Origin of the sequence: Pseudomonas sp. KK4 (genome assembly GCF_001984065.1) — a bacterium.
Taxonomy (GTDB): Bacteria; Pseudomonadota; Gammaproteobacteria; order Pseudomonadales; family Pseudomonadaceae; genus Aquipseudomonas.
The window spans coordinates 1-40,881 of record NZ_LYVP01000051.1; the positions used below are offsets into that span (position 1 = coordinate 1).

Annotated in this window: 41 protein-coding genes and 1 pseudogene; 15 read left to right on the top strand and 27 right to left on the bottom strand. The window is 60.8% G+C overall.

Annotated elements, in window-relative coordinates:
- Nucleotides 1-62: 62 nt before the first annotated feature.
- On the bottom strand, nt 63-500 hold the full coding sequence (locus B0W55_RS17525) for a multidrug/biocide efflux PACE transporter (RefSeq protein ID WP_077047188.1): 438 nt from the start codon (nt 498-500) through the stop codon (nt 63-65).
- An 89-nt stretch (nt 501-589) separates the two neighbouring features.
- On the opposite strand from B0W55_RS17525, the gene B0W55_RS17530 reads away from it, so the two are divergent.
- Nucleotides 590-1,444 carry a LysR family transcriptional regulator gene (locus B0W55_RS17530; protein ID WP_077047189.1) on the top strand — a complete coding sequence of 285 codons (855 nt, stop codon included), beginning with the start codon at nt 590-592 and terminating at the stop codon, nt 1,442-1,444.
- Nucleotides 1,445-1,606: 162 nt separating this feature from the next.
- Here the strand turns inward: B0W55_RS17530 and B0W55_RS17535 are convergent, their stop codons facing one another.
- The 3 genes from B0W55_RS17535 to B0W55_RS17545 are packed head-to-tail and all read right to left on the bottom strand — an operon-like array spanning nt 1,607 to nt 3,640.
- Nucleotides 1,607-2,839, bottom strand: coding sequence for an RNA polymerase sigma factor (locus B0W55_RS17535; RefSeq protein WP_077047190.1), 1,233 nt, complete (start codon nt 2,837-2,839; stop codon nt 1,607-1,609).
- Between the two features lies 1 nt (nt 2,840).
- On the bottom strand, nt 2,841-3,185 hold the full coding sequence (locus B0W55_RS17540) for a YciI family protein (protein ID WP_077047191.1): 345 nt from the start codon (nt 3,183-3,185) through the stop codon (nt 2,841-2,843).
- 29 nt (nt 3,186-3,214) lie between these two features.
- Nucleotides 3,215-3,640 carry a nuclear transport factor 2 family protein gene (locus B0W55_RS17545; RefSeq protein WP_077047192.1) on the bottom strand — a complete coding sequence of 142 codons (426 nt, stop codon included), beginning with the start codon at nt 3,638-3,640 and terminating at the stop codon, nt 3,215-3,217.
- 141 nt (nt 3,641-3,781) lie between these two features.
- On the opposite strand from B0W55_RS17545, the gene B0W55_RS17550 reads away from it, so the two are divergent.
- Nucleotides 3,782-4,267, top strand: coding sequence for an N-acetyltransferase (locus tag B0W55_RS17550; protein ID WP_077047193.1), 486 nt, complete (start codon nt 3,782-3,784; stop codon nt 4,265-4,267).
- A gap of 95 nt (nt 4,268-4,362) precedes the next feature.
- On the opposite strand, the gene B0W55_RS17555 is transcribed toward B0W55_RS17550, so the two are convergent.
- The 3 genes from B0W55_RS17555 to B0W55_RS17565 all read right to left on the bottom strand — a co-directional run bounded on the left by B0W55_RS17555 (nt 4,363) and on the right by B0W55_RS17565 (nt 6,163).
- Nucleotides 4,363-4,851 carry a GNAT family N-acetyltransferase gene (locus B0W55_RS17555; RefSeq protein ID WP_077047194.1) on the bottom strand — a complete coding sequence of 163 codons (489 nt, stop codon included), beginning with the start codon at nt 4,849-4,851 and terminating at the stop codon, nt 4,363-4,365.
- A 97-nt stretch (nt 4,852-4,948) separates the two neighbouring features.
- Nucleotides 4,949-5,434, bottom strand: a complete 486-nt coding sequence (locus B0W55_RS17560) for a GyrI-like domain-containing protein (protein ID WP_077047195.1) — start codon at nt 5,432-5,434, stop codon at nt 4,949-4,951.
- A gap of 66 nt (nt 5,435-5,500) precedes the next feature.
- Nucleotides 5,501-6,163, bottom strand: coding sequence for a LysE family translocator (locus B0W55_RS17565; protein ID WP_077047196.1), 663 nt, complete (start codon nt 6,161-6,163; stop codon nt 5,501-5,503).
- 139 nt (nt 6,164-6,302) lie between these two features.
- On the opposite strand from B0W55_RS17565, the gene alaC reads away from it, so the two are divergent.
- Nucleotides 6,303-7,514 carry an alanine transaminase gene (gene alaC / locus B0W55_RS17570; RefSeq protein ID WP_077047197.1) on the top strand — a complete coding sequence of 404 codons (1,212 nt, stop codon included), beginning with the start codon at nt 6,303-6,305 and terminating at the stop codon, nt 7,512-7,514.
- Nucleotides 7,515-7,700: 186 nt separating this feature from the next.
- On the opposite strand, the gene B0W55_RS17575 is transcribed toward alaC, so the two are convergent.
- Both B0W55_RS17575 and B0W55_RS17580 read right to left on the bottom strand, forming a co-directional pair.
- On the bottom strand, nt 7,701-9,053 hold the full coding sequence (locus B0W55_RS17575) for a GntP family permease (RefSeq protein ID WP_077047198.1): 1,353 nt from the start codon (nt 9,051-9,053) through the stop codon (nt 7,701-7,703).
- An 82-nt stretch (nt 9,054-9,135) separates the two neighbouring features.
- The gene (locus tag B0W55_RS17580; RefSeq protein ID WP_077047199.1) at nt 9,136-9,669 is read right to left on the bottom strand and encodes a gluconokinase; all 534 of its coding nucleotides are present in this window, start codon (nt 9,667-9,669) and stop codon (nt 9,136-9,138) included.
- A 225-nt stretch (nt 9,670-9,894) separates the two neighbouring features.
- On the opposite strand from B0W55_RS17580, the gene B0W55_RS17585 reads away from it, so the two are divergent.
- The 4 genes from B0W55_RS17585 to B0W55_RS17600 all read left to right on the top strand — a co-directional run bounded on the left by B0W55_RS17585 (nt 9,895) and on the right by B0W55_RS17600 (nt 14,105).
- On the top strand, nt 9,895-10,926 hold the full coding sequence (locus B0W55_RS17585; RefSeq protein ID WP_077047200.1) for a LacI family DNA-binding transcriptional regulator: 1,032 nt from the start codon (nt 9,895-9,897) through the stop codon (nt 10,924-10,926).
- A 212-nt stretch (nt 10,927-11,138) separates the two neighbouring features.
- On the top strand, nt 11,139-11,777 hold the full coding sequence (locus tag B0W55_RS17590) for a glutathione S-transferase family protein (protein ID WP_077047201.1): 639 nt from the start codon (nt 11,139-11,141) through the stop codon (nt 11,775-11,777).
- Nucleotides 11,778-11,966: 189 nt separating this feature from the next.
- A complete protein-coding gene (locus B0W55_RS17595) occupies nt 11,967-13,391 on the top strand; it encodes an MFS transporter (protein WP_077047202.1) in 1,425 nt (474 codons plus the stop codon).
- A 165-nt stretch (nt 13,392-13,556) separates the two neighbouring features.
- Complete coding sequence (locus B0W55_RS17600) at nt 13,557-14,105, top strand: hypothetical protein (RefSeq protein ID WP_077047203.1); 549 nt, start codon at nt 13,557-13,559, stop codon at nt 14,103-14,105.
- A gap of 118 nt (nt 14,106-14,223) precedes the next feature.
- Here the strand turns inward: B0W55_RS17600 and B0W55_RS31625 are convergent, their stop codons facing one another.
- Both B0W55_RS31625 and B0W55_RS31630 read right to left on the bottom strand, forming a co-directional pair.
- Entirely contained in the window at nt 14,224-14,763 is a 540-nt protein-coding gene (locus tag B0W55_RS31625; protein ID WP_256576330.1) for a methyl-accepting chemotaxis protein, read from the bottom strand.
- A 6-nt stretch (nt 14,764-14,769) separates the two neighbouring features.
- Nucleotides 14,770-15,543, bottom strand: a pseudogene (locus B0W55_RS31630) (PAS domain-containing protein); the annotation flags it as partial.
- Between the two features lie 789 nt (nt 15,544-16,332).
- Between B0W55_RS31630 and B0W55_RS17610 the strand changes: the two are divergent.
- Both B0W55_RS17610 and B0W55_RS17615 read left to right on the top strand, forming a co-directional pair.
- A complete protein-coding gene (locus B0W55_RS17610) occupies nt 16,333-16,770 on the top strand; it encodes a GNAT family N-acetyltransferase (RefSeq protein ID WP_077047205.1) in 438 nt (145 codons plus the stop codon).
- 61 nt (nt 16,771-16,831) lie between these two features.
- Nucleotides 16,832-17,650 (top strand): class I SAM-dependent methyltransferase, encoded by an 819-nt coding sequence (locus B0W55_RS17615; RefSeq protein ID WP_077047206.1) that lies wholly within the window; start codon nt 16,832-16,834, stop codon nt 17,648-17,650.
- A gap of 126 nt (nt 17,651-17,776) precedes the next feature.
- Here the strand turns inward: B0W55_RS17615 and def are convergent, their stop codons facing one another.
- The 3 genes from def to B0W55_RS17630 form a co-directional block, all read right to left on the bottom strand.
- Complete coding sequence (gene def, locus B0W55_RS17620; RefSeq protein ID WP_077047207.1) at nt 17,777-18,316, bottom strand: peptide deformylase; 540 nt, start codon at nt 18,314-18,316, stop codon at nt 17,777-17,779.
- On the bottom strand, nt 18,313-19,269 hold the full coding sequence (locus B0W55_RS17625) for a YihY/virulence factor BrkB family protein (protein WP_077047208.1): 957 nt from the start codon (nt 19,267-19,269) through the stop codon (nt 18,313-18,315). Before B0W55_RS17625 ends, def begins: the two co-directional genes overlap by 4 nt.
- 173 nt (nt 19,270-19,442) lie before the next feature.
- Nucleotides 19,443-19,634, bottom strand: coding sequence for a CsbD family protein (locus tag B0W55_RS17630; RefSeq protein ID WP_077047209.1), 192 nt, complete (start codon nt 19,632-19,634; stop codon nt 19,443-19,445).
- A 202-nt stretch (nt 19,635-19,836) separates the two neighbouring features.
- On the opposite strand from B0W55_RS17630, the gene B0W55_RS17635 reads away from it, so the two are divergent.
- Nucleotides 19,837-20,214 carry a hypothetical protein gene (locus tag B0W55_RS17635; RefSeq protein WP_077047210.1) on the top strand — a complete coding sequence of 126 codons (378 nt, stop codon included), beginning with the start codon at nt 19,837-19,839 and terminating at the stop codon, nt 20,212-20,214.
- Nucleotides 20,215-20,440: 226 nt separating this feature from the next.
- Here the strand turns inward: B0W55_RS17635 and fadD1 are convergent, their stop codons facing one another.
- A complete protein-coding gene (gene fadD1, locus B0W55_RS17640) occupies nt 20,441-22,141 on the bottom strand; it encodes a long-chain-fatty-acid--CoA ligase FadD1 (protein WP_077047211.1) in 1,701 nt (566 codons plus the stop codon).
- Nucleotides 22,142-22,529: 388 nt separating this feature from the next.
- Nucleotides 22,530-24,218: a long-chain-fatty-acid--CoA ligase FadD2 gene (gene fadD2, locus B0W55_RS17645; RefSeq protein ID WP_077047212.1), complete on the bottom strand. Its 1,689-nt coding sequence runs from the start codon at nt 24,216-24,218 to the stop codon at nt 22,530-22,532.
- 324 nt (nt 24,219-24,542) lie between these two features.
- On the opposite strand from fadD2, the gene B0W55_RS17650 reads away from it, so the two are divergent.
- Entirely contained in the window at nt 24,543-25,487 is a 945-nt protein-coding gene (locus B0W55_RS17650) for an alpha/beta hydrolase (protein ID WP_077047213.1), read from the top strand.
- Between the two features lie 41 nt (nt 25,488-25,528).
- Nucleotides 25,529-25,999 (top strand): MaoC family dehydratase, encoded by a 471-nt coding sequence (locus tag B0W55_RS17655; RefSeq protein WP_077047214.1) that lies wholly within the window; start codon nt 25,529-25,531, stop codon nt 25,997-25,999.
- 124 nt (nt 26,000-26,123) lie between these two features.
- Here the strand turns inward: B0W55_RS17655 and B0W55_RS17660 are convergent, their stop codons facing one another.
- Nucleotides 26,124-26,591 carry a PA2169 family four-helix-bundle protein gene (locus B0W55_RS17660; RefSeq protein ID WP_077047215.1) on the bottom strand — a complete coding sequence of 156 codons (468 nt, stop codon included), beginning with the start codon at nt 26,589-26,591 and terminating at the stop codon, nt 26,124-26,126.
- A gap of 202 nt (nt 26,592-26,793) precedes the next feature.
- Here B0W55_RS17660 and B0W55_RS17665 point away from each other — a divergent pair, with 202 nt between their 5' ends.
- Nucleotides 26,794-27,030, top strand: coding sequence for a DUF3820 family protein (locus B0W55_RS17665; protein WP_008056784.1), 237 nt, complete (start codon nt 26,794-26,796; stop codon nt 27,028-27,030).
- Nucleotides 27,031-27,069: 39 nt separating this feature from the next.
- Nucleotides 27,070-28,251, top strand: coding sequence for an aminotransferase class V-fold PLP-dependent enzyme (locus B0W55_RS17670; protein WP_077047216.1), 1,182 nt, complete (start codon nt 27,070-27,072; stop codon nt 28,249-28,251).
- A 115-nt stretch (nt 28,252-28,366) separates the two neighbouring features.
- Here the strand turns inward: B0W55_RS17670 and B0W55_RS17675 are convergent, their stop codons facing one another.
- Genes B0W55_RS17675 through zwf form a run of 3 tightly spaced genes read right to left on the bottom strand, consistent with a single transcriptional unit; the run spans nt 28,367 to nt 31,219 of the window.
- On the bottom strand, nt 28,367-29,032 hold the full coding sequence (locus B0W55_RS17675; protein ID WP_077047217.1) for a bifunctional 4-hydroxy-2-oxoglutarate aldolase/2-dehydro-3-deoxy-phosphogluconate aldolase: 666 nt from the start codon (nt 29,030-29,032) through the stop codon (nt 28,367-28,369).
- A gap of 17 nt (nt 29,033-29,049) precedes the next feature.
- Nucleotides 29,050-29,763, bottom strand: coding sequence for a 6-phosphogluconolactonase (pgl, locus tag B0W55_RS17680; protein WP_077047218.1), 714 nt, complete (start codon nt 29,761-29,763; stop codon nt 29,050-29,052).
- The gene (gene zwf / locus B0W55_RS17685) at nt 29,750-31,219 is read right to left on the bottom strand and encodes a glucose-6-phosphate dehydrogenase (RefSeq protein WP_077047219.1); all 1,470 of its coding nucleotides are present in this window, start codon (nt 31,217-31,219) and stop codon (nt 29,750-29,752) included. Before zwf ends, pgl begins: the two co-directional genes overlap by 14 nt.
- 228 nt (nt 31,220-31,447) lie before the next feature.
- Between zwf and B0W55_RS17690 the strand changes: the two genes are divergently transcribed.
- Complete coding sequence (locus B0W55_RS17690) at nt 31,448-32,308, top strand: MurR/RpiR family transcriptional regulator (protein WP_175645518.1); 861 nt, start codon at nt 31,448-31,450, stop codon at nt 32,306-32,308.
- 211 nt (nt 32,309-32,519) lie between these two features.
- Here B0W55_RS17690 and B0W55_RS17695 read toward each other — a convergent pair whose 3' ends face one another.
- The 7 genes from B0W55_RS17695 to B0W55_RS17725 form a co-directional block, all read right to left on the bottom strand.
- Nucleotides 32,520-33,374, bottom strand: a complete 855-nt coding sequence (locus B0W55_RS17695) for a D-hexose-6-phosphate mutarotase (protein WP_077047221.1) — start codon at nt 33,372-33,374, stop codon at nt 32,520-32,522.
- Between the two features lie 94 nt (nt 33,375-33,468).
- Complete coding sequence (locus tag B0W55_RS17700) at nt 33,469-34,815, bottom strand: carbohydrate porin (protein ID WP_077047222.1); 1,347 nt, start codon at nt 34,813-34,815, stop codon at nt 33,469-33,471.
- A 133-nt stretch (nt 34,816-34,948) separates the two neighbouring features.
- A complete protein-coding gene (locus B0W55_RS17705) occupies nt 34,949-36,109 on the bottom strand; it encodes an ABC transporter ATP-binding protein (RefSeq protein WP_077047223.1) in 1,161 nt (386 codons plus the stop codon).
- Nucleotides 36,110-36,111: 2 nt separating this feature from the next.
- A complete protein-coding gene (locus B0W55_RS17710; protein ID WP_077047224.1) occupies nt 36,112-36,957 on the bottom strand; it encodes a carbohydrate ABC transporter permease in 846 nt (281 codons plus the stop codon).
- The gene (locus tag B0W55_RS17715; RefSeq protein ID WP_077047225.1) at nt 36,950-37,858 is read right to left on the bottom strand and encodes a carbohydrate ABC transporter permease; all 909 of its coding nucleotides are present in this window, start codon (nt 37,856-37,858) and stop codon (nt 36,950-36,952) included. The genes B0W55_RS17710 and B0W55_RS17715 overlap by 8 nt, the downstream gene beginning before the upstream one ends.
- A gap of 157 nt (nt 37,859-38,015) precedes the next feature.
- Nucleotides 38,016-39,317: an ABC transporter substrate-binding protein gene (locus B0W55_RS17720; RefSeq protein WP_077047226.1), complete on the bottom strand. Its 1,302-nt coding sequence runs from the start codon at nt 39,315-39,317 to the stop codon at nt 38,016-38,018.
- A gap of 141 nt (nt 39,318-39,458) precedes the next feature.
- On the bottom strand, nt 39,459-40,718 hold the full coding sequence (locus tag B0W55_RS17725) for an AGE family epimerase/isomerase (protein ID WP_077047227.1): 1,260 nt from the start codon (nt 40,716-40,718) through the stop codon (nt 39,459-39,461).
- Nucleotides 40,719-40,881 lie beyond the last annotated feature (163 nt).

A 40,881-nucleotide genomic window follows, 5' to 3' on the forward strand; every position in this document is an offset into this window, starting at 1 on the left:
GGGTCAGTCAATACATGTGTCGACTGACCCACCGCCTTCGCGAGCAAGCCCGCTCCCAGAGGTTATGCGTTGCAGTGCTCACGCATCACCATCCGCTCGCGCACCACGTCATACACCCAGTGGTAAACGTAGGTGTACGGCAGGAAAAACAGCAACACGCCGATATCCAGCAAAAACGCCTGCCACAGGCTGATGTTCAGCCACCACGCGATCAGCGGTACGCCCAGGGCCACCAGGCCACCTTCGAACAACAGCGCATGCACCACCCGAACCCAGGCGTTATGCGCAATGGCCAGGCGTTTGAGCACCCGGTCGAACACACCGTTGAAGATCACGTTCCAGGCCAGGGCCAGCACGGCGATGACGACGGTGACCACGCCCATGTCCAGCATCGGTTTGTCCATGATCCACGCCAGCAACGGGGTGCAGATCAGGATGGCCAGCAGCTCGAAACCGATGGCCTGGAAAATACGCTCAGTGATGGATTTGTTAGTGCTCATGACCAGACTCCCTTGAGTGACTGTGTTGCCATGGTCCGCCATCGCACCGATACTTCATAACCAATAACCATCGATCAAGGCGATAGTTCATGGCATCCCAGGAAGTGTTGCAGGCGTTCGTCCAGGCGGCGACTCAAGGGTCTTTTTCCGCAGCCGCACGCAAACTGGGCCGCAGTCAGTCGACCATCAGCGCGGCGGTGGCCAGCCTGGAGATCGATTTGAACCTGGTGCTGTTCGACCGCAGCAGCCGCAAACCCACCCTCACCCCCGCCGGCCACGTGATGCTGCAACGGGCCGAGGACATCCTCGCCGCCACCAGCCGTCTGGAAATGTCCGCCAGCCAGTTGTCTCAAGGGGTCGAGGCGAAATTGACCGTGGCCCTGTCCGATACCTATCAGTCCGACCGTTTTGAAGCGGCGCTCAGTGCCTTCGAGCAGCGTTACCCGGACCTGGAATTCGAATGCCTGATCGCCGAATGCGACGATTTGGTGGCGCTGGTGCAAAGCGGTCGGGCGCACCTGGCCTTCGCCGAAATGCAGGACAGTTACCCGCCGGACCTGGTCAATTCCACGGTGGACGAGCGTACGGAAATCGCCCTGTTCGTGTCGCCTGCGCATCCCTTGGCGACGATGGTCCACATCGACCAGGACGCGCTGCAACAGCACCGCGAATTGCGCCTGGCAACCATCGTCAATCCCTACGAAAGCCGCGCCAAGGGCCGGGTGTGGTCAGCGCCGAGTTACCTGATGCTGCTGGAAATGGCCCAGGGCGGATTCGGCTGGGCACCGTTGCCGCGTTGGCTGGTGGAGCGGTTTGGGCCTGGGACGCTGCAGGAGCTGCACGTGCGTGGCTGGCCGAAGACGGTGTATGTGGACGCGCTGTGGTCGCGGCTCAATCCGCCGGGGCCGGCGGGGAGCTGGTTGCTGGGCAAGATGCTGGAATAGCGATCGACCAAACAATGGATAACAAATGTGGGAGCGGGCTTGCTCGCGAAGGCGGTAGATCAGTCGACACATGCATTGACTGCCCCACCGCTTTCGCGAGCAAGCCCGCTCCCACAGGTGATCGAGTTGTTCCGACGAGCGCGGTCCATGGTGGTGAATACCTCACTGCAACGCCTTGAGCCGGGCCTCGATAAACCGCCGCTCCGGCGCTTGCTGGGTCAGTTCCAGCGCTCGCTTATACGCCGCCCGCGCCTGCTCCACCCGGCCCAACTGCCGGCAGAACTCCGCCCGCGCCGAGTGCGCCAGGTGGTAGCCCAGCAGCTCGCCGCGATCCAGTATCGCGTCCACGAGCACCAATCCCGCCAACGGCCCATCGCGCCTGGAGATGGCCGCCGCGCGGTTCAGTTCGATCACGGGTGAAGGCACGGCCCGCAGCAACACGTCATACAGCCCGACGATCTGCACCCAATCGGTGTCCTCTACGCAAGGCGCTTCGGCATGCACCGCGGCAATCGCCGCTTGCAGGCAGTACGGGCCGAAACGCCGGGAGCTCAGTGCTCGCTCCACCAGCGCGCACCCTTCGGCGATCATCTCGCTGTCCCACAAGCTTCGGTCCTGGTCGTCCAGCAGAATCAACTCGCCACTGTCTGAGGTCCTGGCCACCCGCCGCGATTCATGCAGCAGCATCAAGGCCAGCAACCCCATGACTTCTGGCTCGGGCAACAATTCCATCAGCAAGCGACCGAGGCGAATCGCTTCGCGGGTCAGCTCTTCGCGGGTCACCTGCGCACCGACGGACGCCGAGTAGCCTTCGTTGAACACCAGGTAAATCACCCGCAGCACACTGTCCAGGCGCTCGGGCAACTCGGCCAGGGACGGCACTTGATACGGGATTTTCGCATCGCGGATTTTCGCCTTGGCGCGCACGATGCGCTGGGCGATGGTGGCCGGCGCCGAGAGAAAGGCGCGGGCGATTTCCTCCGTGGTCAGGTCGCAGACTTCGCGCAGGGTCAGCGGCACCTGGGCGTCGGCCGCCAGGGCCGGGTGACAGCAGGTGAAGATCAAACGCAGGCGATCGTCTTCCACGTCTTCGTCACTCCAGTCGGCCTGTTCCAGCGCCTCCAGTTGCGCGATCAGCATCGGGCGCGAAGCGGCGAACCGTGCGCGTCGTCGCAACACATCGATGGCCTTGAAGCGCCCGGTGGACACCAGCCAGGTGCGCGGGTTGTCCGGCACGCCGTCCTGTTCCCAGCGCTGCACCGCGACGAAAAACGCCTCGTGCAGGGCTTCTTCGGCGAGGTCGAAATCGCCGAGCAGGCGGATCAGGGTCGCGAGAATGCGCCGCGACTCCTGGCGATAAACCTGCTCGACCCGCGCCTTCACCGACCCCGGCATCTCAGACGTTCAACTGGCGCACGGGGCGCACTTCGACGCAACCGACCCGCGCTGCCGGGATGTTGCCGGCCAGTTGCAGGGCCTCGTTCAAATCCCTGGCATCGATCAGGTAGAAGCCGGCCAGTTGCTCCTTGGTTTCGGCAAACGGGCCGTCTGTGATCGACAGCTTGCCGTTGCGCATGCGCACGGTGGTGGCGGTCTGTACAGACTCCAGTGCTTCGGCGGCGACCATCCGGCCACTGCCCTGGACCGACTCGGCGTAGGCCATGCACTCTTCGTCCTTGGGGCTTTCGGGCAGCGAATGCAACAGGCGTTCATCGCTGTAGACCAGGCATAGGTATTTCATCGCACTCTCCCAATGAACGGATCGGCAGACTAAGGCTGCAGCTCGAACAGCGCCGCACCACTGGCCATGTCGAACGGCGCTGACCAGTGTTCGTGAACGATGCGCCACTGCCCCGCATCGCGGCGATAGCAGGCCGTCGCGCGCATCCAGCAGGCCTGGGTTTCACCCTGCTCGTTGGTGCCACCGCAGTGGGCCAGCCAGTGGGCGAACGCGATGTGTTCGTCGGCGACGATGTTCATGTGGTCGAAGTCGAACTTGTGCGGGCCCGGGCACATTTCCATGCAGGCCTGCCAGTGCGCGCGGTAGGCCGCCTTGCCGCGAAATTGCAGGGCCTTGACCGCGTCGAAGGAGACAATGTCATCGGCATAGAAGCTCATGATTTTCTCGACATCCTTGGCGACCACCGCCTGGCGATAGGTGTCGATCAGGGTCTGGATTTCATGGGTCGCGCTCATGGTGGTTCTCCGTGGTTTTATTGTGAAGACACCCTTTAGTCGTCTGCGGATCCGGTGAATCGACAGCTGAAATAAAAATAATCCCGACGGCCGGAATCGCTAGAATCGAAGGCTCATTTCTGTTGGAAAAAGGACACTCCAGTGACAACCCGACTCGTGCCTTACGAAAGCCTGAACGCGCTGCAGCGCCAGCAGGTAGAGGCCATTGAAGTTCATCCCGAGCAGGTCAAGTTCTCCGGTGACATCCACGGTGCCTTGCACACGTTGCTGTCCAAACCGGGCCCCGGCGTCAAAGGCTTTGCCCTGCTGGCGGCCGATGTGCCGGTGGCCTTCTTGCTGCTCAAGCGCCCGCCGGTTTTGCCGGCCTGGGCTGATGAGCATAGCGCCACGCTGCATGCCTTGCAGGTGGATCAGCGGGCCCAGGGCAAGGGCTATGGCAAGGCCTGCCTGCAAGCGCTGCCGCAAGCGGCGCGACTGGCCTGGCCCGAGATCCGGGGGCTGGAGTTGTCGGTGGATGCGGACAATGAGTCGGCGATCGGGCTGTATGCCCGGTATGGCTTTGTCGACAGTGGCGAGGCGTACAAGGGGCGGATCGGGTATGAGCGGCGGATGGGGTTGAGGTTCTGAAGCGGCCTGCGGCCTGACGTGTACGGGCTTCGTGGTGAGGGGATTTATCCCCTCACCACATAAAATCCGCTAACACTGGGGGATCTTCGTAAGGATCAGAGATTGAGCAGCATCTCATGCCACGCCATGCCGCCATGGTCGGACGCCGATGGCTTGACGTAGGCAAAACCAAACCCCGCATACAGCGGAATATGCCGTTCCTTGCACATCAGATGAATGCTGACCTTGCCCATCCCCCGCATACGCTCGATGAATTCGCCCATCAGCAATTTCGCCAGCCCCTGCCCCTGATAGTCCGGGTGCACCACCACCGACATGATCACCACGTGCGGCCCGTCCGGGTCGTGGCCGATCAGTTCCTTGAAGGCTTCGTCGGACATCTCCACCTCGAACGCCGCGCCGGAGTTGATGAAACCGGCAACCTCGCCGTCCACGTCCGCGACGATGAAGCCTTCGGGCCAGGTGGCGATGCGGGTCGCGATTTTTTCGCGGGTGGCGGCTTCGTCGCCTTCGTAGGCAAGGGTCTCGATGGTGTAGCAGCGGTCCAGATCGGCGGGCGTGACGTTGCGGATGACGGTGTTCATGGCGGGTCGCAATCAGAGGGGGAAGGCCGGGGATGATAAATCAGCGCCGAGGTGACATCGAGAGACGAATCGTGGGATCCGCCTCCCGACGCCCGGATCAGGCCTTGATCGGCAGCCAGATTTCCAGCGTGCCGGTGTTGAGCCTGGGGTTGAAGTCTTCGCTGTAGCGTTCGAACTCCGGGGCCGCCAACAGCTCGTGCCCGGACTGCGGCAGCCAGGTGCCATGGATGTACTGGAAAGTCTGCGGCAGGGATTGGAGCGGCCCCTTGTGTTCGAACACCACGTATTGCTGCGGCTGCACCTCTACCCAGCGATAGGTGTCCGGCAAATCGTCGAGCTTACTGATCTCGACCCCGGCGATGTAATCGAAGCCGCCCTTGCCGTCGAAATTGCAGCCGACGCCGTAGGTCACTTCGCCTTTTTGCCCCGGCACATTGCCGATGTGGGGCAGGAATTTTTCCCAGAGTTCGGCGATGCCTTTGACGGTCTGCTGGTTGAACTGCCCGCCGAACCCGGCAATCAACAAAAAGTGCCCGTGTTCGTAGCGCGGTTCCGACAGTTCGAAGCGTTTTTGCTCATCCATGGCGCAACTCCTGGAACTAAAAATGGGTTCGGCTGGGAGTATAGTGGCCAAACCCGATTCGCCCACCTACAGGGCGTGCAATTGCTCGACGGCAGCGGCGCCCACGAACTCGTTGTAACCCGATAGGATCACGTACACCGCGAAATAGCAGAAGATCGCCGCCGATGCCATGTACGAGTAACGCAACAGTTTGTCGCCCAGCAACTTGCCGCCGTGGCTCGCTGCAAAGCAGAGGCCGGCCGACCACAACAGCCCGGCGCAGAGGAAACCACCGAGGAACAACGCTGAACTGAGCGGACCGCCGCCACCGGAGCGGGCGATCAGCGTGCCGCCCACCGCCGCGAACCAGAGGATCGCACTGGGCGAGGACATGGCGAGGAAAATCCCGCGAAAGAACTCCTTGCGATGGGAGTTGTGGCCCACCTCAGCGGTCTCGGCCAGCAACGCCTCATGGTGGATCGCCGAATAAATCATCTTTGCCGCGAAGTACACCAGCAGCGCCGAACCGCCGATCCACAGTACCCAGCGCACGGTGTCGTATTGCAGCAACACGGTCATGCCGGCCAGCGCCAGCACCGCGTAGATCAAGTCGCCGACGCAGGTGCCCAGGCCCAATGCAAAGCCTTGAAAATAGCCACGTTGCATCGCCAGCGTGATCATCGCGATGTTGGCCACGCCGATGTCCAGGCACAGCGAAAGGCTCAACAAAAAGCCACTGGTAAATTCCATCGAACCCTATCCTTCGGAAAAATTTGTTTACATTCAGGCTGGACAGTCTGCCACAGCTGCCCTTACATTCCGCCACAGGTCACCGCAGTGACCAGCGTCGCTCGGACGGTTCCGGGCGCTTACGTTATCCGAGGCAACAATGGCCGAACAAGGTTCGCCGCGCCGCTTTGCGCGCATAGATCGACTCCCCCCCTACGTTTTCAACATCACCGCCGAGCTGAAGATGGCCGCCCGTCGTCGTGGTGAAGACATCATCGACTTGAGCATGGGCAACCCCGACGGGGCCACGCCGCCGCACATCGTCGACAAACTCGTCCAGGTCGCCCAGCGCGAAGACACCCACGGTTACTCCACGTCCAAGGGCATCCCGCGCCTGCGCCGGGCGATTTCCAACTGGTACAAGCAACGCTACGAGGTCGACATCGACCCGGAAAGCGAAGCCATTGTCACCATCGGTTCCAAGGAAGGCCTGGCGCACCTGATGCTGGCGACCCTGGACCAGGGCGACACGGTGCTGGTGCCGAACCCGAGCTACCCGATCCACATCTACGGTGCCGTGATTGCCGGCGCCCAGGTGCGTTCGGTGCCGCTGGTGCCGGGGGTGGATTTCTTCGCTGAACTGGAGCGGGCGATTCGTGGCTCGATCCCGAAACCGAAGATGATGATCCTCGGCTTCCCGTCCAACCCCACCGCGCAGTGCGTGGAGCTGGACTTCTTCGAGCGCGTCATCGCCCTGGCCAAGCAGTACGACGTACTGGTGGTGCACGACCTGGCCTACGCCGACATCGTCTACGACGGCTGGAAAGCCCCGTCGATCATGCAGGTGCCGGGCGCCAAGGACATCGCGGTGGAGTTTTTCACCCTGTCCAAGAGCTACAACATGGCGGGCTGGCGCATCGGCTTCATGGTCGGCAACCCGGAACTGGTCAACGCCCTGGCGCGGATCAAGAGCTATCACGACTACGGCACTTTCACCCCGCTGCAAGTGGCGGCCATTGCCGCACTCGAAGGCGATCAGCAATGCGTGCGCGACATCGCCGAGCAGTACCGGCAGCGGCGCAACGTGCTGGTCAAGGGCCTGCATGAACTGGGCTGGATGGTGGAAAACCCCAAGGCCTCGATGTACGTCTGGGCCAAGATTCCTGAGGCCTATGCGCACCTGGGTTCGCTGGAGTTTGCCAAGAAGCTGCTGGCCGAAGCCAAGGTCTGCGTCTCCCCGGGCGTGGGTTTCGGCGAATACGGCGACGACCACGTGCGCTTCGCCCTGATCGAAAACCAGGACCGAATTCGCCAGGCGGTGCGCGGAATTCGCGGGATGTTCCGGGCGGATGGGCTCGTCACCAAATCCTGACACCTGACACATTTCCCATTGTGGGAGCGGGCTTGCTCGCGAAGGGGCCGTGTCAGTCAATCTCTTCGGCGACTGATCCACCGCTTTCGCGAGCAAGCTCGCTCCCACATGGGTTTTGGGTGAACCCTGAAATCCAGCCACAAAAAAACCGCATCGCTGCGGTTTTTTTGTGCCTGCCGGTTGTGCTTAGACGAACATCGACAACAGCAGGATAAAGCCCAGGCCCACCACCGAGAGGATGGTTTCCATGGCGGTCCAGGTTTTGAAGGTTTCGGCCACGGTCATGTTGAAGTACTGCTTGACCAGCCAGAAACCGGCGTCGTTCACGTGGGACAGGATCAGCGAGCCGGCACCGGTGGCCAGCACCAGCAGTTCACGGTTGACCCCTGGAATCATCCCTACCACCGGCACCACGATACCGGCGCCGGTGATGGTGGCCACGGTTGCCGAACCGGTGGCGATACGGATCACCGCGGCTACCAGCCAGGCCAGCAGGATTGGCGAGATTTGTGCGTTGACCGCCATGTGGCCGATCACGTCGCCCACGCCGCTGGTCACCAGCATCTGCTTGAAGCCACCACCGGCACCGATGATCAGGATGATCGCGGCAGTCGGCGCGAGGCTGGCGTCCAGCAGTTTGAGGATGCGCTTGGAGTCGATGCCCTGGCGGTGGCCGAAGGTGTACAGCGACAGCAGCAATGCCAGCAGCAGCGCGGAGATCGGGTGGCCGATCAGGTCCATGAAGGTGCGGAAGAAGTTGCCGTCCGGCAGCACCACGTCAGCGAAGGTTTTGAGCAGCATCAGGAACACCGGCAGCAGCACGGTGACCAGGGTGATGGTGAAGCTCGGCAGTTCTTTGGCGTCCGGTTCGCGGGCCAGTTGATCGACCAACTCCTGGTTGGGCGTGCCCGGAATGTGCTTGGCGATGAAGGTACCGAAGATCGGGCCGGCAATGATGGCGGTCGGCAGCGCGACGATCAGGCCGTACAGAATGGTCTTGCCGATGTCGGCGCCGAACACGCCGATCGCCAGCAGCGGGCCCGGGTGCGGTGGCACCAGGCCGTGCACCGCCGACAGGCCGGCCAGCAGCGGGATACCGATCTTGATGATCGACACGCCGGTACGCCGGGCGACGATGAACACCAACGGGATCAACAGCACGAAGCCGATTTCGAAGAACAGCGGGATGCCCACCAGGAACGCGGCGAACATCATGGCCCACTGCACCTTGTCCTTGCCGAAGGCGCGGATCAGGGTCTGGGCGATCTGGTCTGCCCCGCCCGACTCGGCCATCATTTTGCCGAGCATGGTGCCCAGCGCGAGGATGATGCCGACGAAACCGAGCACGCCACCGAAGCCGTCCTGGAACGCCTTGATGATGGTGCCGATCGGCATGCCGGACGTCAGCCCGAGGAAGGCCGCGGCGATGATCAGGGCGATGAAGGGGTGAAACTTGAACTTGGTGATCAGGACAATAAGCCCGATCACCGTGACCACTGCATCGAGCAGCAGGAACGTCTCGTGGGACATGCCAAACATTAGGGGTGTCTCCTGGTTGTTGTTGTTATTAAAGCGGGTAATTCGAAAGCCATAAGGACAGCGCTATCTCTGCAAGCAAAAATTAACCGGCGCGTTTCAGGCCGTGTTCCAACCACCAGTGATGCGCCTGAACCGCCAGTTGATCGACGCTGTGGGTCGATGCATCGAGGGCCAGGGTCAGTGGCTCGCCGACGGGGGATTCAAGGGTGGCGAACTGGCTGTCGATCAAGGTCGACGGCATGAAGTGGCCCGGCCGGTGGGACACGCGGTCGGCGGCCACTTCAGGGGTCAGTTCAAGGAACACGAAGCCCAGGCCCGGCAAGGCGCTGCGCAGACGTTCGCGGTAAATGAGCTTGAGAGCCGAACAGGTCAACACCGGGCGCTGGCCCAGGGCGTCGACGCGGCGCAGTTCGTCGCACAGGCTGTCGAGCCAGCCGGCGCGGTCTTCATCGTCAAGGGGGATACCCGCGCTCATCTTTTCGATATTGGCGGCAGGGTGGAAAGTGTCGCCTTCAATGGCAGTGGCGCCGCTGAGCTGGCACAGGGCCTCGCTGACGCACGTCTTGCCGCAACCGGCAACGCCCATGATGACCAGGGCGGTGATGGGATGATTCATGTAACACCTCAGCGCGCAGACAGCGCTACCTTTGCAAGTTATGACACTGGATCAAAAGTAGAAGTTGCCGACGCCTTCTTGTCATTTTTGTGGGTTGCAGCGTGTTCGTTCCCAATGCCAAAAAAACGCCAGCAAGCGAGGATCAGGCAACCCCCGCTCACGCATTTGCAGCTGCATCGAGACAGCGCTACCTTAGTGCCTTGAATTTTGTTTGGCAAGCCGTCGATGACCTCATCCAAGAACGATAAAAATACACGCACCACTGGCCGCCCTACCCTGAACGAAGTTGCCCGCCTGGCTGGCGTGAGCCCGATCACTGCTTCGCGCGCTTTGCGTGGCGTCAATACTGTGGCCACTGAATTGGTGGAAAAAGTGCAAAGCGCGGCCCGTGAACTCAATTACGTGGTCAATTCCGCTGCCCGCGCCCTGGCCTCGGCCCAGAGCCATTCGGTGGTGGTGTTGGTGCCGTCATTGTCCAACCTGCTGTTCATCGACACCCTGGAAGCCATCCATCAGGTCCTTCGCCCCAAGGGCTTTGAAGTGCTGATCGGCAACTTCCACTATTCGCGCGACGAAGAAGAAAACCTGTTGCGCAACTACATGGCGTATCAGCCTCGCGGGTTGTTGCTGACCGGTTTCGACCGCACCGAAAGTTCGCGGCGAATGATCGAGGCCAGCAACATTCCTTGCGTGTACATGATGGAGCTGGACAGCGCCGCGGGCCTCAATTGCGTGGGTTTTTCGCAGCTTGCCGCCGGCGAAACCGCCGCCGAGCATCTGCTGTCCCGGGGTCGCAAGCGCCTGGCCTACATTGGCGCACAACTCGACCAGCGCACATTGCTGCGCGGCGAGGGCTACCGCAAGGCACTGCAAAAGGCCGGCCTGTATGACCCGGCCCTGGAAGTGCTGACACCGCGCCCGTCATCGGTGGGCCTGGGCGGCGAGCTGTTCCTGCAGATGATGGCCAGTCATCCGGACGTCGACGCGATCTTTTTCGGCAACGACGACCTGGCCCAGGGTGCGTTGCTCGAAGCGCTGCGCCATGGCATCAAGATCCCCGAGCAAGTGGCGATCCTGGGCTTCAACGACCTCCCCGCCTCCGCCCACATGGTCCCGCGCCTGAGCAGCATCAACACCCCTCGCGAAGCCATCGGCCGCCGCGCAGCGGAACAGATGCTGACCCTGATGGCCGGCAACACCGTGGCCCGACCGGTGCAGGACATGGGGTTTGAGTTGAAGGTGCGCGAAAGCACCTGAACCCGCCTGTGGCGAGGGAGCCTGCTCCCGTTGGGGTGCGTAGCTTGTTCCCGTTGGGGTGCGTAGCGCCCCCGATGCCGACGTCGTGGTGCGTTGGACATCAACGGTTGCCTGATCCGGGCCTGCTTCGCAGCCCGTCGCGAGCAAGCTCGCTCGCCACGGGTGGCGGACCTCCTACACTGGATACACGCCTTACTCGCTGGAGTCGCTCCATGGACCACACACTGAAAATCCTCGGCAAAGCCTCATCGATCAACGTCCGCAAAGTGCTGTGGACCTGTGAGGAGCTGGGCCTGGCCTACGAGCGGGAAGATTGGGGCAGCGGCTTTGCCTCTACCCACAGCCCCGAATTCCTGCGTTTCAATCCCAATGCCCAGGTGCCGGTGATCATCGATGAGAACGGGGCGATGTGGGAGTCCAATACCATTTGCCGCTACCTGGCCGGCAAGCACCACCATCACCACGCCGACCTGTTGCCGACCGACCCGGCCGCCCGGGCCAAAGTCGAGCAGTGGATGGACTGGCAGGCGACCGAACTCAATCCGTCCTGGAGCTATGCGTTCGTGTCGCTGGTGCGCAAGGACCCGCAATTCCAGGACCCCCATCGGCTGGAAGTCGGGGTGCGGGGCTGGAATCAGAAGATGGGCATTCTCGAGCAGCAATTGGCGAGCACCCAGGCCTATGTTGCCGGGTCCCGATTCACCCTGGCCGACATTGTCATAGGGCTGTCGATTAACCGCTGGTTGATGACGCCCATCGAGCGGCCCGACTATCCGGCGGTGGACGAGTACTTCAAGCGTCTGTCGCAGCACCGCGGGTTTCTTAAACATTGCTGCAATGGCTTGCCTTGAGCGCGTGCCGGGGTGGAGGTTTTTCGCGAGCGAGCTCGCTCCTACAGAGGTTGGGTGCGCTACAAATCTTCAATATGTAACTGAACATTGCAATAAATCGGCAAATCTCGCGCCCCAGCCACCGAAATTCACAATCCTTGATTTCCGATAGCAGGCTAAGCTTCTCCATCATAAAAAATGGACCTGCCCATGACCGCCAACACCCCCGCTGCCACACCGGCAGACCACGTCGACCCGGTGCGCGCCGCGCAGATTTCGGCGCGCATCGATCGCCTTCCTGCTGTCTCGACCCTCTGGCGCCTGGTGGCGCTGCTGTCGATCGGCGGTTTCTTCGAACTCTACGACCTGTTCCAGACCGCCTACATCAGCCCCGGCCTGATCGCCGACGGCATCTTCGCCACCGGCAATCAGGGTGTGTTCGGTTTCTCCGACCAGGCCGCGTTCGCCTCGGCGACTTTTCTCGGACTGTTCCTCGGCGCCAGCCTGTTGAGCCCGTTGGCCGACCGTTTCGGCCGCCGCGCGATCTTCACCTTCGCCCTGATCTGGTACACCGTCGCGACCGTGGCCATGGGCGTGCAAAGTTCGGCCTTGGGCATCATCTGCATGCGCTTTCTGGTGGGCATCGGCCTGGGCATCGAACTCGTGACCATCGACGCTTACCTCTCGGAGCTGGTGCCCAAGCGCATGCGCAGCTCAGCCTTCGCCTTCGCCTTCTTCGTGCAGTTCTCGTCGGTGCCGGCGGTGGCGCTGATGTCCTGGTGGCTGGTGCCCCAGGCGCCGTTCGGGGTGTCGGGCTGGCGTTGGGTGGTGTTGGCCAGCGCGGTGTTTGCGCTGTTCATCTGGTGGCTGCGTTCGCGTTTGCCGGAATCACCACGCTGGCTGGCGCAACATGGACGCTTCGATGAGGCCGACCAGATTCTCTCCCGTATTGAAGCGCGCTGTGTGAAGGATCAGCGCCGACCGCTGGACGAACCGGAACTGGCCGACGTGGAGATTCAGGGCAAGGGCCGTTTCGCCGATATCTGGCAGCCGCCCTATCGCCGCCGCGCCTTGATGCTGATCGTGTTCCACGTGTTCCAGGCCATCGGGTTCTTCGGCTTCGGCAACTGGCTGCCGGCGCTGCTCAACGGTCAGGGCGTGAGCCTGACCCACAGCCTGGCGTACGCCTTCGTCATCACCCTTGCCTACCCGCTGGGGCCGCTGCTGTTCGTCAAGTTCGCCAACCGTTTCGAGAACAAGTGGCAAATCGTCGGCTCGGCCTTGGGCGCCATGACCTTCGGCACCTTGTTCGCGGTGCAGACCAGCGCCGTCGGGCTAATCGTCTGCGGCGTGATGATCACCTTCTGCAACGCCTGGCTGAGCTTCAGTTACCATTCCTACCAGAGCGAACTGTTCCCCACCAACATCCGCGCCCGGGCGGTGGGGTTCTGCTATTCGTTCAGTCGCCTGTCGACAGTGTTCAGCAGTTTGCTGATCGGTTTTTTCCTCGAACACTTCGGCACGCCCGGCGTGCTGGCGTTCATTGTCGGCAGCATGTTGATCGTGATGCTGACCATCGGCTGGTTCGGCCCGCGCACCCGCAACCTGGCGCTGGAAAATATCGCCCATCGCTGAGGGTTCGAGCGGTCGACCTCTGCCGCCCGTCGGCAAAAGTTGACCGCTTTCACTTTAGTCTGAAGTCATAAAAATTCCTAACATACTGTTTTTATTGGTATTTATTTATCAGGCACGCTCTTTGCTGAATGCCCAGCACCCCAATCACCTACAAGGTCTTTCATCATGTTGGTCAGTGCAAAACAGAACCTGGTGACACCACTTCCCAAGCGTCCCGGCGAAGACCCCACCACCGAAGCCGCCGCCGGCCTGCAAAGCGCCATGGCCCAGGCCCTGCAAAACAATGTGCAGTCGCAAACCACGCAGGTTCAGGAGTCCGCTACTCAGCAGGCCACGCAACAGGTCAGCGAGGCCACGAAAATAAGCGACAACGTCGATGAGGCGTTTGCCAAGACTCGCGTAAACCTGCAAGCGGTCAATGCGCCGCTGCCGGATGACGTCAAGGATCGGATCAAGGACGGCTCGGCCACTGCCGAATTCAAGGACTACATGAGCAAGACCCCGGAACAGCGTCTGCGCGATTCGATCCTGAAGGAAATGGGCCTGACCCAGGAAGAAGTCGACCAGATGCCGCCGGAGAAACAGGAGGCGATCGGCGAGGAAATCGCCCAGCGCATGCAGGACAAGGCAGAAATCGCCAAGGCTGAAAAAGCCCAACAGAGCGGTGACAAGGACAAGGCCCAGGTGGTCGACAAGTTCCTCGCTTCGCTTTAATGGCAACGCACCATCCCTTGTAGGAGCGAGCTTGCTCGCGAAGGTATGTCAGGCACAGCGGTGGCGACTGACATTCCATCGCGAGCAAGCGCTCGCCTACAGGGGATGGTGTGATCTGTCAGTTGAGCTGCAACGTCGAGTTGAACTGGCTGATGGCATCCACCACGTGGCGCGAGCCTTGCTGGATTTCCAGAATCACCTCCCCCGCCTCATTCGCCAGTTCCACGCCGAGCCCGGTGCGGCTCAGGCTCGATTGCATGCTCGACACCGCACTCACCGACAAGTCGTGGTTCTTGCGCACCACATCGACAATTTCCAGCGTCGCCTGGCTGGTACGGGCGGCGAGGCTGCGCACTTCGTCGGCCACCACCGCAAAGCCTCGGCCATGCTCGCCGGCGCGGGCGGCTTCGATGGCGGCGTTGAGCGCCAGCAGGTTGGTCTGGTCGGCAATGCCGCGAATGGTCTGCACGATGGTGCCGATGATGTCTGACTGCTTGCTCACCGCATCGATGCTGAGGGCCGCTTCGTTCAAGTCCCGGGAAATGTCCTGAATGATCTGCACCGTCTGCTGCACCACCTCCGACCCCTTGCGCGCGCAGGCGTCGTTTTGCACCGAGGTGCTGTGGGCCGATTCGGCGGCGGTCTGCAGGGTGGTCATCTGGCTGGTGATGTCGCTGGCGAACTTCACCACTTTGTACAGACGGCCCTTGGCGTCGAACAACGGGTTGTAGGACGCTTCCAGAAACACCGTATGACCGTACTTGTCCTTGCGCTCGAAACGGTGCGAGTGGTACTCGCCGCGATTGAGTGAAGCCCAGAACGCCTTATAGGCCGAAGATTCCGCTTCGGCACGGTGACAGAACAGGCTGTGGTGCTGCCCGACCACTTCGTTCTGCGAGTAGTGCATGGTCTTGAGGAAGTTATCGTTGGCGCTGATGACCTTGCCGTCCGGGGTGAACTCGATCACCGCCATGGAACGGCCGATGGCCGCCAGCCTGCTTTCGTTTTCGTGTTCCTTGTTGATCCTGTCGGTGACATCGGTGGCAACCTTGATCACGCTGCACACCTGGCGATCGGCGCCGTACACCGGCATGTAACTGGCTTCGAGCCAGATCTCGCGGCCACTCTTGTTCAACCGCGAAAAGGTGCCGCCCACCGCTTCGCCCCGGGCCAGGTCACGCCACAACTTGGCGTACTCCTCGCTGCGGTAAAACGCCTCTTCACAGAAAATCCGGTGATGCTTGCCGCGTACTTCGTCGGCGCTGTAGCCCATGGTCCTGCAAAAGTTTTCGTTGGCATCGATGACGATGCCTTCGGGGGTGAACTCAATCATCGCCATCGACCGGCTGATGGCGGCCAACTTCGCATTGGCCTCGGCCAGCGCACAGCTGAAGCGTTCGATCTCCAGCAGGTCCGTCTTGTTATGCAGGTTAAACATGGTTGTATCACCCTAAGCGCGGTCTTATCGGTTGATTGAAGGTCCGTCTTTGAATCCACTACATATCCAGTAAGCACACGCGCCCCTCCAAAGGAAGGACAGGGTCAGGTCACGGTTGACTGGATTAGCCGACACAGTTAGTTACAGCTAGCATAGACAGCAACGTTGGCCGCGCAAGGCCACTAATCGGCCATTATTCGGTCAGCCATGAGGACAAAATCGGTTCAGCGGATGGATGTGAGGGGGGCGCAGGCCTTGGGCCAGGGTTTAGACCATCCGAACAAGCCCCCCACAATGTTTTGTGTTGGACATGGATGTTGTGAACGACCCAAACCCCCTGTGGGAGCTGGCCTGCCAGCGATGGCGGTGTGTCTGTCAGCAGTGATGCTGGATGTGCCGGCCTCTTCGCGAGCAAGCCCGCTCCCACAATGTTTGGGTTGGGCATGGATGTTGTGAACGATGCAGATCCAATGTGGGAGCGGGCTTGCTCGCGAAAGCGGTGTGTCAGGCAACGTCGATGGCGACTGACACGGCGCCTTCGCGAGCAAGCTCGCTCCTACAGGGGGGCGTCGTGTCTAGTGACCGAACACATTCACTTTTTTCGATTTTTTGTCGGCGCGTTTTTCAATGGCGGTCTTGGCCGGTTTTTTCTTGTCGGCTTTCTTTGAATCCATACCTTTGGACATGATGCGTACTCCACTCACAGGGGATGTGAGATCAGGTATACACCTATCCTTGGCGCCGCGTTCTTTTATAATCGCCCGCCCTGCACACCGCCGATCGACTGCCATGCCCGCCACCCGATACACCCGCCTCGAAGAACCACTCTGGCCCTTGCTGAACAAGTTTTATCGGGCCCATCAATCGTCGATGAAAGCGGTGCGCGACGCCCAGTTGTGGGTGGCGCGAAGGGACGAGATCATCGCCGCCCTGTGCCTGCGCCCGGTGTCCGGCGGGCATTGGCTGACCGGGTTGTTCGTCGATCCGGCGTGTCGCCAGCAGGGTGTCGCCGCCGCGCTGATCGCTGAAGCCGTCAAGGGTCTCGAGCTGCCGGTGTGGCTGTTCTGCCATCCCGATTTGCGCGGCTTTTATGAAAGTCGCGGTTTTCGCTTCGACCCGCCGATGCCCTACGCCATGGTCGAGCGCCTGAGCCGATACGCCCGTAGCAAACCGATGATCGCCATGGGCTTAGAACCGTTGGTTAGGACCACCGACAATAATGTGTGATCAGCGCGACAGGGCTGCGTGCTAGCCTCGGCGTCGACTTCGACTTCGCTCAGGACGCCCCATGAAACCCGCTCTTCTGGCTTTGACACTGACCGCCCTGCTCACCCCTGCCCTCAGCCATGCCGCCTCACCTGCTGTGTCCGCCGATCAATACGCCAAGGTCCTGGCCGGCGACTGGCGCGCCCCGGAAAACGTCGCCCGCGATGGCTACCGTCATCCGCAAGCGACCCTGCAGTTCTTTGGTTTGGCGCCCACTCAGACGGTGGTCGAAATCACCCCCGGCAACGGCTGGTACAGCGAAGTGTTGTCGCCGCTGCTCAAGGATCACGGGCACTACATCGCCGCGGTCCAGGCACCGACGGTCAGCGACTACGCGCGCAAGAACGAGGAAAAGCTCAAGGCCAAATTCGCCGCCACGCCCGCGCAATACGCCAAGGCCCAGGTGCTGGAGTTCGACCCCAAGGCCCCTTCCTTCGGCAAGCCCGGTTCAGCGGACACCGTGCTGACTTTTCGCAACGTGCACAACTGGGTGCTGGCCGACACCGCGCCGCTGATGTTCCAGGCGTTTTTCAAGGTGCTCAAACCCGGCGGCGTGCTGGGCGTGGTGGATCACCGGGCCAAAGACGGGGCGTCGCTGGAGGACATCAAGCACAGCGGCTACCTGACCACCGACTACGTGGTGAAGCTGGCCACCGATGCGGGGTTCAAGCTCGAGGCACAGAGTGAAATCAACGCCAACCCCAAGGACACCAAGGACTACCCCGAAGGCGTGTGGACCTTGCCGCCGGCGTTGACGTTGGGTGAGAAGGATCGCGCGAAGTATGTGGCGATCGGCGAGTCGGACCGGATGACCTTGCGGTTCGTCAAACCCGCGAAATAACAACGAAGATCAAATGTGGGAGCGGGCTGGCTCGCCAAAGCGGTGGATCAGCCAACTCATCGGTTGAATGACACATCGCCTTCGCGAGCAAGCCCGCTCCCACATTGGTTTTGAGGCGTCTTCGAATCAGTCGTCGGCGTTGGGGTCGAGATCGGGGAACATCACTTCGGTGAAGCCGAACTTGGTGAAGTCGGTGATCCGCGATGGATACAGCCGGCCGATCAGGTGATCGCATTCGTGCTGCACCACCCGTGCATGAAACCCCGAAGCGATACGCACGATCGGCTCACCCTTGGGATCAAAGCCCTCGTAGCGAATCTGCTGATAACGATCCACCGCCCCGCGCAAACCCGGCACCGACAGGCAGCCTTCGAAACCCTCTTCCATGATCGGGCTCAGTGGCGTGATCAAAGGGTTGATCAGGATGGTCTGCGGCACGGCTTCGGCGTCCGGGTAACGTTCGCTGTGCTCGAAACCGAAGATCACCAGTTGCAGGTCGACACCGATCTGCGGCGCGGCCAGGCCGACGCCGCCAACGCTTTCCATGGTCTGGAACATGTCGTCGATCAGTTGCCACAGTTCAGGGCTGTCGAACATGTCGGCCGGTACCGGCGGGGCAATGCGCAGCAGGCGCTCGTCGCCCATTTTCAGGATGTCACGGATCATTTGATGACTTCGTCAGTGCTGGGCTTGATCGAATGGTCCCGACCCAGGCCCGAAACGTGTTGTTTGGGTTCGTGGTCCAGCTCGCCGGGGACTTTTTCGCCCGGGTCCTTGCCTTCGCTCGACATGTGCTCGATCACCGCGTTCATTTCAGCCCCGAGCAGCAACACGGCGGCAGAAATGTAGAAGTACAGCAACAGCACGATGATCGCGCCGATACTGCCATACATGGCGTTGTAGTTGGCGAACTCCTTGACGTACAGGCCAAAGCCCAGGGACGCGATGATCCACACCACCACCGCCAGTACCGAGCCCGGCGTGATGAAGCGAAACTCCTGTTTGACGTCAGGCATCACGTAGTAGATCAACGCCACGGCCACCATCAGCAGGATCACGATCACCGGCCAGCGGGCGATGGTCCACAGCGTGACAATGAAGTATTCCAGGCCCACTTGCGCGGCGATCCAGCTCATCACTTGCGGTCCCAGCACCATCAGCGCCGCGGCGATCAGCAGCATGCCGGCGATACCTACGGTGTAAATGATCGACAGCGGAAAACGCTTCCAGGCCGGGCGGCCTTCGACCACATCGTAGGCAGCGTTCATCGCGCTCATCATCAACCGCACGCCGGCCGAGGCCGTCCACAGCGCAATCACGATACCCACCGACAGCAAGCCACCTTTGGACTGCTGCAACTGGTCGATCACCGGGTTCACCTGCTCCAGCGCCTGGGGCGGCAGTACCAGTTCCGATTGCAGGCGCAGCCAGGAGAAAAAGTCCGGCAGGTGCAGGAAGCCGATCAGGGCGATCAGGAACAGAATGAAGGGGAACAGCGAAAACAGCATTTGATAGGCCAGCGCCGAAGCATAGGTCGACATTTCGTCGTCAACGAACTCGGTGACCGTGCGCACCATCACACGGTGCAGGGGCAAGCCTCTCATGTCCGGGAAAATCATTAGCGTCTCCTTTCGCCGCAAAATGGGATTGAAGTCATGGCGACTCAGGGGCCGTTTTATTTCATCAAAGTAGCTTACCTTGCGACTTTGAAACAAATTAATGAATCAAGTTCAGGCCGACACAAAAACGGCCATCCGTGGATGGCCGTTCATGTTTGTCATCAAGGGCCGGATCAAGCCTTGTCGACGCCTTTCTTGATGGCATCTTTGGCCTTGCCGACTGCTTGTTGCGCTTCACCTTTCTTTTCCTGCAGTTTGCCTTCAGCTTGCAGTTTGGTGTTGTCAGTGGCCTTGCCCACGCCTTGCTTGACGTTGCCGACCGCTTCGTTGGCCATGCCTTTTACTTTATCGCCAGTGCTGCCCATGGTGTTTCTCCTGTGGAACAAATCAATGAGAAAAAGTCGTTACACAAGGTTGACCGGAGGCTTTTACCGGGAGTTTCATTTATTTTCATCGGGACATTTCATCGCGGCAGACAAGTTGCGCTTTATGTTTGCCCGCCAACCCCCGAGAATGCGCGACGTATCGGCGCTCTGACGCTGAAGATCCAACACCCGCAGGAATGTTATGAAACTCGATAAAAAGCAGGCCATTGCCCGCAGAAACCAGGAACTTGGCGGTGCTGTGCTTGGCGTCAACAACTGCCATTTCACCGAATTGAACCGCAACCGCAACATTTGGTGGTTCGACATCCCGGTGGCGCGACTGGCCATTGGTCAGTACGAGTGGATTCACCTGCTGATGCACACGCCAGACACCGACGAACTGCTGCACCTGAAGGTGCCGACGGTGTTCCTGCGCGAGAAACTCGAAGGCCTGGTGGTGCGTAACCAGGGCAAGCGCAAAGCCGCGCTGAGCCTGGAGTTGAGCGCCGACAAGGACTCGTACCTGCAGGACATGCGCCCGGCGGGCACCAACGTCAATTTTGCGCCGTTTCGGCAGTAGCCCGGTCGGCCGGAGGAGAACTCCGTGGCGAGGGAGCTTGCTCCCGCTGGGCTGCGAAGAAGCCCTGAAAGGTGGCACCCCAGCATTGTAGGCGAACCGCAGTTACGATTTTTGGGGCCGCTTCGCAGCCCAGCGGGAGCGAGCTCCCTCGCCACAACAGCTCGCTCGCCTTGAAAGCGTCATGCTCGCCAACAAAAAGCCCCGCATCTGCGGGGCTTTTTGTTGGTTACGCGGTCGCTTGCTTGGCTTTGAGCTTTTTCAGCTCTTCATCACGCAATTCGCGGCGCAGGATCTTGCCCACGTTGGTGGTCGGCAGCGCGTCGCGGAACTCCAGCGAACGCGGGACCTTGTAGCCGGTGACGTTGGCGCGCATGTGCTCCATCACCTGCTCCTTGGTCAGGGTCACACCCGGCTTGGCGACGATGAAAATTTTGATCGCCTCGCCCGACTTCTCGTCCGGCACGCCGATGGCCGCGCATTGCAGTACGCCCGGCAGGGTCGCCAGTACGTCTTCGAGCTCATTGGGGTACACGTTGAAACCGGAGACCAGGATCATGTCTTTCTTGCGATCGACAATGCGCATGTAGCCGTCGGGCTGGATCAGCGCGATGTCACCGGTCTTCAGCCAGCCTTCGCTGTCGAGGATTTCATCGGTGGCTTCCTGGCGCTGCCAGTAGCCCTTCATCACCTGCGGGCCTTTTATGCACAGCTCGCCGATGTCGCCCATCGGTTGCTCGACGCCGGCATCGTTGATGATCTTGCACAGGGTCGAAGGCACGGGAATGCCGATGGTGCCGACGTGGATTTTCTGGATCGGGTTGACTGTGGCCACCGGGCTGGTCTCTGTCATGCCGTAACCTTCGCAGATGGCGCAACCGGTCACTTCTTTCCAGCGCTCGGCGGCCGCCAGTTGCAGGGCCATACCACCGGAGAGGGTGACTTTGAGTGCCGAGAAATCGAGCTTGCGGAAGCCTTCGTTGTTGCACAGCGCCACGAACAGGGTGTTGAGGCCGACGAAACCGCTGAACTTCCACTTCGACAGTTCCTTGACCATCGCCGGGAGATCGCGCGGGTTGCTGATCAGGATGTTGTGGTTGCCGATCAGCATCATCGACATGCAGTGAAAGGTGAAGGCATAGATGTGGTACAGCGGCAGCGGCGTGATCAGGATCTCGCAGCCTTCATTGAGGTTGGAGCCCATCAGCGCCTTGCACTGCAGCATGTTCGCCACCAGGTTGCGGTGGGTCAGCATCGCGCCCTTGGCCACGCCGGTGGTGCCGCCGGTGTATTGCAGCACGGCAACATCGCTGCTGGCCGGGCTGGCTTCCTTCACAGGCTGACCGTGCCCCTTGCTCAACACGTCATTGAACTTGACGGCTTTAGGCAGGTGATAGGCCGGCACCATTTTCTTCACGTACTTGATCACGCTGTTGATCAGCAGGCGCTTGAGCGGTGGCAGCAGGTCGGCCACTTCGGTGACGATCACGTGCTTGACGCCGGTTTTCGGCACGACGGTCTCGGCCAGGTGCGCCATGTTGGCCAGGCACACCAGGGCCTTGGCGCCGGAATCGTTGAACTGGTGTTCCATTTCCCGCGCGGTGTACAGCGGGTTGGTGTTGACCACGATCAAACCGGCGCGGATGGCACCGAAGACGGCAACCGGGTACTGCAGCACGTTGGGCAACTGCACGGCGATTCGATCGCCCGGCTGCAAATCGGTATGCTGTTGCAGGTACGCGGCAAAGGCACCGGACAATTCGTACAGCTCACCGTAGGTGATGGTCTTGCCCAGGTTGCTGAACGCCGGCTTGTCGGCAAAGCGTTGGCAGGACTGCTTCAACACTGCCTGAATATTCGGGTACTCGTCTGGATTGATCTCGGCAGCAATTCCAGCTGGGTACTTATCCTTCCAAAAGTCTTCGTTCATGGAAGCCCACTCCTCAGCAACGCGAATTCAGCACCGCATTTGATGCGATTATTATTGGTGTTTGTCTATAGGTGAGTCTGGCTTTTTACTAGGCCGAGAAGTCACAAAGCGCGCCGAGAGTAGCAGCTTTGCCAAGGGGCGACCAGAGCCAAAAGCGGCCTCTACGGTCACATTTGTGACTCAAGAATGGCAGGCAGTCATTTTAGAGCAAAAATTCCATTATGCTCTGGAGGCCTCGGAAAACGGGGCTGAAGATAAAACTGTAGGCGCGAGCTTGCTCGCGAAAAACCGGAGACCGCCGCGGGCATCCGGTTTTGCTCGTCACCCTTCATGATCATCGCGAGCAAGCTCGCTCTACAGGATCCGCGCAACGCGCGGCTATCACCGATCAGGCGATATCGCGCAATTCCCGCCGCAGAATCTTGCCCACCGGCGTCATCGGCAACGACTCACGCAGCACGATGTGCTTGGGCACTTTGTACGCGGTGAAATTCTCTTTGCAGTAGGCCTTGAGCTCTTCAAGGCTGACCCCAGCCTCACGGGCCACCACGAACAACTTCACCGCCTCCCCCGAACGCTCGTCCGGCACGCCGATCACCGCGCAGTTGGCCACTTTCGGGTGGGCCATGACCACGTCTTCGATCTCGTTCGGGTACACGTTGAAACCCGAGACGATGATCATGTCTTTCTTGCGATCGACGATGCGCACAAAACCATCCGGGTCGATCACGGCAATGTCACCGGACTTGAACCAGCCCTCGGCATCCAGCACTTCGTTGGTCGCCTCGGGTTTCTGCCAGTAGCCTTTCATGATCTGCGGGCCCTTGATGCACAGTTCGCCGCGCTCGCCCAGCGGCTGCTCGACGCCCTCATCATCGATGACCTTGAGCGTGGTCCCCGGCACCGGCAGCCCAACCGTGCCGATCCGCGATTGGTCGCCATAGGGGTTGGTGCAGGCCACCGGCGAGGTTTCGGTCAGGCCGTAGCCTTCAGTGATGCGGCAACCGGTCAACTGCTCCCAGCGCTCGGCGGTGGCCTTGACCAGCGCGGTGCCGCCGGAGTTGGTCAGCTTGAGGCTGGAGAAATCCAGGGTCTTGAAGTCCGGGTGGTCCATCAGCGCCACGAACAGCGTGTTGAGCCCCAGCAACGCCGAGAACCGCCAGTTCTTCAGTTCCTTGATGAAGCCGCCGATGTCCCGCGGGTTGGTGATCAGCACGTTGTGGTTGCCGGTCACCATCATGCACATGCAGTTCGCGGTGAAGGCATAGATGTGGTACAGCGGCAGCGGCGCGATCATGATCTCCTGCCCTTCGCGCAACAGCGGCTGTCCGTCGCTGGAAGACTGGCTCAGGCAGGCCCGCGCCTGCTGCATGTTCGCCACGAGGTTGCCGTGGGTGAGCATCGCGCCCTTGGCCAGGCCGGTGGTGCCGCCGGTGTATTGCAGCACGGCGATGTCGTTGAGGCCGGCATTCAATGGCTTGATGGCCTGGCCTCTGCCCTGGTGCAGGGCACTCTTGAAGGAAATGGCCTGGGGCAAGGAATAGGCCGGGACCATTTTCTTCACCTTGCTCACCAGGGTGTTGACCAGCCAGCCCTTGGCGGTGGGCATCAGGTCGCCCATTTTCGCTTCGATCAGGTACTGGATGTCGGTGTCGGGCAGCACTTCCTGGACCTTCTGCCCGAACATGTTCAGGTACACCAGCGCCCGGGCGCCGGAATCCTTGAACTGGTGACGCATCTCCCGCGCGGTGTACAGCGGGTTGGTGTTGACCACGATCAGCCCGGCGCGCAAGGCGCCGAACACCGCGATCGGGTATTGCAGGACGTTGGGCATCTGCACCGCGATGCGATCCCCCGGCACCAGATCGGTATGCGCCTGCAGGTAACCGGCGAACGCTGCGCTGTAGCGTTCCAGTTGGGCATAGGTCAGGGTCACGCCCATGTTGCTGAACGCCGGGCGATCAGCAAACTTCTTGCAGGAACGCTCGAACACCTCGATGACCGACTTGTACTCAGCGACATCAATGTCCAGCGGTACGCCGGCGGGGCGTTTGTCATTCCAGAAATCAGGTTGCATTGTTCTTGTCCTCTTTACCTGAGCCGATCCGGGGCCGCTTTTCTGTCATTTCTGTCGCTTGCCTCCAAACGCAGAAAAGCGGAGCTTCACGGACACTAGCAGCTATGGACAATCAGGCAAATATGCGGGCGGGTGTCATAGATCGCGTGAATCTTGGTGCCGCGGCGCAGGCTGATTGATCCCGGACCAACTACTGTAGGAGCGAGCTCGCTCGCGATGAACCTCAGAACAAAAAGGGATGTCAGGTTTCCCGCGTTATCGTTGGCGTCCATCGCGAGCGAGCTCGCTCCTACACTGTGTTTAGCATCAGCAAAAGGAATCGCCATGATCCATGAGACGTTCTGGCTCACCACCAGTGACCGCAGCCGACTGTTCGTCAACCAGTGGCTACCCGACGGCGCGCCCCGGGCCGTGATCCTGCTGGCCCATGGCATGGCCGAACACAGCGGTCGCTATGCGCGGCTGGCGCAGCAATGCTGTGAGAACGGCTACGCGCTGTACGCTCCGGACCTGCGCGGACATGGCAAAACTGCCGAAAACGGCACTCTCGGGCATTTCGCCGATGAGGACGGCTGGGCCAAAGTGGTTGGCGACCTGGCGTGCCTCAATCAACACATCGGCCAGCAACACCCCGGCACGCCGATCGTGCTGCTGGGCCACAGCATGGGCAGCTACATCGCCCAAGCCTATCTGTTGCATCACAGCGCCAGCCTGCACGGCGCCGTCCTCAGTGGTTCGAATTTCCAGCCCGTGGCGCTTTACCGCGCGGCACGCCAGATCGCCCGCTTCGAACGCCTGCGCCAGGGCCGCACAGGGCGCAGCGCGCTGATCGAATGGTTGTCGTTCGGCTCTTTCAACAAGAAATTCAAACCGGCTCGCACGGCCTTCGACTGGCTCAGCCGCGACCCGGCGGAGGTCGACCTGTACGCCCACGACCCGCTCTGCGGCTTTCGCTGCACCAACCAGCTGTGGATCGATTTGCTCGGCGGGTTGCAGCAAATCAGCAAAGCGTCCAATCTCGCTCAGATCGATCCGGGCCTGCCGTTGCTGGTGATCGGCGGCGAATGTGATCCGGTGAGCGAAGGCAAGCGTCTGAAGGATCTGGCCGGCGCCTTGCGCGAGGCCGGCAGTCAGAACCTGCAACTGACCGTTTACCCCCAGGCCCGACACGAACTGTTCAACGAAACCAACCGCGATGAAGTGACCGCCGATGTGTTGGCCTGGATCGACCAGACACTGAACAACCCTCGGCCCCACCGCACCGAATAGTTTTTTGTGAATCTTTTTATTCGTCACAGGAATTCAGACACATGACCCAGGTTACCAACACCCCTTACGAAGCCCTCGAAGTCGGCCAGACCGCCAGCTTCAGCAAGACAGTCGAAGAGCGTGACATTCAGTTGTTCGCCGCAATGTCGGGGGACCACAACCCGGTGCACCTGGACGCCGAATACGCCGCCAGCACCATGTTCAAGGAACGCATTGCCCACGGCATGTTCAGCGGTGCGCTGATCAGCGCCGCGGTTGCCTGCGAGTTGCCTGGGCCGGGCACTATCTACATTGGTCAGCAGATGAGTTTTCAGAAGCCGGTGAAGATCGGCGACACCCTGACGGTGCGCCTGGAAATCCTGGAAAAACTGCCGAAATTCCGCGTGCGCATCGCCACTCGGGTGTTCAACCAGCGCGATGAACTGGTGGTGGATGGCGAGGCGGAAATCCTCGCGCCGCGCAAGCAGCAGTCGGTGACCTTGACCGAGCTGCCCTCAATCAGCATCGGCTGATTCAACGCACGACAAAATGTGGGAGCGGGCTTGCTCGCGAATGCGCAGGGTCAATCAACCTCAATGTTGAATTGACTACCGCCTTCGCGAGCAAGCCCGCTCCCACAGGTATTACAAGTGACGCTTACGAACGGGCACGAGCCTGGTTGCGCAGGGCTTTGACCTGATCGTGGTTGCGTTGCACGCCGTGGTACTGGCGTTCAACCAGGTCACGAATACCTACCAGGTTGTGCTTGTTGATTTTCTCCATCGCTTCGCGATAGGCCTTCAGGGCGTGGTCTTCACCGCGCTCGGCTTCGTTCAGTACGGCTTCTTCGTCCTTGCCGGTGAACATCGATTTCACGTCAACCCAACGACGGTGCAAGTCGCCGCTGACGCTGGTGGAGGTTTCAGGATCGCCACCCATGGAGCGCACGGCGCTTTGCAGTTCGGCAGCCGCCGAAGCGCAATCGGCCGAACGTTGCACGAACAGGGTTTTGAGTTCTGGGTGCTTGATGTCTTCAGCGCAAGTCTTGAACCCTTCCTGACCGTCTTTGCTGGTTTCAATCAGGTCGTTGAGTACAGAGATCGCTTCTTTGTTCATGTCGGTCATTTTTCAATTCCTTGCGGTTGATGAAAGGTGAGTAAGTCATTGCAGAGCGCATGCCAGCTTCTGACCGACAATAAAATCTTTATTTTTCAATTAGTTAGTATTAACAGAAAAATCTGTATCCGTTTTTTTTGCATGATCTGTCAATTGGCCTGCATGCAGAATGCCTGTATTTTCCGACTCACTGGACAAAGACGACTGACTGATGAACCCTGAAAAACTCGAACTGCTGATCACTCGGCAAATGCCCTTCGGCAAGTACAAGGGCCGGATCATCGCCGACCTGCCGGGACCGTACCTGAACTGGTTTGCCCGGGAAGGTTTTCCCCATGGCGAATTGGGTGGCCTGTTGGCCCTGATGCAAGAGATCGACCACAACGGTCTGTCGGAACTGCTTGAACCGTTGCGCGCCAAACATGGCAAACCCGCGCCGCGTCACTGAATACCGCTTCATCACTCAATGCCCCTGACCGAGACCCCCATGCCCGACAACACACGCCGCGCCCGTGATGAAGCCTTCTGGCAGACCTTTGCCGATCGCTACGATCTGCAACCGGGGCCGATCAACCTGGAAAACGGTTACTTCGGGCGCATGTCGCGCACGGTGGTCGAGGAGTACCAGCGCAACATCGAACTGATCAACCGTGGCAATTCGGTGCATGTGCGCCAGCAGTTCGAGCAGGGCGAGAGCCTGAAGGTCCAGGCGGTGGTCGCCGACCTGATCGGCGTGCCCACCGAAGCCGTGGCCCTGACCCGCAATGCATCGGACGGTTTGCAGTCGTTGATCCGCAACTACAATCGGTTGCAACCGGGTGATCAGGTGCTGTTCTGCGATCTGGAATACGACACGGTCAAGGGCGCCATGGGCTGGCTGGCCAAACATCGCGGCGTGGAGGTGATCAAGATCGAACACCAGCACCCTGCCAGCTTCGACAGCCTGCTGGCCACGTACCGCGAGGCCTTCGCCCGTCATCCGCGCCTGAAGCTCATGGCGGTGACCCACGTCACCCACCGCACAGGCCTGGTGATGCCGGTGCAGGCCATTGCCGCCGCCGCCAAGGAATATGGCATCGATGTGATACTCGATGGCGCCCATGCCCTGGGGCAGCTGGAATTCAACCTCGATGAACTGGGCATCGCGTTCGCCGCCTACAACCTGCACAAGTGGATCGGCGCGCCGCTGACCCTGGGCTTGCTCTATATCGCGCCCGAGCGCCTGGCGGACATCGACCCGGACATGGGCGAACTGCATTTCCCGGTGACCGACATCCGTGGGCGCACACCCTACAGCACGCCGAACATTCCGGCGTTGCTGACCCTGCCGCTGGTGATCGAGGAACATCACGCCATGGGCGGCGCCGTGGCCAAGGGCACGCGGCTCAACTACCTGCGCAACCTGTGGGTGCGCCAAGTGCGTCAGTTGCCGGGCATCGAAGTGCTGACTCCGGATGATCCGCGGCTGTATTGCGGCATCACGTCCATGCGTTTTACCGAACAGGCCGATCAACAGGTCATGGCCCGGCGACTGCTGGAGGACTACAACCTGTTCACTGTGGTGCGCACGGGCGCCGCGTGTGGGCCGTGCATCCGCATCACACCGGGGCTGACCACCACCGCCGATCATATGCAGCAACTGATCACGGCCCTGAAAGCACTGCGCTGATCGCTCCCACGGTGACCGCGTCGACTTCAGGTTTTTCGCAGGCAAAAAAAAACGGTGCACCGACCAAGCGCACCGTAAAGCCGTCAAGCACACAACGAGTGTAGGGTGAAGCAGATCAGTCCAGCAGCGCCAAGGCCTGGGCGGTGCATTCCTGAATGCGGGCCCAGTCGCCGTTCTTGATCCACTCCGGATCCAGCATCCAGCTACCGCCCACGCACATGACGTTTTTCAACGCCATGTAGCTCTTGATGTTGGCCGGACCCACGCCGCCGGTCGGGCAGAATTTCACTTCGCCGAACGGGCCGCCCAGGGCCTTGATGGCCGCAACGCCGCCGCTGACTTCCGCCGGGAACAGCTTGAAGCGGCGATAGCCCAGGCCATAGCCTTCCATGATGCCCGAGGCATTGCTGATGCCTGGTAACAGCGGAATCGGGCTGTCGACGCTGGCTTCCAGCAGGTCACGGGTGATCCCCGGGGTGACGATGAACTGCGAGCCCGCCGCTTCCGCCGCCGCCAGCATCTGCCGATCGAGCACGGTGCCGGCGCCGGTCATCAGTTCCGGACGCTGCTCGCGCAGGATCTGAATGGCCTTGAGGCCGAACTGCGAACGCAGGGTCACTTCCAGCGCGGTCAGGCCACCGGCAGCGAGGGCATCGGCCAGCGGCAGGACGTCCTGCTCACGGGCAATGGTAATCACCGGCAGGATCCGCGCCTTGGCGCAGAGGCTGTCGATCAGGGCAACTTTATCCGCCATGGAAACGGTCGGGGATGGGTTTTTCATAGCGGCTGTTCCTTGGCTCATGGGCACCAGTAAATCTCTAACGTGGGTTGCAAAAACGCGCGAATCGGCAATGCGGCGACGTCGTCACCGGCCAGTGCGGTATTTAATGTGGTCAGTTTGGACTGACCGGAAATCGACAGGACTTTGTGCCTGGCCGAGGCCAGCAATGCGCGGCTCATGGTCAGGCGCTGATGCGGCACGGTCGGCGCCAGCATCGGGTAGCAGCGACGAATGCCATCGGCCTGCAGGGCTTCGGCCAGGTTCGGGCTGCCGGGGAACAGCGAGGCGGTGTGTCCGTCATCGCCCATGCCCAGTATCAGCACGTCAATCACTGGTAATTCGGAAAGCAAGCGATCGGCATGCTCGGCTGCCTGCTCCAGGTTGGCGCTGGCGCTGTACAGGCTCAGGAACTGCGCCTTGGCCGCCGGGCCTTGCAGCAGGTATTTCTTGATCAGGCCGGCGTTGCTGTCGGCGTGCTCCACCGGCACCCAGCGCTCGTCCGCCAGGCTGACCACCACGCTCGACCAGTCCAGCGCCTGCTTGGCCAGGTGCTGGAAAAACGCCACCGGGCTGCGGCCACCGGACACCACCAGGGTCGCGGTGCCCTGGGCGTCGATCGCCTCGCTCAGTTGTTTGGCCACGCTCAGCGCCAAGCCCTCGGCCAATTGCGCCGGGTTCTTGAACTCACGGGCGCTGACGCCCTGAGGCAGTTTCAAATCAGATATCGCCATACCACGACCTCCCGTCCCGCGTGATCAGTGCAATGGAGCTCATCGGCCCCCAGGACCCGGCCGCGTACGGCTTGGGCGCATCACCGGATTTCTTCCATCCGGCGATCAACTGGTCACACCACTTCCACGCGGCTTCGATTTCATCTTTACGGACAAACAGGTTCTGATTGCCGCGCATCACTTCCAGCAACAACCGCTCGTAGGCATCGGGAATCCGTGCGCTGCGCCAGGTGTCGGAAAAATTCAGCTGCAGCGGCCCGCTGCGCAGCTGCATGCCTTTGTCCAGGCCTTGCTCCTTGGTCATCACACGCAAGGAAATGCCTTCGTCCGGTTGCAGGCGGATAATCAGCTTGTTGCTGATTTGCAGGCGCTGCTCGGGGGCGAAGATGTAGTGCGACGGCTCCTTGAAGTGGATGACGATCTGCGACAACTTCTGCGGCATACGCTTACCGGTACGCAGGTAGAACGGCACGCCGGCCCAGCGCCAGTTGCGGATGTCGGCACGCAGGGCGACGAAGGTCTCGGTGTCGCTCTGGGTGTTGGAGTTCGGCTCTTCCAGGTAACCCGGGACCGATTTGCCCTCGCTGTGGCCGGCGATGTATTGGCCGCGCACAACTTGCGTGGTCAGGCCTTCCGGGCTGATCGGCGCCAGGGCCTTGAGCACCTTGACCTTCTCGTCGCGGATGCTGTCGGCGGAGAGGTCCGCCGGCGGGTCCATGGCGATCAGGCAAAGCAGTTGCAGCAGGTGGTTCTGGATCATGTCCCGCAGCTGGCCGGCCTTGTCGAAGTAGCCCCAGCGGCCTTCGATCCCGACTTTCTCGGCGACGGTGATTTCCACGTGGGAGATGTAGTTCTGGTTCCACTGGGTTTCGAACAGGCTGTTGGCGAAACGCAGGGCGATCAGGTTCTGGACAGTCTCTTTGCCCAGGTAGTGGTCGATGCGGTAAGTGCGGTTCTCCGGGAAGAACTGGGCCACGGCGTCGTTCACTTTGCGCGAGGATTCGAGGTCCGAACCGATCGGCTTTTCCAGCACCACGCGGGTGTTTTCCGCCAGGCCGACCTTGGCCAGGTTCTCGCAGATCGCGCCGTATACCGCAGCGGGCGTGGCGAAATAGGCAATCATCCGTTGCGCGCTGCCGGCCTGTTCGGCCAGGGCCACGTAGTCTTCGGACTTGAGGAAATCCACGTGCAGGTAAGTCAGGCGAGCGAGGAAGCGCTCGACCACGGCTTCGTCCAGATCCTTGGCCCCGACGTAGCGGCGCAACTCGGACGCGATGAACGCCAGGTGCTCCTGCTCGCTGCCGGGCTCACGGGCCAGCGCGATGATGCGCGTGTCCTCATGCAACAGGCCGGCGCCGTCGAGCTGATAAAGGGCGGGGAACAGCTTGCGCAGGGCCAGATCGCCCAGAGCGCCGAACAAGGCAAAGGTGCACGGTTCAACCGTAATCGAAAGCATGATGTTTGTTCTTTTATCAAGTTAAGCTACAAATACCTTTTTTCAAGGCATCACTCAAGGGAAAATGTAGTAATAACCACAACATTTTCGCAAAATACAGATTCCGTGTGGTGGTCAGTCAGAGCCATCAGTAGGATAGGCCACCGTGACGGGCCCCACCAAAGGCCCTTTTTGCATTAGCCATGCGCTTATCGGCGCAGGTGAATCAAGGATACTTATATGGACCGCGTGCGAAATTTACTGGAGCAGATCCAGAGTCGCCTTGAAGAGCTGAACAAGGCCGAACGCAAAGTCGCCGAGGTGATCCTGCTCAACCCGCAGCAGGCCACCCGCTTCAGCATCGCCGCCCTCGCCCAGGCCGCGTCGGTCAGTGAACCGACGGTCAACCGTTTCTGCCGTTCGTTCGGCGTCAGCGGCTACCCCGAACTCAAGCTGCAACTGGCCCAGAGCCTGGCCAGCGGCGCGGCCTATGTCAGCCGCGCGGTGGAAGCCGACGACAATCCCGAAGCCTATACCAAGAAGATTTTCGGCAGCGCCATCGCTTCCCTCGACAGTGCCCTGCAGGCCCTGGACCCGAGCCTGATAAGCCGCGCGGTCGACCTGTTGATCCAGGCCCGGCAGATCCACTTCTTCGGCCTCGGCGCTTCGGCCCCGGTGGCGCTGGATGCACAGCACAAGTTCTTTCGCTTCAACCTGGCCGTGACCGCCCATGCCGACGTGCTGATGCAGCGCATGATCGCTTCGGTGGCGCACACCGGCGAATTGTTCGTGATCATTTCCTACACCGGCCGCACCCGCGAACTGGTGGAAGTGGCGCGCATCGCCCGGGAAAACGGCGCTTCGGTGCTGGGCTTGACCGCCGAGGGCTCACCGCTGGCCAAGGCCAGCACCCTGAGCCTGAACATCCCGCTGCCGGAAGACACTGACATCTACATGCCGATGACCTCGCGGATCATTCAGTTGACCGTGCTGGACGTACTGGCCACCGGCATGACCCTGCGCCGGGGCGTGGATTTCCAGCCGCATTTGCGCAAGATCAAAGAGAGTTTGAATGCCAGCCGGTATCCGGTAGGGGATGAGTTCAACTAACTCGGCACCTTCATCGTCTTTTCAGGCCTCTTCGCGAGCAAGCCCGCTCCCACATTGGATCTTCAGCGAACACAGCATGTGTGTTCCAAACCAATCCCCTGTGGGAGCTAGCTCCCACAGGGATCTTCAGTGAACACAGCATGTGTGTTTCAAACCAATCCCCTGTGGGAGCGGGCTTGCTCGCGAAGGCGTCAGCCGCAACACCATCCATTCAAATCCCAACCCGCGCCTGCAAACTCACATGCGCCCGCTCCCCCGGCTTCAGGCACAAGCTGGCGGTGCCGCCACTCGCCGCCTCCACGCAAACGAATTCCGATATTTCGTTCCAGTTCACCCCAAGCAACGGCCGCGAACCGGGGTGCCACACCACCGTGTCCGCCGTCTCGCCGGTATCGATGCACAACGCCCGCTGCCAGGCGTGGTCGTTGAGCTGCAGTTCGCCGTCATGTTGAAACACCCGCTGGCACCCGCCATCGACCCGCAACTCGCCTTCCTGCTGACAAAACTCGCGGTTCAACTGGTCATAACCCTGGACGCCCTCGAGCCCAGACAGCGCTACCTCACCGACGTCGCCAATACGCCAATAGGCGTGCAACGCCTGGCTCAACTGGCAGGGCAGGCTGTCGTGATGCTCGGTGCTCAGGCGCAGGTCCATGCGCTCACCCAAGTGCGCGTGCAAGTCCGCTTGCCAGTCGCACAGTTGCAACTGCCAGTGCAGGCGCACGCCATCGTCGTCGCTGCTGCTGTCGATCAACTTCCAGTCGAGCAAGCGCGCCCAGCCATGGGACGGCCAGGCGTTTTCGCTGGGGTGACGGCCGTACCACGGCCAGCACACCGGCACGCCACCGCGAATGGCCCCGACCTGCGGCCACTTTGCCGCGCACCACAACCAGGGTTTCTGCTCCCGGGGCTGAAAGTGCAGCAACTGCGCACCCTGACGACTGAACACCGCCTGGCACAGCGGGTGATCGATCACCAACACGTCGCGCTTCTGATAGCGCTCCCAGGCAAACACCGGCCGTTCGCGCAAGGATTTGAAGAAGCGTTGCAGCGGATGCTCAAGCATTGACTACGGTCCTGAAAACACCACACAAAAAAAAGCGGACAGCCTTGGCTGTCCGCAAAATGCGCACATTAGAGAGGAGCTTATCGCAACAACGTTAGAACACCGACTGAATTTTCAGGCCGGCGACCAAAGCGTTGTCCACTTCATCCACACCGCCTGGATGAGTGATGTACTGCAGGTTGGGACGCACGGTCAGCCAGTTGGTGACGTGGAAGCCGTAGTTGAGTTCGTAGTTGTACTCAGTCTCACGCAGTGGCGAGAACAGCGGATCCTCGTACTGGGTCACACCGTTGGCGGCGTTGGTCAGCTCGGCGTTTTTCTTCACGTCATCGTTGACATGGATACGGGCGAAGCCAATGCCGACGTCATCTTTCGGACGGGCATCGAACGGGCCCTTGTACACGAACATCAACGACTGGTAGTTGTCGACGACGTTGGTGTCCTTGTCGTGGAAGGTGGCGTTGGCGGCGATGTTCAGACCGCGGGACGCGTCACCGTTGTGGCTGGTCAGCTGTTGCTGGGCCACGAACCAGTAGCCGTGCTTGCTGCTGTGGCTGCGGTAGGCGTTGCCGGTGGTGGCCGCATCGTTGCCGTTTTCGTCTTCGCGGACGTCATTGGCCTTGGCCGTGCTTTTGTAGTAACCGACACGGTATTCGCCCGGCAGGTTGTTCGGGTTAGGCAGCCAGACCAGTTCGACCGGCAGGACGGTGCCCGCGGTGCCGCTGCCACTGAGTTTGAAGCCGTTGCCGTGTTCCAGTTGCGACGGGTTCTGGTTGTAGGCGCCGATCTGCGCGTACCACTCAGGCGAAATGTTGTACTTCACGCGGATCGCGGCCTGGCTGATTGGCCAGTTGTACCAGATGTTGGTCGCCCAGTTACCCACCTGCGAGCCGCAGAACGCCAGGTTCTGGAATTCGCACGGGAAGCTGTTGAAGTCTTCGCCTTCGCCGAAGTAACCGGCCTTGACGTCGAGCTTGTTGTCGAAGAACTGGTGCTTGATCCACAACTGGGTCAGACGAACCATGTGACCGCGACCGTAGACTTCCTGCGAGGAACTCAAGGTGCCGGCACGTGGGTCGCCGACACGGTCGTTGGAGATGTTTTCGCCGTTACGGTTGGTCAGTTGGATCTTGGCCTGGGTGTTATCCCAGCCCAGCAGCTTCTGCAGATCCAGCGCCGCGCCCAGACCGAACTGGTCGGAGTAACGCGCAGTCTTGTCGTGGTTGTAGCCACCATGAAGGTTGCCGCCTACTTCACCGACGTAGTCCATTTTGATGTCGATGCCCTGCTCGATCAGCTTGGTCCGCTCACCACCCCAATCACCGGTCATCCATTCTGAATCGGCGCTAAACGCGTCAGCTGCGTGGACACTACCGGCCAGTGTCATGGCCGCGATTGCGGATAACTGGCAGATAAGCTGAGCGTTGTTTTTCTTCTTCATCCCTACATCCTCGTTTTATTGTTATTAACTTTTATGTTTAACGCGGTTACAGCGGTTTGCGGCGGATGACAGGCCACCCGTCACGGATTTCCCCCTGTGGGAGCGGCACCGCCGCTCCCACATTTTTTGATTCTCAGCGACCTTTGAACTGAGTCACGTTGGCAGCGTGGCTCTCGGTTTTCGGCAGGCCGGCCACCCCCAGGCGTTCGCCGGTCTTGGCATCGAACAGCAGCACTTTCGATGGATCGAATTGCAGGGTCAGGGTCTCGCCCACCGCCGGCGCGACGTCAGGCGCCAGGCGGCAGCAGACCTTGGTGTCGTTGAGGTTGACGAACACCAGGGTGTCGGGCCCGGTCGGTTCGGTGACCTGGACTTCGGCGCGAATGGTTGGCAGACCATTGCCTTCGCCGTTGGCCAGCACGATCTGCTCCGGGCGCAGACCCAGGATCACTTCACGGTCTTCAAGCCCTGCGTCCTGCATCGCCAGCGGCAACTCGCAGCGCGCCTGGCCACTGTCGAGCAGCGCCAGCAGACGACCGTCCTTGCGCTGCAGACGCAGCGGGATGAAGTTCATCGGCGGCGAGCCGATGAAGCTCGCCACGAACAGGTTGGCCGGGTTGTTGTAGATGTCCTTCGGAGTGCCGAACTGCTGGATGATCCCGTCCTTCATCACCGCCACTTTGTCGCCCAGGGTCATGGCTTCGATCTGGTCGTGGGTCACGTAGACCGTGGTGGTCTTCAGGCGCTGGTGCATCAGCTTCATTTCGGTACGCATCTCGACCCGCAGCTTGGCGTCGAGGTTGGACAGCGGTTCGTCGAACAGATAGATCTTCGGCCGCCGCGCCAGGGCACGGCCCATGGCCACGCGCTGTTGCTGGCCGCCGGAGAGCTGGCCGGGCTTGCGATTGAGCAGGTGTTCGATCTGCAGCAGCTTGGCCACGCGAGTGACTTCCTCATCGATGGCCGACTGGTTCATCTTGCGAATCTTCAGGCCGAATTCGATGTTCTCGCGCACGCTCATGGTCGGGTACAGCGCGTAGGACTGGAACACCATGGCGATGTCGCGATCCTTGGGGCTCATGCCGCTGACGTCCTGGTCGCCGATCATGATCGCGCCGCCGGTGATGGTCTCAAGGCCGGCGATGCAGTTCATCAGGGTCGACTTGCCGCAACCCGAGGGGCCGACGAGGATCAGGAACTCACCGTCCTTGATCGACAGTTCGATGTTCTTCAGGGTGTCCGGCAGGCCGGCGCCATAGGTCTTGTTTACATTGCGAAGTTCGAGCGTAGCCATGATTACCCCTTGACTGCGCCGGCCGTCAGCCCGCGCACGAAATACTTGCCTGCGACCACATAGACCAGCAGGGTCGGCAGCCCGGCGATCATCGCCGCTGCCATGTCCACGTTGTATTCCTTGGCGCCGGTGCTGGTGTTGACCAGGTTGTTGAGCGCCACCGTGATCGGTTGCGAATCACCGCTGGAGAACACCACCCCGAACAGGAAGTCGTTCCAGATCTGCGTGAACTGCCAGATCAGGCAGACCATGATGATCGGCGTCGACATCGGCAGGATGATCCGGCGAAAGATGGTGAAGAAACCCGCACCGTCCAGGCGCGCGGCCTTGACCAGCGCATCGGGGATGCTGATGTAGTAGTTGCGGAAGAACAGCGTGGTGAACGCCAGGCCGTAGACCACGTGCACGAACACCAGGCCCGTGGTGGTGCTCGCCAGGCCCATCTTGCCGAGGGTGAACGAAGCCGGCAGCAGCACGGTCTGGAACGGCAGGAAGCAGCCGAACAAGAGCAGGCCGAAGAACAGCTGCGAACCCCGGAAGCGCCACATCGACAGCACGTAGCCGTTCAGGGCGCCGATGGCGGTGGAGATCAGCACCGCCGGAACGGTGATCTTGATCGAGTTCCAGAAGTAACCGTCCACCGTGCCCCAGGCCTTGACCCAGCCGATGCCGCTGACCACGGTCGGCCAGCTCAGCAGGTTGCCGGTGCTGATGTCTTCCGGGGTCTTGAAGCTGGTCAACAGCATGACCACCAGCGGGATCAGGTACAGCAATACGGCGAGGATCAGCACGGCGTAGATCGCGATGCGACTCAGGCTGATCGCGGGTTTTGCAGCCAGACTAGTCATGACGCTTGGTCCTCAGCTCGGAGTACAGGTAAGGCACGATGATCGCGAGAATCGCACCGAGCATCAGAATCGCACTGGCCGAGCCCATGCCCATCTGGCCGCGACTGAAGGTGAACGAATACATGAACATCGCTGGCAGGTCCGAGGAGTAACCCGGGCCACCGGCGGTCATCGCCGCCACCAGGTCGAAGCTCTTGATCGCGATGTGCGCCAGGATCATCACCGCACTGAAGAACACCGGACGCAGGCTGGGCAGCACCACTTTCCAGTAGATGCGCGGCATGCTCGCGCCATCGATCTGCGCGGCACGGATGATCGATTGATCAACGCCACGCAGGCCGGCCAGGAACATCGCCATGATGAAACCCGAGGCTTGCCAGACAGCGGCAATCACCAGGCAATAAACGACGCGATCCGGGTCGATCAGCCAGTCCAGGCGGAAGCCTTCCCAACCCCAGTCACGCAACAATTTGTCCAGGCCCATGCCCGGGTTGAGCAGCCATTTCCACGCGGTACCGGTGACGATCATCGAGAGCGCCATCGGGTACAGGTAAATGGTGCGGATAAAGCCTTCGCGACGAATGCGCTGGTCAAGAAACACCGCCAGCAGCACGCCGATCACCAGGGTGATGCCGATGAACATGCCGCCGAACAGCGCCAGGTTCTTGCTGGCCACCCACCAGCGGTCGTTGTCGAACAGCCGCGCGTATTGCGCAAGCCCGGCCCAGGTGTAGTTGGGCAGGAAGGTCGAGGTGGTGAACGACAGAACGAACGTCCACAGGATGTAGCCATAAAAGCCCACCAGAACGATGAACATGCTCGGCGCCAGCACCAGTTTTGGTAGCCAGCGCTGCAATGCATCGAACGGCGAGGCCTTGCTGAACACAGCAACAGAACTCATGGGGAAATCCAGTACAGGGAAATAAAACTACAGTGACATCCCCTGTGGGAGCGGGCTTGCTCGCGAAAGCGGTGGGTCAGGCGAAACATGCATCAACTGACACGACGCCTTCGCGAGCAAGCCCGCTCCCACAGGGAGGGGCCTGCGATACTGATGATTACTTGGCCGACTGAACCGCCGCGCCGAGTTTCTTGGCCGCATCGGCCGGGTCGGCTTTCGGGTCGTTGATGTAGTTGGTCACGACGTCGAAGAACGCACCCTGCACTGCCAGCGTGGTCGCCATGTTGTGCGCCATGCTTGGCTGCAGGCCGCCGGACTTGGCGTCAGCCAGGAAGTCCTTGGCCGCAGTCTGGGCGCACGAGTCGAAGCCGTACTTGTCCATGTCCGCCAGCATGTCGTTGCGCACCGGGATCGAGCCCTTGTTGATGCTGAAGACTTTCTGGAAGTTCTCACCCAGCACGACGCGGGCGATGTCCTGCTGACCGGCAGCGGTGCCTTTGTCTTTCTGCTTGAACACCGCCAGGGAGTCGATGTTGTAGGTGAACGCTTTGTCGGTGCCCGGGAACGCTACGCACTCGTAGTCCTTGCCGGCGACTTTCTTGGCGGCGGTCCATTCGGACTTGGCCCAGTCACCCATGATCTGCATGCCGGCCTTGCCATTGATGACCTTGGCCGCTTCCAGGTTCCAGTCCTGGCCCTTGCCGTCGGCGTCCATGTAGGTCGCGACTTTCTTCAGCTCGGTCAGCGCCTTGACCATTTCAGGACCGGTCAGCGCAGCGTTGTCCAGGTCGACCAGGGCTTTCTTGTAGCCATCGACACCCATGACCGACAGCACAACGGCTTCGAACACGGTGCTGTCCTGCCAAGGCTGGCCGCCGTGGGCCAAAGGAATGAAACCGGCCGCCTTGAGCTTGTCACCGGCGGCATAGAATTCTTCGAGGGTGGTCGGGTTCTTGGTGATGCCGGCTTTCTTGAAGACTTCAGGGTTGATCCACAGCCAGTTGACGCGGTGAATGTTCACCGGTACCGCCACGTAGTCACCTTTGTACTTCACGGTGTCGGAGACTTTCTTGTCGAGCAGGCTGTCCCACTTCTCTTCCTTGGCCACGTCCTTGAGCACGTCAGTGTCCAGCAGACCGGTCGAGGCCCATTCCTGGATGTCCGGGCCCTTGATCTGGGCGACGCCAGGCGGGTTGCCGGCGACGGCACGGCTTTTGAGCACGGTCATGGCAGTCGCACCGCCACCGCCGGCCACTGCGCCGTCTTTCCAGGTGAAACCGTCTTTTTCCACTTGGGCCTTGAGCACATCGACGGCAGCCTTTTCACCACCGGACGTCCACCAGTGCACGACTTCCACCGAACCTTTGGAGTCGGCAGCGGAAACACTCAGGGGCAGGATGGCGAGCGGGAACAGGGAGGCGACAGAAATGACAGTAGCGAGGCGAGAAATCGCATTCATCTGGAAGTACCTTTCTTTTTGTTATGCATTGCAAGTCTGGTGCTTGCGCTGCACGGATTTTAAACAGGGGATATCCCTTCGCAGGTAACGAAGGGACGCGCGAATGTCACCGTATGGTTACACAACCAGTTACATAGCCAGTTACATTGCAACGCTCTGGGACAACTGCCCCAGCGCCGTGGCCATGCTTGGCGCCAGCGGCAGGCGCGGAATCAGAACGGCCTGCCAGGCGTGATACAGGTCGGGTTTGCCGGCCCAGATATCGGCACTCGGGCGGTTCAGCGGGTCGAGTTCGTGGTGCCAGCTGCCGTCTTCACGGTCGATGAAATGACGCTCACAAAATTCCCAGAACAGCCGGTACCACTGCTCGTACTGAGCATCGCCCGTGCGTTTGAGCAAGGCACTGGCGGCGGCGCTGGCCTCGCAATGGGTCCAGTGCAGGCGATGGCGGACCACCGCGTTGTTGTCCCAGTCGAGGGTATAGACAATGCCCGGCGCACCATCGATGTCCCAGCCATGCCGGCAGTTTTGCTCGAAGAGTTTTTGCGCGTCGGTCACCAGCCATCCTGGGGTGAGCATGCCGGCCTGTACCCGCGCCGCTTCGAGGTGCAGCAACAGCCGCGCCCATTCGAAGCCGTGGCCCGGTGTGGTGCCGTACGGGCGAAAACCGTCCGCCGGGTTGTCGTGGTTGTACTCACGCAGCGGCTGCCAATCGCGGTCGAAATGTTCGACCACCAGGTGCCCGTTGTCAGCAGCGTGGCCATGAATCACCCGCTCGACGATGCGCTGGGCGCGGTACAGCCAGCGCTTGTCATCCGTGACATCGGCCAGGGCGAGGAAGGCTTCGGTAGCGTGCATGTTGCTGTTGGCGCCGCGATAGGCCTCTTCTTCACTCCAGTCGCGGTTGAAGGATTCGCGCATTGCGCCCTCCTCCTCGCTCCAGAAATACGTGTCGATGATGTCGATGGCGTCTTCGAGCAAGGCCTGGGCGCCAGGCCGTTGCGCGACCACCGCGGAACTGGCGGCCAGCGCGACGAAGGCATGCAGGTAGGCGTTCTTGCCGGTGTTGCCATCACGGTGTTCGGCCACGGCGAACCAGCCGCCATGCAACCCGTCGCGCAACGGCCCGCGCAGCGCCTGGATGCCGTGATCCACCAGTTCGGCAAATCCCGGCAGGCCCTGGATGTGGGCCATGGCGAAGCTGTGGGTCATGCGCGCGGTGTTCATGGTTTCGGCCTGGGCGTCGGCGGGCAGGCGCCCCTTTTCGTCGAGGTTGCCGAAGCCTTCAGGCAGCCTGGACGCCTTGGCGAACGCCAACAGGCGCAGGCCCTCGGTGGCGAGCCATTGCTGATGGGCGGGTGAATTGAGCCAACTGCTGAAGGCAGGTTGGAAGCTGTGCATGGGGGACCTTTCTTGTTGTTATGACTGAGGGGCAGTCTAAACAACGGGGGGTGCGGGGCTTGTAACGAAGGGGGCGAGTTATGTCACCAGCCTGTGACATTTGGCGAAAGTAATAACCCGTGGCGAGGGAGCTTGCTCCCGATGGACTGCGCAGCAGTCCTGC

Bases quoted from the DNA above. Each gene is read 5' to 3' on its own strand.
- B0W55_RS17525 (WP_077047188.1), bottom strand. From the start codon at position 500: ATGAGCACTAACAAATCCATCACTGAGCGTATTTTCCAGGCCATCGGT.
- B0W55_RS17530 (WP_077047189.1), top strand. From the start codon at position 590: ATGGCATCCCAGGAAGTGTTGCAGGCGTTCGTCCAGGCGGCGACTCAA.
- B0W55_RS17535 (WP_077047190.1), bottom strand. From the start codon at position 2,839: ATGCCGGGGTCGGTGAAGGCGCGGGTCGAGCAGGTTTATCGCCAGGAG.
- B0W55_RS17540 (WP_077047191.1), bottom strand. From the start codon at position 3,185: ATGAAATACCTATGCCTGGTCTACAGCGATGAACGCCTGTTGCATTCG.
- B0W55_RS17545 (WP_077047192.1), bottom strand. From the start codon at position 3,640: ATGAGCGCGACCCATGAAATCCAGACCCTGATCGACACCTATCGCCAG.
- B0W55_RS17555 (WP_077047194.1), bottom strand. From the start codon at position 4,851: ATGAACACCGTCATCCGCAACGTCACGCCCGCCGATCTGGACCGCTGC.
- B0W55_RS17560 (WP_077047195.1), bottom strand. From the start codon at position 5,434: ATGGATGAGCAAAAACGCTTCGAACTGTCGGAACCGCGCTACGAACAC.
- B0W55_RS17565 (WP_077047196.1), bottom strand. From the start codon at position 6,163: ATGGAATTTACCAGTGGCTTTTTGTTGAGCCTTTCGCTGTGCCTGGAC.
- alaC (WP_077047197.1), top strand. From the start codon at position 6,303: ATGGCCGAACAAGGTTCGCCGCGCCGCTTTGCGCGCATAGATCGACTC.
- B0W55_RS17575 (WP_077047198.1), bottom strand. From the start codon at position 9,053: ATGTTTGGCATGTCCCACGAGACGTTCCTGCTGCTCGATGCAGTGGTC.
- B0W55_RS17580 (WP_077047199.1), bottom strand. From the start codon at position 9,669: ATGAATCATCCCATCACCGCCCTGGTCATCATGGGCGTTGCCGGTTGC.
- B0W55_RS17585 (WP_077047200.1), top strand. From the start codon at position 9,895: ATGACCTCATCCAAGAACGATAAAAATACACGCACCACTGGCCGCCCT.
- B0W55_RS17590 (WP_077047201.1), top strand. From the start codon at position 11,139: ATGGACCACACACTGAAAATCCTCGGCAAAGCCTCATCGATCAACGTC.
- B0W55_RS17595 (WP_077047202.1), top strand. From the start codon at position 11,967: ATGACCGCCAACACCCCCGCTGCCACACCGGCAGACCACGTCGACCCG.
- B0W55_RS17600 (WP_077047203.1), top strand. From the start codon at position 13,557: ATGTTGGTCAGTGCAAAACAGAACCTGGTGACACCACTTCCCAAGCGT.
- B0W55_RS31625 (WP_256576330.1), bottom strand. From the start codon at position 14,763: ATGACCACCCTGCAGACCGCCGCCGAATCGGCCCACAGCACCTCGGTG.
- B0W55_RS17610 (WP_077047205.1), top strand. From the start codon at position 16,333: ATGCCCGCCACCCGATACACCCGCCTCGAAGAACCACTCTGGCCCTTG.
- B0W55_RS17615 (WP_077047206.1), top strand. From the start codon at position 16,832: ATGAAACCCGCTCTTCTGGCTTTGACACTGACCGCCCTGCTCACCCCT.
- def (WP_077047207.1), bottom strand. From the start codon at position 18,316: ATGATCCGTGACATCCTGAAAATGGGCGACGAGCGCCTGCTGCGCATT.
- B0W55_RS17625 (WP_077047208.1), bottom strand. From the start codon at position 19,269: ATGATTTTCCCGGACATGAGAGGCTTGCCCCTGCACCGTGTGATGGTG.
- B0W55_RS17630 (WP_077047209.1), bottom strand. From the start codon at position 19,634: ATGGGCAGCACTGGCGATAAAGTAAAAGGCATGGCCAACGAAGCGGTC.
- B0W55_RS17635 (WP_077047210.1), top strand. From the start codon at position 19,837: ATGAAACTCGATAAAAAGCAGGCCATTGCCCGCAGAAACCAGGAACTT.
- fadD1 (WP_077047211.1), bottom strand. From the start codon at position 22,141: ATGAACGAAGACTTTTGGAAGGATAAGTACCCAGCTGGAATTGCTGCC.
- fadD2 (WP_077047212.1), bottom strand. From the start codon at position 24,218: ATGCAACCTGATTTCTGGAATGACAAACGCCCCGCCGGCGTACCGCTG.
- B0W55_RS17650 (WP_077047213.1), top strand. From the start codon at position 24,543: ATGATCCATGAGACGTTCTGGCTCACCACCAGTGACCGCAGCCGACTG.
- B0W55_RS17655 (WP_077047214.1), top strand. From the start codon at position 25,529: ATGACCCAGGTTACCAACACCCCTTACGAAGCCCTCGAAGTCGGCCAG.
- B0W55_RS17660 (WP_077047215.1), bottom strand. From the start codon at position 26,591: ATGACCGACATGAACAAAGAAGCGATCTCTGTACTCAACGACCTGATT.
- B0W55_RS17665 (WP_008056784.1), top strand. From the start codon at position 26,794: ATGAACCCTGAAAAACTCGAACTGCTGATCACTCGGCAAATGCCCTTC.
- B0W55_RS17670 (WP_077047216.1), top strand. From the start codon at position 27,070: ATGCCCGACAACACACGCCGCGCCCGTGATGAAGCCTTCTGGCAGACC.
- B0W55_RS17675 (WP_077047217.1), bottom strand. From the start codon at position 29,032: ATGAAAAACCCATCCCCGACCGTTTCCATGGCGGATAAAGTTGCCCTG.
- pgl (WP_077047218.1), bottom strand. From the start codon at position 29,763: ATGGCGATATCTGATTTGAAACTGCCTCAGGGCGTCAGCGCCCGTGAG.
- zwf (WP_077047219.1), bottom strand. From the start codon at position 31,219: ATGCTTTCGATTACGGTTGAACCGTGCACCTTTGCCTTGTTCGGCGCT.
- B0W55_RS17695 (WP_077047221.1), bottom strand. From the start codon at position 33,374: ATGCTTGAGCATCCGCTGCAACGCTTCTTCAAATCCTTGCGCGAACGG.
- B0W55_RS17700 (WP_077047222.1), bottom strand. From the start codon at position 34,815: ATGAAGAAGAAAAACAACGCTCAGCTTATCTGCCAGTTATCCGCAATC.
- B0W55_RS17705 (WP_077047223.1), bottom strand. From the start codon at position 36,109: ATGGCTACGCTCGAACTTCGCAATGTAAACAAGACCTATGGCGCCGGC.
- B0W55_RS17710 (WP_077047224.1), bottom strand. From the start codon at position 36,957: ATGACTAGTCTGGCTGCAAAACCCGCGATCAGCCTGAGTCGCATCGCG.
- B0W55_RS17715 (WP_077047225.1), bottom strand. From the start codon at position 37,858: ATGAGTTCTGTTGCTGTGTTCAGCAAGGCCTCGCCGTTCGATGCATTG.
- B0W55_RS17720 (WP_077047226.1), bottom strand. From the start codon at position 39,317: ATGAATGCGATTTCTCGCCTCGCTACTGTCATTTCTGTCGCCTCCCTG.
- B0W55_RS17725 (WP_077047227.1), bottom strand. From the start codon at position 40,718: ATGCACAGCTTCCAACCTGCCTTCAGCAGTTGGCTCAATTCACCCGCC.